General features: G+C 34.6%; 56 protein-coding genes, 2 tRNA genes and 1 pseudogene (1 of these 59 only partly in view). 3 read left to right on the top strand and 56 right to left on the bottom strand.

Going from position 1 to position 50,448, the window contains the following annotated elements:
• Positions 1–83 precede the first annotated feature (83 nt).
• From ACYQ3D_RS05670 to ACYQ3D_RS05555, 24 genes and pseudogenes are all read right to left on the bottom strand, one after another.
• Positions 84–1,388, bottom strand: a complete 1,305-nt coding sequence (locus tag ACYQ3D_RS05670) for a glucose-1-phosphate adenylyltransferase (RefSeq protein WP_459836997.1) — start codon at positions 1,386–1,388, stop codon at positions 84–86.
• Between the two features lie 519 nt (positions 1,389–1,907).
• Positions 1,908–2,018: transfer RNA gene (locus ACYQ3D_RS05665), tRNA-OTHER, on the bottom strand.
• 808 nt (positions 2,019–2,826) lie between these two features.
• A complete protein-coding gene (locus tag ACYQ3D_RS05660; RefSeq protein WP_459836995.1) occupies positions 2,827–2,958 on the bottom strand; it encodes a hypothetical protein in 132 nt (43 codons plus the stop codon).
• A 2-nt stretch (positions 2,959–2,960) separates the two neighbouring features.
• A complete protein-coding gene (locus ACYQ3D_RS05655; RefSeq protein ID WP_459836994.1) occupies positions 2,961–3,170 on the bottom strand; it encodes a hypothetical protein in 210 nt (69 codons plus the stop codon).
• Entirely contained in the window at positions 3,170–3,388 is a 219-nt protein-coding gene (locus tag ACYQ3D_RS05650) for a hypothetical protein (RefSeq protein WP_459836992.1), read from the bottom strand. The genes ACYQ3D_RS05655 and ACYQ3D_RS05650 overlap by 1 nt, the downstream gene beginning before the upstream one ends.
• A 115-nt stretch (positions 3,389–3,503) precedes the next feature.
• Complete coding sequence (locus ACYQ3D_RS05645) at positions 3,504–4,046, bottom strand: DUF3794 domain-containing protein (protein WP_459836991.1); 543 nt, start codon at positions 4,044–4,046, stop codon at positions 3,504–3,506.
• Positions 4,047–4,114: 68 nt separating this feature from the next.
• Complete coding sequence (locus ACYQ3D_RS05640) at positions 4,115–4,612, bottom strand: DUF3794 domain-containing protein (RefSeq protein WP_459836989.1); 498 nt, start codon at positions 4,610–4,612, stop codon at positions 4,115–4,117.
• A gap of 432 nt (positions 4,613–5,044) precedes the next feature.
• On the bottom strand, positions 5,045–5,296 hold the full coding sequence (locus ACYQ3D_RS05635) for a hypothetical protein (protein WP_459836987.1): 252 nt from the start codon (positions 5,294–5,296) through the stop codon (positions 5,045–5,047).
• Between the two features lie 282 nt (positions 5,297–5,578).
• Positions 5,579–5,953 (bottom strand): hypothetical protein, encoded by a 375-nt coding sequence (locus ACYQ3D_RS05630; protein WP_459836986.1) that lies wholly within the window; start codon positions 5,951–5,953, stop codon positions 5,579–5,581.
• An 81-nt stretch (positions 5,954–6,034) separates the two neighbouring features.
• Positions 6,035–6,487 (bottom strand): S8 family serine peptidase, encoded by a 453-nt coding sequence (locus tag ACYQ3D_RS05625; protein WP_459836985.1) that lies wholly within the window; start codon positions 6,485–6,487, stop codon positions 6,035–6,037.
• A gap of 164 nt (positions 6,488–6,651) precedes the next feature.
• Complete coding sequence (locus tag ACYQ3D_RS05620; RefSeq protein WP_459836983.1) at positions 6,652–7,053, bottom strand: DUF5675 family protein; 402 nt, start codon at positions 7,051–7,053, stop codon at positions 6,652–6,654.
• A 16-nt stretch (positions 7,054–7,069) separates the two neighbouring features.
• Positions 7,070–7,249 (bottom strand): annotated as a pseudogene (locus ACYQ3D_RS05615) (phage holin family protein); the annotation flags it as partial.
• Between the two features lie 233 nt (positions 7,250–7,482).
• Positions 7,483–7,559: transfer RNA gene (locus ACYQ3D_RS05610), tRNA-Pro, on the bottom strand.
• A 70-nt stretch (positions 7,560–7,629) separates the two neighbouring features.
• Positions 7,630–8,448, bottom strand: coding sequence for an MBL fold metallo-hydrolase (locus ACYQ3D_RS05605; RefSeq protein WP_459836981.1), 819 nt, complete (start codon positions 8,446–8,448; stop codon positions 7,630–7,632).
• Positions 8,449–8,450: 2 nt separating this feature from the next.
• Complete coding sequence (locus tag ACYQ3D_RS05600) at positions 8,451–8,849, bottom strand: DUF134 domain-containing protein (RefSeq protein WP_459836979.1); 399 nt, start codon at positions 8,847–8,849, stop codon at positions 8,451–8,453.
• 92 nt (positions 8,850–8,941) lie between these two features.
• Positions 8,942–9,436 carry a flavin reductase family protein gene (locus tag ACYQ3D_RS05595; RefSeq protein WP_459836978.1) on the bottom strand — a complete coding sequence of 165 codons (495 nt, stop codon included), beginning with the start codon at positions 9,434–9,436 and terminating at the stop codon, positions 8,942–8,944.
• Between the two features lie 65 nt (positions 9,437–9,501).
• Positions 9,502–9,813 carry a DUF5320 domain-containing protein gene (locus tag ACYQ3D_RS05590; RefSeq protein ID WP_459836976.1) on the bottom strand — a complete coding sequence of 104 codons (312 nt, stop codon included), beginning with the start codon at positions 9,811–9,813 and terminating at the stop codon, positions 9,502–9,504.
• A 58-nt stretch (positions 9,814–9,871) separates the two neighbouring features.
• Complete coding sequence (locus tag ACYQ3D_RS05585; protein WP_459836974.1) at positions 9,872–10,009, bottom strand: DUF5320 domain-containing protein; 138 nt, start codon at positions 10,007–10,009, stop codon at positions 9,872–9,874.
• Positions 10,010–10,138: 129 nt separating this feature from the next.
• Complete coding sequence (locus ACYQ3D_RS05580; RefSeq protein ID WP_459836973.1) at positions 10,139–10,924, bottom strand: Mrp/NBP35 family ATP-binding protein; 786 nt, start codon at positions 10,922–10,924, stop codon at positions 10,139–10,141.
• Between the two features lie 249 nt (positions 10,925–11,173).
• Complete coding sequence (locus tag ACYQ3D_RS05575) at positions 11,174–11,506, bottom strand: NifB/NifX family molybdenum-iron cluster-binding protein (protein ID WP_459836971.1); 333 nt, start codon at positions 11,504–11,506, stop codon at positions 11,174–11,176.
• 86 nt (positions 11,507–11,592) lie between these two features.
• Positions 11,593–12,453 (bottom strand): ATP-binding protein, encoded by an 861-nt coding sequence (locus tag ACYQ3D_RS05570; RefSeq protein ID WP_459836970.1) that lies wholly within the window; start codon positions 12,451–12,453, stop codon positions 11,593–11,595.
• Positions 12,454–12,498: 45 nt separating this feature from the next.
• Positions 12,499–13,335, bottom strand: a complete 837-nt coding sequence (locus tag ACYQ3D_RS05565) for an ATP-binding protein (protein ID WP_459836969.1) — start codon at positions 13,333–13,335, stop codon at positions 12,499–12,501.
• A gap of 9 nt (positions 13,336–13,344) precedes the next feature.
• A complete protein-coding gene (locus ACYQ3D_RS05560; protein WP_459836967.1) occupies positions 13,345–13,713 on the bottom strand; it encodes a NifB/NifX family molybdenum-iron cluster-binding protein in 369 nt (122 codons plus the stop codon).
• Between the two features lie 56 nt (positions 13,714–13,769).
• Positions 13,770–14,210 (bottom strand): Fur family transcriptional regulator, encoded by a 441-nt coding sequence (locus ACYQ3D_RS05555; protein ID WP_459836966.1) that lies wholly within the window; start codon positions 14,208–14,210, stop codon positions 13,770–13,772.
• 239 nt (positions 14,211–14,449) lie between these two features.
• Between ACYQ3D_RS05555 and ACYQ3D_RS05550 the strand changes: the two genes are divergently transcribed.
• From ACYQ3D_RS05550 to ACYQ3D_RS05540, 3 genes are read left to right on the top strand one after another with little or no spacing between them, the layout of a single operon-like run.
• Entirely contained in the window at positions 14,450–15,343 is an 894-nt protein-coding gene (locus ACYQ3D_RS05550; RefSeq protein ID WP_459836965.1) for a radical SAM protein, read from the top strand.
• A gap of 13 nt (positions 15,344–15,356) precedes the next feature.
• Positions 15,357–17,093: an ABC-ATPase domain-containing protein gene (locus tag ACYQ3D_RS05545; protein WP_459836963.1), complete on the top strand. Its 1,737-nt coding sequence runs from the start codon at positions 15,357–15,359 to the stop codon at positions 17,091–17,093.
• Positions 17,094–17,105: 12 nt separating this feature from the next.
• Positions 17,106–17,738: a hypothetical protein gene (locus ACYQ3D_RS05540; protein ID WP_459836962.1), complete on the top strand. Its 633-nt coding sequence runs from the start codon at positions 17,106–17,108 to the stop codon at positions 17,736–17,738.
• 21 nt (positions 17,739–17,759) lie between these two features.
• Here the strand turns inward: ACYQ3D_RS05540 and ACYQ3D_RS05535 are convergent, their stop codons facing one another.
• The 32 genes from ACYQ3D_RS05535 to ACYQ3D_RS05380 form a co-directional block, all read right to left on the bottom strand.
• A complete protein-coding gene (locus ACYQ3D_RS05535; RefSeq protein WP_459836961.1) occupies positions 17,760–18,419 on the bottom strand; it encodes a helix-turn-helix transcriptional regulator in 660 nt (219 codons plus the stop codon).
• 62 nt (positions 18,420–18,481) lie between these two features.
• Complete coding sequence (locus tag ACYQ3D_RS05530; RefSeq protein WP_459836959.1) at positions 18,482–19,075, bottom strand: nucleotidyltransferase family protein; 594 nt, start codon at positions 19,073–19,075, stop codon at positions 18,482–18,484.
• Between the two features lie 31 nt (positions 19,076–19,106).
• Positions 19,107–20,039, bottom strand: a complete 933-nt coding sequence (gene arcC, locus ACYQ3D_RS05525) for a carbamate kinase (protein ID WP_459836958.1) — start codon at positions 20,037–20,039, stop codon at positions 19,107–19,109.
• Positions 20,040–20,134: 95 nt separating this feature from the next.
• Entirely contained in the window at positions 20,135–21,001 is an 867-nt protein-coding gene (locus tag ACYQ3D_RS05520; protein WP_459836956.1) for a winged helix-turn-helix domain-containing protein, read from the bottom strand.
• 25 nt (positions 21,002–21,026) lie between these two features.
• Positions 21,027–22,403, bottom strand: coding sequence for an NADPH-dependent glutamate synthase (gene gltA / locus ACYQ3D_RS05515; protein WP_459836955.1), 1,377 nt, complete (start codon positions 22,401–22,403; stop codon positions 21,027–21,029).
• A complete protein-coding gene (locus ACYQ3D_RS05510; RefSeq protein WP_459836953.1) occupies positions 22,385–23,236 on the bottom strand; it encodes a sulfide/dihydroorotate dehydrogenase-like FAD/NAD-binding protein in 852 nt (283 codons plus the stop codon). Before ACYQ3D_RS05510 ends, gltA begins: the two co-directional genes overlap by 19 nt.
• Positions 23,237–23,255: 19 nt before the next feature.
• A complete protein-coding gene (gene moaA, locus ACYQ3D_RS05505; protein ID WP_459836952.1) occupies positions 23,256–24,242 on the bottom strand; it encodes a GTP 3',8-cyclase MoaA in 987 nt (328 codons plus the stop codon).
• Between the two features lie 111 nt (positions 24,243–24,353).
• On the bottom strand, positions 24,354–25,715 hold the full coding sequence (gene hydA, locus ACYQ3D_RS05500; protein ID WP_459836951.1) for a dihydropyrimidinase: 1,362 nt from the start codon (positions 25,713–25,715) through the stop codon (positions 24,354–24,356).
• 100 nt (positions 25,716–25,815) lie between these two features.
• Positions 25,816–26,841, bottom strand: coding sequence for a molybdopterin-binding protein (locus ACYQ3D_RS05495; RefSeq protein ID WP_459836949.1), 1,026 nt, complete (start codon positions 26,839–26,841; stop codon positions 25,816–25,818).
• A 64-nt stretch (positions 26,842–26,905) separates the two neighbouring features.
• Positions 26,906–27,562: an ABC transporter ATP-binding protein gene (locus ACYQ3D_RS05490; RefSeq protein WP_459836948.1), complete on the bottom strand. Its 657-nt coding sequence runs from the start codon at positions 27,560–27,562 to the stop codon at positions 26,906–26,908.
• Between the two features lie 6 nt (positions 27,563–27,568).
• Complete coding sequence (locus tag ACYQ3D_RS05485; RefSeq protein WP_459836947.1) at positions 27,569–28,363, bottom strand: ABC transporter permease; 795 nt, start codon at positions 28,361–28,363, stop codon at positions 27,569–27,571.
• A gap of 30 nt (positions 28,364–28,393) precedes the next feature.
• On the bottom strand, positions 28,394–29,158 hold the full coding sequence (modA, locus tag ACYQ3D_RS05480) for a molybdate ABC transporter substrate-binding protein (RefSeq protein ID WP_459836945.1): 765 nt from the start codon (positions 29,156–29,158) through the stop codon (positions 28,394–28,396).
• A 293-nt stretch (positions 29,159–29,451) separates the two neighbouring features.
• Positions 29,452–29,775, bottom strand: a complete 324-nt coding sequence (locus ACYQ3D_RS05475) for an XdhC family protein (protein WP_459836944.1) — start codon at positions 29,773–29,775, stop codon at positions 29,452–29,454.
• Positions 29,775–30,545 (bottom strand): XdhC family protein, encoded by a 771-nt coding sequence (locus ACYQ3D_RS05470; protein WP_459836942.1) that lies wholly within the window; start codon positions 30,543–30,545, stop codon positions 29,775–29,777. The genes ACYQ3D_RS05475 and ACYQ3D_RS05470 overlap by 1 nt, the downstream gene beginning before the upstream one ends.
• 7 nt (positions 30,546–30,552) lie before the next feature.
• A complete protein-coding gene (yqeB, locus tag ACYQ3D_RS05465) occupies positions 30,553–31,377 on the bottom strand; it encodes a selenium-dependent molybdenum cofactor biosynthesis protein YqeB (RefSeq protein ID WP_459836940.1) in 825 nt (274 codons plus the stop codon).
• Between the two features lie 2 nt (positions 31,378–31,379).
• A complete protein-coding gene (gene yqeC / locus ACYQ3D_RS05460; RefSeq protein ID WP_459836939.1) occupies positions 31,380–32,156 on the bottom strand; it encodes a selenium cofactor biosynthesis protein YqeC in 777 nt (258 codons plus the stop codon).
• 112 nt (positions 32,157–32,268) lie between these two features.
• A complete protein-coding gene (locus ACYQ3D_RS05455) occupies positions 32,269–32,862 on the bottom strand; it encodes a nucleotidyltransferase family protein (protein ID WP_459836938.1) in 594 nt (197 codons plus the stop codon).
• A gap of 72 nt (positions 32,863–32,934) precedes the next feature.
• Positions 32,935–34,284 carry an NCS2 family permease gene (locus ACYQ3D_RS05450; RefSeq protein WP_459836937.1) on the bottom strand — a complete coding sequence of 450 codons (1,350 nt, stop codon included), beginning with the start codon at positions 34,282–34,284 and terminating at the stop codon, positions 32,935–32,937.
• Between the two features lie 28 nt (positions 34,285–34,312).
• The gene (gene ade, locus ACYQ3D_RS05445; RefSeq protein ID WP_459836935.1) at positions 34,313–36,034 is read right to left on the bottom strand and encodes an adenine deaminase; all 1,722 of its coding nucleotides are present in this window, start codon (positions 36,032–36,034) and stop codon (positions 34,313–34,315) included.
• 46 nt (positions 36,035–36,080) lie between these two features.
• A complete protein-coding gene (locus tag ACYQ3D_RS05440) occupies positions 36,081–37,163 on the bottom strand; it encodes a 4Fe-4S dicluster-binding protein (protein WP_459836933.1) in 1,083 nt (360 codons plus the stop codon).
• Between the two features lie 53 nt (positions 37,164–37,216).
• Positions 37,217–38,206 carry a xanthine dehydrogenase family protein molybdopterin-binding subunit gene (locus tag ACYQ3D_RS05435; RefSeq protein WP_459836932.1) on the bottom strand — a complete coding sequence of 330 codons (990 nt, stop codon included), beginning with the start codon at positions 38,204–38,206 and terminating at the stop codon, positions 37,217–37,219.
• A 3-nt stretch (positions 38,207–38,209) separates the two neighbouring features.
• Complete coding sequence (locus ACYQ3D_RS05430) at positions 38,210–39,517, bottom strand: xanthine dehydrogenase family protein molybdopterin-binding subunit (RefSeq protein ID WP_459836931.1); 1,308 nt, start codon at positions 39,515–39,517, stop codon at positions 38,210–38,212.
• Positions 39,510–39,992 (bottom strand): (2Fe-2S)-binding protein, encoded by a 483-nt coding sequence (locus ACYQ3D_RS05425; protein ID WP_459836930.1) that lies wholly within the window; start codon positions 39,990–39,992, stop codon positions 39,510–39,512. The genes ACYQ3D_RS05430 and ACYQ3D_RS05425 overlap by 8 nt, the downstream gene beginning before the upstream one ends.
• 5 nt (positions 39,993–39,997) lie before the next feature.
• Positions 39,998–40,906, bottom strand: coding sequence for an FAD binding domain-containing protein (locus ACYQ3D_RS05420; protein WP_459836929.1), 909 nt, complete (start codon positions 40,904–40,906; stop codon positions 39,998–40,000).
• Positions 40,845–42,173: a putative aminohydrolase SsnA gene (gene ssnA / locus ACYQ3D_RS05415; RefSeq protein ID WP_459836928.1), complete on the bottom strand. Its 1,329-nt coding sequence runs from the start codon at positions 42,171–42,173 to the stop codon at positions 40,845–40,847. The genes ACYQ3D_RS05420 and ssnA overlap by 62 nt, the downstream gene beginning before the upstream one ends.
• 14 nt (positions 42,174–42,187) lie before the next feature.
• Positions 42,188–43,546 (bottom strand): 8-oxoguanine deaminase, encoded by a 1,359-nt coding sequence (locus ACYQ3D_RS05410; protein ID WP_459836927.1) that lies wholly within the window; start codon positions 43,544–43,546, stop codon positions 42,188–42,190.
• A 43-nt stretch (positions 43,547–43,589) separates the two neighbouring features.
• Entirely contained in the window at positions 43,590–44,057 is a 468-nt protein-coding gene (locus ACYQ3D_RS05405) for a (2Fe-2S)-binding protein (RefSeq protein ID WP_459836925.1), read from the bottom strand.
• Positions 44,050–44,928, bottom strand: a complete 879-nt coding sequence (locus ACYQ3D_RS05400; RefSeq protein WP_459836923.1) for an FAD binding domain-containing protein — start codon at positions 44,926–44,928, stop codon at positions 44,050–44,052. The genes ACYQ3D_RS05405 and ACYQ3D_RS05400 overlap by 8 nt, the downstream gene beginning before the upstream one ends.
• 2 nt (positions 44,929–44,930) lie before the next feature.
• A complete protein-coding gene (locus ACYQ3D_RS05395) occupies positions 44,931–47,222 on the bottom strand; it encodes a xanthine dehydrogenase family protein molybdopterin-binding subunit (protein ID WP_459836921.1) in 2,292 nt (763 codons plus the stop codon).
• A 25-nt stretch (positions 47,223–47,247) separates the two neighbouring features.
• The gene (locus ACYQ3D_RS05390) at positions 47,248–48,582 is read right to left on the bottom strand and encodes a uracil-xanthine permease family protein (protein WP_459836919.1); all 1,335 of its coding nucleotides are present in this window, start codon (positions 48,580–48,582) and stop codon (positions 47,248–47,250) included.
• A 26-nt stretch (positions 48,583–48,608) separates the two neighbouring features.
• Positions 48,609–49,808 carry a YgeY family selenium metabolism-linked hydrolase gene (locus ACYQ3D_RS05385; RefSeq protein ID WP_459836918.1) on the bottom strand — a complete coding sequence of 400 codons (1,200 nt, stop codon included), beginning with the start codon at positions 49,806–49,808 and terminating at the stop codon, positions 48,609–48,611.
• A 75-nt stretch (positions 49,809–49,883) separates the two neighbouring features.
• Positions 49,884–50,448: the 3' portion of an ornithine carbamoyltransferase gene (locus tag ACYQ3D_RS05380; protein WP_459836916.1), read on the bottom strand. It continues 422 nt past the right edge of the window; 565 of the gene's 987 nt are visible here — the last part of the coding sequence; the start codon falls outside the window, past its right edge — the gene reads right to left on this strand; it ends in the stop codon at positions 49,884–49,886.

Raw genomic sequence — 50,448 nt, 5'->3', positions numbered from 1 at the left:
AAATTCTCATCTACTATTTTCATAATTTACAGAGCACACAATAAAAAAGCGTTCTCCTTAAGGAGAACGCTTTTAATTAATTTTTATTCACTTGTAACTGCCACTTCACTATTAGATAGTAGGTCATCAGTAGTATTACTTTCGACTGTACTTCCACTAGTAACTATTTGATCAGCAAAATCTTCCTTATCAGCATAAGAAAAGATCCTACAATTTCGTCCTACTTGAGTATTTGAAGGTATCCGAGATCCTTTAGCTATTACATTTAATCCTGTATGTAATAAATCCGGTTTCTCCTGATTAGGGGTCATATCATTCCCAAAACCTATATGACAATTATTCCTAACTACTACTTTTTTATCAATAATTGACTTACACACAATAGAATCTTCTTTCACTACTGTATTATCAAATATAATAGAATCTCTAACTACTGCTCCTTCTTCAACAAATACTCCGGGAGCAATAACAGAATTTTCTACCTTTCCATTAATAATTGAACCATTAGCAACAATACTACCAATTGCTTTTCCTTTAGCCCCAAATTTAACAGGCGGTTTTTCTTTACTTCTAGTATGTATTTTCCAGTCCTGATCATATAAATTAAGATCAGGGATTAAATTAGTCAATGATAGATTAGTCTCCCAGAAGGATTCTAAGGTTCCTACATCCTTCCAGTACCCATCAAACTCATAAGTATATGCTTGACCTTGCTCAATTAGTGGCGGAATAATATGATGACCAAAATCAGAACTTTCTTGAGTACAATACTCATCTAAAGCTTCTAACAATACTTCAGTCTTAAATACATAAATCCCCATTGAAGCCAAATTACTTGGTGGATCCTCTGGTTTTTCTTTAAAGTCCACTATTTTCATCTCTTCATCAGGTTCTAAAATTCCAAATCTACTTGCTTCTTCATAAGGTACTCGCTGAGTTGCTACAGTCAAACCCGCATCTTTTTGTTCATGAGTAGCTATCATTTCACTATAATCCATTTTGTAGACATGATCACCAGATAAAATAATAACATTCTTTGGATTATGCTGCCTAATAAAGTTCATATTCTGGTACACTGCATGAGCTGTACCCTGATACCAACTGCCCTTTTTACCTTTGCCAGTATAAGGCTGTAATAAAGTCACACCGCCTATTCTTCTATCTAAATCCCAGGGCTTTCCAATACCGATATGTTCATTTAAAGACATAGGTAGGTATTGAGTTAAAACTCCTACATCATAAATCCCTGAGTTAACACAGTTACTTAAAGCAAAATCAATTAATCTAAACTTTCCTCCAAAAGGGACACTAGGTTTAGCCCGATGTCCAGATAAAATATCCAATCTTGTACCTCTACCACCTGCCAAAATCAATGCTAAATCCTTCATAAATCGCCTCCTCAACACTTATATTAGTTTTATTAATTACGCTCATTTTTATTTTAATGGATGTAATTAACTTTTTCAAGAATTTTTTGTATAAAAATGTAAGTTAATTTATAGTCATAAGTGACTAATTAATAATTGACTAAACTCATGTTAAAAGAATTCTTTACTGCTATGAACTGGATAAAAGGAACTAGCTAAATATGATCCAAGAATAGGATTATTAAATTTAAGAACTTTTAAGGAAAAAACAAAGCAGTATTTAACTCAAGGTAAGGACCAGCTGGAAATGAAGTTTTAAGAGAACTAGCAATTATTCTGCAACGGAATTGTAAAAAAGAAGATATTATAGGCGGATACGGAGAGGAGAATCAGAAGCAAGATTGTAGACTACTATTTCGAAGGGCAAGAAACACAACCTAATGAAGATCTAACAGTCTCAGTTTAGTGGGCCAACTTGGCATAAAAAAATGCCGGAGTAATTAAACCTCCGACAATTCCTATAATGTAAACGATTATAAGTGGTCGGGCTGACTGGATTTGAACCAGCGACCCCTACGCCCCCAGTTTTATAACCTGGTTTTATTCTATATTAATAGGCAATCATAACACGGCTTAATTACTAACAAACCGCAAGTTTAAATTCATGAGCTAAAATAAAAATCATAATCATATTTTATCCTGTCGTCAGCAAAAAAAGAAAAAATTACCGATTAAGGTAGCATTACAACCAGAAAATATTTAATATATTCTTAATAAATGACTTGCAAGCCAAATATTTCACCAGCTTAAATGAAGCCGCTATGATTTTGCCTATAAGATTAACAGTACTATAATTTTAATAATAACTCAACCCCCACCCTCTTAAATATTTCCTAACCTCTAAAGAGGTTAATTCTTTATTTTCTGTTCTATCCTTTGAAATATCTATATGCAGCAAAGCAATAGGGGAATTGGCATATAATTTTCTTTTAAATCCAAAGTTTTATTTACAGTTGAGGTTTTAGAAACCAACTGAAGTAAACATAAAAATACAATTACTAAAACTCAAAATTTAACTAATAAATTTAATGTTACTCTTGCTCTAAAATTATCAAATTCAATAAATAATATGGAGTTTACAGTCTTAAATAAAACGCTCAAATGTTTAACACTCCTGAACTTATATTGGCTTAAACCCTGCCATACTGCTTAATAACCCAACCACTAACTAATCCAAATATAATATGAAGGAGAAGTCCTAAAAAATTTGGTAAAGGAGTAGCTAAATTACCACTAGTAAGACTCGTTCGTACCATAATCCCATAAAGAAATATGAAACTAGCTAAACCAATAAGTAATCCTTTATAAATCTCATAATCATTGCCCGTTAATCGAATAATGTATACAAGTAATACTCCTAATAAAGCAGCAACCGTAAAATCAACAGAATAATCCACAATTAAAGATAGGTGTAGTACATCCAGCCAAATTGTTGAAAAGTAAGTGTTAAAATTGATTTAGGAATGTTGCCCGCTATTCCCGCAATTGAACCAAGTAATATCGGATCCGAAAATAATTCGGATTTTTCCATTATCATACCTCCTGATCGATTTTTTCTTTAGCCCAAGCACTTCCAGTAAACCACGTAACATAGATAAAGAATGGAATTATTATCTCACTATAATTCCACCTAAAAATATCAAAGTTAGCTAAAACATTAGAAAACAAAACAGAATAAGCAGCTGCTGATACTATATAAATATATCTTAATATCTTATGATCAGGTATAAAGTAAAAATGCATTATAAACCAAATTGCCCATAATTAATGTAACCTCCCCACCCTAAAAGATGAGTTACAATAAAAATAGCTAAGAAATCCCCAATAGCACCAAAAATAATACCATAAATTATTAGTTCTCTAATCGTTTTTCTGGGAATAAGTGTAACAAGAACTAAAGCTAAAACACCAGTATATATCGCAAAGTTAAAATGAATTGGCATTATATCACCTGTTTTCATTAAAAGTTACTATTATTTTTTTACCCGTGATTTATTCTTATGCGAAAATTAAATATATAAATGTTAATCAAATAAAAAGTAGCCTAGCTTTTACACTAGGCTACTAAACTTTCAATCATGGAGTTAAAGGAGAAGATAATCCTAAATCAGTAAATAAGTCACTATTGGCTTGCAGTAAAATAGTAACATTTTTAAATATTTCTCGAGGAGTAACTTGTTGCACGAATACATCTTCGGTACAAATATTAACATCAATCTGGTCAACATCATTTGGTGTAAGTGCCCCCACAGCATCCACTGGAGCAATAATAAAGGTACTAAATGGAGTACTAAATTCTGCTGAATGAACTGGTTGATCACCTTCTTCGGTTTCAGCTACATATACAATTTTCTGGTTAAGTTGGCCTTCTACAACAACTTTCCAGCCAGTTAAAACTGTTCCGTCTAATGATACACCAATAGGTGTTCTGACTAATCTTAAATTAGTAACTGTTCCTTCAATTATTACTTTCATGATTTGTTCAATGTCTGGTTTTTGTTCTGGAATAGTTAAATTCTCTTCTACAGTTATTTGATTAAATGCACCCAAAGTCAAGTCTGGAAAATCATCCGGCTCGCACAACCCTACAACTTCTACAAAATCCTGTAATTGAGCCAAAATAATACCTCCTTTCAATCTTTTGGTATATAATATTAATCCCACTGGCAAAATGTTACATATAATTTTTAGTATTTATTACACTTAGGAAAAACAACATGTAAAAATAACACTATATCTATAAAAATATCACGGGAGTTGATTGATTTTATAAAAATATCTTCTACATATGAATTGACCTTTAGTTCACAAGTGGGTTTTGTACAAGCCGGAAGTATTATATGAGAAGAAAAAGGAAGATCAAAATGTGCTGAATGTATTGGCTGCTCAGGCTTATCTGCAACATAAAAAACCTTTGTTTTTAATTTTCCTCCTACTATAAGTTTTTTTCCTGTTGATTTTCTACCTGAAAATTTCGACTTTTTACATTTAGGAGTATGTATAATACGATTTGATAAAATCTCCGGAGATACAACTACTTTAGTTATTTGTTCGATATCTGGTTTTGGATTAGGAATATTCAAATTTTTATGTATACTTAATTGATTCCAAGGCTCTTTTTCACTTATCTTTGGAAAACTATCAGCCACCCCTACAAGTTCAATTGAATTATTTAGTTTACTCATAAAAACCTCCTTTGAAAATAAGTTTTGTATATGATATGCTTATTTTTTAATAATCGTGTCCACTATAAAAAATTTAAAAATAAATTATTCCATAAAAATATCAGCGATTAATATGAAAGGAGAAGAAAAAATGGGCCATATTCGCAAACCAGGAAAAACTCATGGCAAATAATAGTTAGCAAAGGTAAGAATCCAGTAACCGGCAAGTATGAACGGATATACGAAACAGTTAATTTGATCCTATCCGCAGCGTGTCGTCAGCAAAAAAAGAAAAAAACTACCGATTAAGGTAGCATTACAACCCGAAAATATTTAATATGTTCTTAATAAATGACTTGCGAGCCAAATGTTTCACCAACTTAAATGGACCCGCTATGATTTTGCCTATAAGATTAACAGTACGAGCTAATTTGTAGAAGAAGCTAGTAATTTTCACTCTTCCACTTCCCTAGCTTCTAACTTTTTAATCATCTCGTTAACTTTATCTTTTATTTCATCCATCTGTTTATTTTCTGCTAACTCATTTATTTCCTCTAATTCATTTAGAAATTCATGTTGTTTGTTAAATTCAAAAATAAATTTATGTAATTCTGAACTAGCATCCGTTCCATTATTTTTACAATTCTTTTTAAATTGATCCCAAGCATCTTGTGGATATCTAAATTGACGTCTTTTTATAATCATCCCCCTAACTTTTCTTGATTAATCTAGAAATCACAGATAAAATAGCATTAAAACCAAATATCCCTGCTCCAATCAAACTATCCTCCATAGCAAAAATAGCAGTTATAAATAAAAACACTAACCAAGTTGGTACTATTGAACCTAATTTCTTGATTTTAACAAATATTGATTTTAACATAATATTGTGGTAGAATGGTATTAAAACTAATCAATAACTCTAAAAAACTTAGAAACTTGATTTTGTATTCAGTATGTTTAGTATGATATAAAGTCCTTTGTTGTTTATGTTGAAATAGTAACTTCTTGGACTTCTGAAGTTACTTCTTGAGTTATTTTTTCTTCTATAGGATTATATAAATCAAGATCTATATCCTCAGTTTTCACAGAAACAATCAAAGAAAAAGATAATTTAGCATTTTTTCTTTTTTCCTTTCTTTCTTTCCACCACCCATTAACCGGATAAACAATTATATGACCACAAGTAGCTAACTCTGAGGCAATGCAATTCCATTTATCTGATTGAACGGTTCCGCGGCTTCTTGCTCTAACCCCCAATTCCCAAGGTATATCATCTGTGTGGCCGCTCTCTCCTTCCTCACGATGCTTATAATTAATCCTTTTGAAAAATTCTCCATCAGTTTCATTTGGGTTCTGCATCCCCCATTTCAATTTTGCCCCTTGATAATTTCTAGCAGTTTGTCGAGGATTAGGTTCTGAAAAGTAAGATAATGTTACTTTTCACTCTACCTCTTTTTCTCCTAATGTCAATAATAAATCTTTCGGCCAAGGGATTTCATAATAATTTAAATATCTTTCTTCAGATTGACCTTCCTCATAATTACAAGTAATTTCATCTTCAGCAATTAATGTCACATGAGAATTAGCACTTTTAATAGCAGATTGAACATCCGGAACACCATATCCACAAGTGCGAAATAAATTATATCTATTCTCAAATTGTTCTTTCATAGCACCTGTCCAATTAGCTGAATGAATTAACAGCCCTCGAATAGTAGCAGCACTATATTCAGGATTTTCTGCCCATATTCTTGATAGCATTTTTGAAGCTTTTGGGGTTGCTGCACTTGTGCCACAGAAATTTATTAATGGTTTATTATGTATATCTTTACTAGTGGCAACTAAACTTAATCCAGGAAATTCAGTAGCACTAATCCCTATCGAATCAACCATTACATTTTAGGAAAGTAATCTTAAAATGAATCTGATTAGCTCATCAGTTGCGATTCCAGCTAGAAAAATAATAATCAATATCTTCATCCAACCTGCTACAAACTCTCCACCTTGCACATTATCACCTCAAAAAAATAATTTAACTGCCATTCCTGGCAGTCTGATTAAACATATTCAATAATCACTTTTACAGGTTTAGTCTTATCAATCTTACTTACAATCTCCTCAAAAGCATCTGCACTATTCCAGACAGCATTTTTGCCCCTTCCTTTTCCAGGCAATATACAACCTTCCGTATCCTCTGGATAATTGCCTATATGAATTTGGATATACTCACGATTATGCACATCAATAAACTGGATAGGGTTATAGTCCCAACGGCTATTACTCTGCTCCTGGTCCCGAAGATAGGCCCAATATTTTCCTGGCGGAATACAACTTTCACCCTGCTTGTTATTCTGCCAAGGTTGCTCTAAAGTATGACCTATCCTTTCTCCATCAACAAATATTTCGCCTAATGTTGCTTCACCAGTTTCTTCCTTGCGCACTACTCTTATAGTACTCAATATATCACCTCCTTTCTTACTGGCTATCATTAAGCTGTTGTAGTGCATCTCTTAATCTAGAAGGTATCGGAACTCCAGCCTGCCCTAAGTTTTCTAATGCACTCATTCCTTCCTTTGAAATATAGAACCATATAGTGATTGTTCTGATCATTCCTCCTGTTTTTAGTGACAAATCTACCATATGAGCTATTGAAACGACTAGGAATAGATCTAATTATCCAAGAAAGATTAAGCCATAATTCAATTAATCAAACCCTTGATACATATTCTCACGTTATCCCTTCCATGCAAAAAGAAGCAGTTCAAAAACTAAAAAATAGTCTTGAAAAATAGATTCTTCATTACTTTGTCGGCAGAGTGTCGTCAAAAAAATAAAAAACGCCAGAGAATGTTAACGTCCACAATCCCCGGCGATTCAACGATTATAAGTGGTCGGGCTGACTGGATTTGAACCAGCGACCCCTACGCCCCCAGCGTAGTGCGCTACCAACCTGCGCTACAGCCCGCTAATAATTAATATCAAATTGCATGTACAATTATAATATAGTTTAATTTTTCTGTCAAGAAAAATTAAACTTAAAACTTGATATGAGATCCTAATTTACCTAACTCTACAGTTGGCCCTAATACTTCAATTAATTGTTCAGTTGCTACAAATCCAGTACAGTGTAGGGGCATAACTAATTCAGGATTTAAATCTTTTAGATACTCAACTGTCTTACTTATTCGATCACCATCAGCATTAATTAAATGCATCCCGCCTATTATAGCTTGAATAGGACTAGAAGTAAGTTCTCTAATATACTCTAAAGTATTAACTACTCCAGCATGACTACAACCTAATAAAACTATTACTCCTTGTTCAGTCTCCATAAATACTGCTTGATCATCTTGAAAATAATCCTGCTGCACTTTATCATCTAATTTAATCTTATATTTCTTAGGAATCTGCTCCCAGTCATTAGTTCTAGGAATTTCTCCAGTCACCCATAAACCAGAAATGACTTCTAAAGGGCTAGTGATAGAAACAAAATTAACATCTTCTTTTGTTATATTAATCCCTCTATCTACTAATTCTTCATCGTGCTTAGAATACTTATTCTTGGAGGCTTGAGGATGAGCATAAACTTTACAATTAAACCCCTTCTTCACTAACTTATTTAATCCTCCACCATGATCATAGTGCCCATGACTTAATATTATCCCTGCTAAATTATTTAAATCAATTCCTAATTCTTCAGCATTGTGTTGTAGAACTAATCCCTGACCTGTATCAAATAGATACTCTTCCTTACCATACTTAATCCAAAAACAAAGTCCATGTTCAGCTAATAAATTTTCTTTAATCACTTTATCATTAGCCAAAATTTTAATCTCTAAATCTTGAGAGTTCAAATTTATTCATCTCCCTTTTTATCACATTTAGGACAAGTTTCTTTTCTATGTCTGTGCCTCTTTTTACCTGGTTGAGGAGTAAAATCTGCTCCACATTTTTCACATCGAGGTTTAAACCTATAATCTCCCCCCTGAAATTTAATAGCCTTACCTTCTATCAATCCTTCAGCAATTTTTTTTCTAGCCTTAGTTAATATTCTCTGAAAAGTAGGTCGAGAAACTTCCATTCTTTCTGCTGCCTCTGCTTGCGTCAATTCTTCATTATCTTTTAATCGAATTGCTTCTATTTCTTCAATAGTTAAAGAAACTTTCTGTAACTTACGTTTTGGAATACCGGCTGGCTTAAAGAATTTAACCTCTGGTATATATTCGACTCTTCGCTCCTTAGTAGGACGTACCATATTATCATCTCCATTTTTGTTCTTAAATTATATCATAAATTACTAGAGAATATCAACCTAATCTTATACTTAAAATATTCATAATTAAATTATTATAACAAATAATTAATTGCAGACAAATTAACTTCTTTATCATCATTAACTAATTCTTGATCTATATGAACTTGTTCTACTTGCCCAATAAACATTTCATGAGAACCAGTTACAATTGAATCAACTACTTGACATTCAATATTAACTGGAAAATCAACTAATATAGGAGCATCAACTTTTATTCCATCCTTAACTTCTAAGTTTAAGTTATTTAATTTATCTTCATCTCGTCCACTATGACTACCTAAATAATAATATTCTTCTTCTAATTCTTCAGGAACCAAATTAACTACAAAAACCCCTGACTCCTTAACCATATCATAAGAATAACGCGACGGAACAATCCCAACCATTACCATCGGAGGATCATAACTACAATTGGAAGCATAAGCTACAGCTAAAGCATTGTCTTCTCCTTTATTATCTCGACATGATACAACAATATTAGGTCTAGGTTGCAAACAATTTTTTAAAGTGTCTAACTCCTTTTTCATTACTTATTCTCCTCTCTGTATGTATAAAGAAAGACTAGCAATTATGCTAGTCTTTCTTAAAATAATTATTCATCTTCATCTTCTAAATCAGACAATCGATTCTCAATAGCATCTAATTCTTCTTTTAACATTTCTTTTTCTTGCTGCATAGACTGAGCAGATGCATTAAACCGAGGTGCATTTCTTCTCCTACCTCGACCTCTAACTCCTCGTCCAAAACCTCTTGCTCTACCTCGATTAGTACTTCTTCTTCCTAATCCCATACGAGGTGCTCTATTATTTGCAAAACCAGGTTGATCAAATCCTGCACAATAACCAGCTGCTCTCCCAGTTTTAGCACCTAATCCTTCTGGACCTGTTCCATCTCCTTTAGGCATATTAATCACTCCTTTTAATTATTTAAGTTTTGAACATATGCTAATAACAACTAAAATTTTATCTTCTTTGTCTACCTCTACCTCGCCCTTTACCTCGGCTCCCATTTTGTGATCTTCTTCCATTGCCACATGGGCCAAGACCTCTTCCAGTTTTAGAACCTAATCCTTCTGGACCTGTTCCATCTCTATTAGGCATTTTAATCACCTCGCTATATTTTTGAACATTTGTTCTTTTCAATTATATTATATACCTTTTATGAACATATGTCAATAACAGTTTTAAAAAAATTCTCTAAAATAGGGCGCAACCTATGCGCCCTTATTTTTAGTTACTAATTTGACTAGCAATCTCACTAAATTCCTTACTAACTTCAGACTCAGGATTTGCTATCATAATAGGAGCACCTTGATCACTACTTTCTCTTACTTCAGGAACCAAAGGTAATTCTCCTAATAATTGTGTCTCTAACTTATCAGCTAGTTTTTGACCTCCACCTTGTCCAAAGATATAGTCCTTATTTCCACAGTCAGGACACTGATAATAAGACATATTTTCTACTACCCCACTAATTTCTACTTCAAGCTCTTGGGCCATCTTACCTACTCGACCTGCTACTTTAGTAGCTGTGACTTGAGGAGTAGTTACTACTACTAAGTTAGCATCTGGAATTTGTTGTAGAATATTTAAAGGCATATCTCCTGTACCAGGAGGTAAATCAAATAATAAATAATCTAATTCTCCCCAATTGACATCTGTCATAAATTGCTTAAGAGTACTACCTAACAAAGGCCCTCTCCAGACAATTGGTTTTTCTTCAGGCATTAAAGTCCCCATAGACATTACTTTTAAATTATGTATCTGGGCAGGAATTAATTTTTCATCTTCAGTTGCTTTAGCTTCTTCTGTTAATCCTAAAATTCTAGGAATACTAAACCCGCGAATATCTGCATCAATAATTCCTACCTTCTTCCCTGATTGAGCTAAACTTACAGCTAGATTAGCTGTAACTGTAGACTTTCCTACTCCACCTTTCCCACTAGCTACTGCAATTAACTTTTCCTTAATATTTCCATATTCAAGTTCAAACTCTCCATCCTTTAAAGTGTACATTTCAAAACCTCCTAATTTGATTTACATATTATTGATATATTGTGTCACCATAGGTGACACAGTCGTATGTCGTGTGCTGTGTGCTATCTGCTAATTCAAAACCTTTAAATTCAAAATCTAACCCTTTAAGATTACTATGTTTTAAGGATTTGAACTGGATCTGTGGTTTTGAATTTGAATTGGCTCACGACACATAGCAGACGACAGATAGCTGATATAATGTGGCACTTTTGTGCCACATTATATCACTTAATGGTCACAAATATTTTCTTCTGTATCTAAATTATTTGCTAAATATGATTTGATTCCTGCTTCAACATTACCACTTACTCCAGTAACTACCTCAATATCGTTTTTAGTAAACAGATCTACTGCTCGTTGACCCATTCCACCAGCTAAAATACAATCTGCTCCTTTATTATTCAAAAATTTAGGTAAAAAACCTGGCTTATGACCTGGATTATCTACTACATTTTCATTAACTATCTCTTCTCCTTCAACCTCTACAATAGTAAATTCAGGACAATGACCAAAGTGTGATGCTACTTGATTTCCATCTGTAGGTACAGCTATTTTTTTCATAGTTATCACTCCTTAATAATTTTAATTTACAGTTTACAATTTACAATGTATAATTAAAATCATAACCCTTTATCGTCCATTACCAATTAAATCTTATCCTGAATCGTCTTCCAAACTCCTGTAATTGCTTGAGCAGAATTACTATTCTCAGCATAATCAATTACAAGCTGACCTTGTTCCATGGCTTTAACAATAGTATCAGCAAATGGAATCTTACCTACTATAGATACATCCTGCTCTTGGCAAAATTCTATAATATCAGCTGTTAATTCTTCATTTAAATCATACTTATTAATTACAACTAAAGCTGGAATAGAAAAATGTTCTATTACCTTAAGTACTCTTTTTAAATCAGCTAAACCTGATTTAGTTGGTTCAGTAACTACTAATGTAGCATCAACTCCATTAAGAGAAGCAATTACTGGACAACCAATTCCTGGTGAACCATCAACTAAAACTAATTCTTTATCCTTTTTCCGGGCCAACTTTTCTGCTTTTTCCTTTACTTGACTAACTAATTTGCCTGAGTTTTCAGCTCCGATCCCTAATTTAGCATGAACCATTGGCCCAGTTTGAGCTCTAGAATAATAAATTTTTCCTGTTTCCTCTGCTACAAGCTCTAAAGCATCCTCAGGACATTTAGCTACACATAACCCACATCCTTCACACTTAATATCATTTATTTGATTGTCAGAAGTTATAGCTCCAAAATTACAAAATTCTCTACATAAACCACAATCAGTACATAAATCTTCATCTTTAACTGCTAAGTTAGCCCCCTGATAAGTCTCTTCTTCTTCAACTTGAGGGGCCATTAATAAATGTAGATTAGGAGCATCAACATCACAATCAGCTAATACTAAATCTTGAGCTAATCCAGCTAAATTAGCAGTAACAGTAGTCTTTCCAGTGCCTCCTTTACCACTAATCACAGTTAACTTCTTCATTCTACCACCCCCTTCTTTTCTAAATTTACAATTAACAATTGATAATTAAATCTCTCTACAATTCCCAATCACCTGTTGAAATTTCTCTTTCCAACCTGATAATTCTTCTACAAAAGGAATCCCTTGAGAATACAATTTAGCAATTTGTCGTTTGAAGGGTATCTTTAATAAAATAGGAATATCATTTTCCGCACAATATTCCTCTATTATTTGATCAGCTTTAGGTTCAGAGCGATTAATGATTACTCCATAAGGCTTACCTAATTCTTCAACTAATTCGGAAGCCATTTTTAAATCATGTAGACCAAAAGGGGTTGGCTCAGTAACTAAAATACAATAATCACTATCAATTGTAGCTTCAATTGTAGGACAGGTAGTTCCCGGAGGAGCATCAATAATTACTGTTTTACTATCAGAAATATTTTCTTTTAGATTTTCAATCACTGGAACTGCTGAAGCTTCACCAATAGTTAATTCCCCTTGGTAAAATTCTAAACCATTGGCATCTTGATCCCAATTAACTTTACCAGCTACTCTTTCTTCTTCTCTAATTGCCCCTGCAGGACAAAGATGCTGACAACCACCACAACTATGACAAACTTCGGGATAAATTAATACCTCATCACCTAGCATAGCCAAAGCATTATACTCACAAAAATCAACACAAGCTCGACAACTAGTACATTTATCCTGATCTATAACTGGAACTTTACGATACACTTTTTGTTCCTTAGCAGCAAAATCAGGGTTGATAAAAATATAAGAATTTGGTTCTTCTACATCAGCATCAAAAAACTGGACATTATCTAAAGATAAAGCTAAATTAGTAGCAACAGTAGTCTTTCCTGTTCCTCCTTTACCACTTAGAACTGTTAGTTTCATTGTATCACCTTAATTCATACCAAAGTGGCCTTGATTAGTTGGCCCATCTATTTTTGTTAAGTTACCATCCTTATAGTCAGCTATAACTTCTTGAAGAGTAGTTCCTGTAGTAGTATAGATCTTAATTCCTACTTTATCTAATCCTCTAAAAGCTTTAGGGCCAACTCTACCTGAAATTAATGTTTCTACCTCTTCATCTGCTACTAATTGAGCTGCCTTCACTCCAGCTCCACTAGCAGAGTTAGCTGCTGTATTAGCAATGAATTCCACTTCTTCAGTAGCAAGATCAATAATAGCAAAATAAGCTGTTCTGCCAAATTTAGAATCAACTTCAGCCTCTAAACCTGTATTATTACTGACAGTTACTGCAATTTTCATATTATCCACTCCTTTATTCTTTAGTTTTAAACATATGTTAATAATTATTAAATTTTTTAATCTTCTTGACAATCTCCACAATAACCTTCTACTTGAACCCAATAATCAACTGGTTTAAAATTATTATCACGTACTATCTGTTCCTTAAAATCATCAACTAATAATCCTGTAGTTTCAATTACCTTACCACATTTTTTACAGACTAGATGATGATGAAGATCAGTATTTCTAAATAATAATTCATACCTAGCAGAACCATCCCCAAAATCTCTTTTAGCAACCACCCCTTTTTCTTCTAATAAATCCAAAGTACGATAAATAGTTGCTAAACCAATTGAGGCCCCTTCCTCTTTAACTAAAGTATAAATCTCATCGACTAATAAATGTTGTTGTTGCTGCTCAATTAATATTTTTAAAATAAGTTTACGCTGCACAGTTAATCTAATATTAAATTGTTCTCCTATCTTATTTATTAGTTCACGAGTTTCATCTAGCATTCTAACTCCTCCGTTACCCAGGATTAAAAACTGCAAACTCTAGTATTAGTATAAATCAATTATGAACATATGTCAATAATAATTTGGAATAATTTATCTCTAGCCCTCTACTATCTTAAACTTCTACATGCTGGCCTAGTTAAAAATCACTTTTAATTAAATTTTAAATTGATCAGATAAACATAGGAAATTATATTTTTTAGTTAACTGGATATTATTAATAATAAAGGAGGAAGCTAATGGAACCTAATTATCTACAACTTTTTGACTCTGGGGAATTAAAGACAAGAGTAAATCGAGCCTACGAACAACTAAAAGATTGTACTCTCTGTCCCCATCACTGTCATGTTGATCGCACTCAAGATGAACTTGGTTACTGTAAGACTGGTAGTCAGATCAAAGTAGCTAGCTTTGGCCCGCATTTCGGAGAAGAAAAACCACTTGTCGGGACTTCAGGTTCGGGAACTATCTTCTTTAGCAACTGTAATCTAAGATGTGTCTACTGCCAAAACTATGATACAAGCCACTTAGGTAGAGGCGAGCAAGTTACAGTCCAAGAATTAGCAGAAATAATGATTGATTTACAAAACCAGGGTTGTCATAATATTAACTTCGTTACTCCTAGTCATATGATCCATGCTTTATTGGCTGCCACCCTAGAAGCTTGTAAGTTAGGATTAGAAATTCCGTTAGTCTATAATTCAGGCGGATATGATGAAGTAAATTCACTAAAACTATTAGATGATGTGATCAGTATCTATATGCCAGATCTAAAGTATGCTGATGAAGAAGTAGCTCTTAAATACTCCCAAATAGAAGACTACTTTTCTATAGTTAAAGCAGCTATTACAGAAATGCACCGCCAGGTAGGAGATTTAGAGATTAAGAACGGAATAGCCCAAACTGGATTGCTTATCCGTCATTTAATCCTGCCCGAAAAACTAGCCGGCACCCAAGAAATAATGGAGTTTATCAGCCAAGAGATCTCTCCAACTACCTATGTTAATATTATGAAACAATATTATCCGGCTTACAAAGCAGAAGAATTTACAAAACTAAGCCGTTCAATTACTGCTCAGGAGTTTAAAGAAGCACTAACAGCAGCTAAAGAAGCAGGATTAGAAAAAATATAAAGGAGCGACTACAATGTTAACTAAACAAGAGTTGGCCCAGACTCTAGAAAAAATTGATAATAAAAGTTATAAAGCATATAAAAAATTACAACATAAGTGGTATGATTTTGGTAACTACCAACTAGGAATTCCTTATGTCCAAGGTGATCCCTATGCTACTCCTTCCCAAGTATTTATTAGGATTGACGCTGCAACTGCCAACTTTCCTGACTGGACTCTACAAAATAATATTCGGCAGATAGCTACAGAAGACTATCTGATTCGTAAACTAGATCAGAGCATCCAACAAGTAGTTAAAGGACATCGTGGTTCAGGCGCTAGCGGTAAAGTTTCTATTGTTAACACTGGTCAAGAAGCTCTAGCCAGAACAGCAATTGACTTTAATCAAGCCAGAATAGAAGTAAGACTACGAGTTGGTTTGCCTGCTAAAGGGCGTACTATTCTCGCCCAGCAAGCTGAAGAAATTTTTTTGACTGAATTACCCCAATTAGTGGCAGACAACCTATTCTACCACAAATTAAATAAGGCTAACTTTAAAGAACACATCCTAACTATAGAAGATCAACAGATCCTCCGCCGGAGATTAAAAGCAAAAAATCTTATCTCCTTTATTGCTAATGATGCTATACTACCTAGAAAGAGTGGCCGAAATGATAAACCACTAACTAATACCCAAGTAGTCCCTTTCCAAAGTTCAGATTCCTTGGAAGTGGAGTTTGATTTACCCTATCACGGCAAGATAACAGGCTTAGGTATTCCAGAAGGTATTACTTTAATTGTAGGTGGTGGCTATCATGGCAAATCAACTTTACTCCAAGCAATTGAACGAGGAATCTATAATCACATTCCTAATGATGGACGAGAATTAGTAGTTACTAGACCAAACGCCCTTAAAATTAGAGCTGAAGATGGCAGACAAATAGAAAGAGTTGACATCAGCCCCTTTATTACTAATCTACCTCAAGAGATTGATACTAGTTTTTTTAGCACACCTGATGCTAGTGGTAGTACTTCCCAAGCAGCTAACATTGTGGAAGGCTTAGAACTAGGCAGTAAAACATTATTGATTGATGAGGATACTTCAGCTACTAACTTCATGATCCGGGATGTTAGAATGCAACAACTAATTGCTAATGAGCAAGAACCTATTACTCCCCTGATTGACCAAGTAAAAGACCTCTATCAAGATCATGATGTGTCTACTGTACTAGTAGTTGGAGGGGCTGGAGATTACTTTGATATAGCAGATCAAGTAATTATGATGCAAAATTATCTCCCCTATGATGTAACTGCTAAAGCAAGAAAAATCGCTCAAGAATATCCTAGCCAACGCTCTCTAGAAAATGATACTAATTTCAACACTGTTGGTAGACGATATCCTAATCCAGCCAGTATTGATCCAGAATATAAAGGGAAAATCAAGGTTAAAGCTCACGATAGAGAAAAGCTAAAGTTTGGTAGAGAGGAGATTAACCTAAGTAGACTAGAACAATTGCTTAGCCGAGAAGAAACGCAGACTATTGGAGATCTAATAGTTTATGCTCTACAAGAGGATATTATCAACCAGGAAACCCCTCTGGCCGATAGTCTAGAAGAATTAGATAATATACTAGACAACAAAGGTTTAGAAGTTATTTCTCCTTTTTCGGCTCCCCAAGATAATTATGTCCGGCCCCGGATGATGGAAGTAGGAGCGACTTTAAATAGATTACGGAGTTTAGAAATAACAAAAATTATAGAAGATATTTAAGGAGTAGTTGTTATGGACTGGATCTTAGACAATGGTAAGTGGTTAATTCAACTATCAGCTGATCTATTGATTACTATTGGGACTTTAACCTTTGCTGTTTTTGCCTATAAACAGACTAGATTACAGTGGAGAAATAATCGACCTCAGATAGATATCCAACTTAAACTTACTGAAGAAGACAAACTAGCACTTAAGATTAAAAATGTAGGAGATTTATCTATAACAGGAAGTATTTATCTACTAGTAGAGCCTAAAATAAGTAATCAGCAATTAGATATTATTCCCAACCAAAACTATCAATCACTACAAAATAAAGAAAAATTTAATCAATATTTCTTTGCTAAGTTAGACTTTAGTTTAGGGGCCAACGAGGCCCCTTGTGTCTATGATTCACTACCTCTAGAAGATTATTTAGTAGAAAAAATGGAAAAGAAAAAGGCTGTTACCTTTATTAGATTAGAGAGTTGTTATCAAAATATTAACTATGGCAATCAAAAGCTTAATTTTACTAAATACTATAAATTAACTCCTGACCAAAAGGGATGGAACCTATCTAGAGTTAATGTAAATACTAAATTTGCTACTAATAGCAATCAAGAAGAACTCCCTACTTATCAGGACTATAAAGAAGATATCATAGATTAATAAAAAATAATTAAATTCTAATTAGTCTTTTTTGTCCGCTCGAACTTCATCAAGATAGTTATATATTGTATAACGAGAAACATTTAACTCATCAGCTAACATATTAATAGCATCTTTAATATTAAAAGCATTATTATCATCAAGATATTTAACAATCTTAAGTTTATCATCTCTAGTTAAGAAAGGAACAGGCTTGCCCACTTCTTCTAAGCTATTTTTTATAATTATTTCTAAAAATTGGTCTACATCTTCTGGAAATTTATCTCTTAATGAATCTTCTTCTTCTATACTAGAAATTTCTCCTAAAAAGTTTTGAGCAACTTTTATATTTGTAAGATCAAGATTAATACAAAAAGCTCCTATAATCTCTCTCTGATTATTACGTATAAAATAAGTGGAAGATTTTAATGGTCGTCCCTCATTAGTTTTCGTTATATAATTTAAAATCATATCTTCATCTTTTTTAATTGAATTTGATATATCTTGTAAAAGTTTTGGGGCCTTATCTCCAACCTTCCGGTTACTAATATGCGAGTTTTCAATAGCTATAATGGAAGCTTCTGATTCTTCTTGGTTAATCTCATATAAAATTAATTCAAAATATTCCCCTAATGTATTAGCTAGAAACCTTACCAGTGGAATAAAGTATTCTAGTTCTTTAGGAACCTTTTTTTGATTCACAAAACCACTCCTTTTTTATAAAAATTAGCCTACAATAATCTATTCTTATTTTCTTTAAGAGTTTAATTTATAATATTTAATAGTTTTAAATAATCTTCTTTAGTATCAATATCAAAAATAACTCCTTGATCCTCTACCTTGATTAACTTACTTTGATCATAATATTTGTCAATTAATCCTCTAGCTCCTTGATCTCCACTAACCTTTATCATTTCTGACTTTAAATCAGCTGAAAAAATTACTGGATTACCTCTATAACCTTTATATTCCGGAGCTACTATTAATCCTTCTCCTTCTTTAAACTCAGTAATTAATTGATTAATCGTCTCTTTTTTTACTAAAGGCTGATCTCCTAATACACAAAGAATTGCCTTACAATTATTAGTGATTGCTGATAACCCTTTCTTCAAGGAAGTGCTTTGACCAAATTTATAATTTTGATTATAACAAATTTTAACTTCTTTATTGACTATTAATTCCTTGATTTGACTTGCTTGATACCCCAGAACTACTACTACTTCATCTATTTTAGTAGCTAATAAATTGTTTACAACTTTTTCTATCATCGTTTTATCACCAATTGAAAGTAATTGCTTAGCTTTACCCTCATCTAATCTAGTTGACATCCCAGCAGCCAAAACTATTGCTGAAACCATTTTTACTCCCCTCTATTAAGCAAAAATTAAGTTAATTATCATATATAATTGTTCCAGTCTGCCCTAATAACCCTTCTTTAGCTTTATCTAAGGAAGTTATCAATGTCTTTCTGTCTTGTTTACTTTCAGCAAATTTGATTGCTGCTTTAACTTTAGGTAACATACTACCAGTAGCAAAATGACCAGCACAACAATACCTTTTTGCAGTCTTAACATCCATTTTAGATAACCACTCTTCATTAGCAGTACCAAAATTAATAGCTACCTTCTCTACAGCAGTTAAAATTACAAATAAATCGGCTTCTAAAATCTCAGCCAATTTTTCACTAGCAAAATCCTTATCAATCACAGCTGAAACCCCTTTTAAAACTCCATCTTCTCTTACTACTGGGACTCCACCTCCACCACAAGCAATTAAAATATGTCCCTCTTCTACTAAAGTTTTAATTGTATTTTTTTCCGCAATATCTTCTGGAGTAGGACTAGGAACAACACGACGATAACCACGACCAGAATCTTCTTTAATATTATAACCTTCCTGTTCTAATCTCTCTGCTTCACTTTTAGAATAAAAACTCCCAATTGGTTTAGTAGGATTTTCAAAAGCAGTATCATTCTTATCAACTATAACTTGACTAATTATAGAAGCAACAGGTTTATCAATCTCCCTAGTATTTAATTCTTCTTTAATAGCATTTTGTAAGTGATATCCTATATAGCCCTGGCTCATTGCTCCACATTCTGGAAAAGGCATCTCAGGAATTTGTTCCTCATATTGAGCTGAAGTTTCAAAAGCAAGATTAATCATTCCTACTTGTGGTCCATTGCCATGAGCTAAAATAATCTCATGCCCCTCTTCTATTAATTCAACAATCTGTTTTGCTGTATGTTGTACTGCTTCTCTCTGCTCTAAAGGAGTCTCTCCTAAAGCATTACCTCCTAACGCCACTACCATTCTAGACATTTTATCCCTCCTTAGATTATAATTAAATTAATATTCTTCCCTAAAGTCACCTTCCTTAATATTCAATTATTAAACTTATTTAGATTAATACTTAGTTATTTTAATTTCGCCCATAAGTTTTGCTTAAAATACTTTTTTTCTAACCTAGTGATTTCCCTCTTTACCTCCTGACGAAAGGAATTAAAGTTATTCATCAATATTCTTCCTTTGCTAGTAAGTTCTGAACCACCCCCAGAAGCACCACCAACTTTCTTTTCAATTAATTTAAATCCTAACTTCTCTTCTAAATCATTTATTAAATTCCAAGCTTGACTATAAGACATATCTATATCCAAAGCAGCCTTACGTAACGAACCATATTCATCTACCAATAATAAAATATCACAGGGTCCATCACCGAAAACTTTATCTCCATCTTCTAACCAAAATTTATAATTTAATCTTCCTAAACTTACTTGACCCAAGAAATTGTATTTTTCATTTATAAAATAGTAACAAATTTTTGGAGCCTGGTTTTTAAAAAATATAGGTAATTCATTAAGACTTTTTAAACCTTCTAGGCTAGCAATAAGGTCCTTATCAATTACTAGGGGATAGCCTTCTTGGTCTTTATATCTAGAAATTAACAACTTAACTTCTTTAGCAATATACTCTTCTATAAGCTGGTTAAATAATTTGTTATTATTCACTACTTGCTCTGTTGATGCCATGATTAAATTTTCATTATTTTCTGATAAATCAACAATTGCTTTTTTAATAGGTTCTAATCTATCTCCAGAATTGATTATTACTTTTAAATTAGAATTATAATCTTGTTCAATTACTGATTTAATCTTTTCTCTCTGCTTCTTTAAAACCACTCTTATTTCACCATCAATATAATCAGAATTTAATATATCAGTTAAGATAACTTCTAATATTTCTTTTTTCTCGCTACCAACAAATAAAATTACTGAAAACATATTTTAATCCTCCAATTATAACTGTTTAACTTATATACTCATCAATAGCTTGAGCAACTTTTTTTCCTGCTCCCATAGCTTCAATTACTGTTGCAGCTCCTGTTACTACATCTCCCCCAGCAAAAACTCCTTCTTTACTAGTAGCACCTGTTTTTTCATCGACTTTAATAGTTCCCCAATCAGTCGTTTCAAGCTGTGGTGTATCATCAATTAAAATTGGATTAGGATTTTGGCCAATAGCCATAATTACTGTATCCACTTCCATTTTAAATTCTGATCCTGCAATAGAAATTGGACGTCGCCGACCTGACTCATCTGGCTTACCTAACTCCATCTCAATACACTCTATTCCGGTTACAAAACCATCATCATCACCTAAAATACAAGTCGGATTATTTAGTAACTTAAATTCTACCCCTTCTTCTTGCGCATGTTCTATTTCTTCTTCTCGGGCCGGCATCTCTTTTCGTCCCCGACGATAAACAATCATTGACTCTTTAGCTCCCAATCTTAAAGCAGTCCGAGCTGCATCCATAGCTACATTTCCCGCTCCTGCAACTGCTACTTTATCTCCTATCTGGACTGGGGTCTTATACTTCGGAAATTTATAGGCTTTCATTAAATTAACTCGTGTTAAAAATTCATTAGCTGAATAAACGCCATTTAAATTTTCTCCTTCTAGACCTAAAAACTTAGGTAAGCCAGCTCCTGTCCCTACAAATACAGCATCATAACCTTCTTCAAATAACTCATCTACTCCTTTGATCTTACCGATTACCTTATTTAATTTGATTTCTACTCCTAATTCTTTGATCTTCTCTACTTCTCGCTGAACTATTTCATTAGGTAATCTAAACTCCGGAATACCATAACTTAAAACTCCACCTGGTTTATGAAAGGCTTCGAAAATGGTAACCTGATAGCCCAACTTAGCTAAATCAGCTGCCGCCGTTAAACCTGCTGGGCCAGCCCCTATTACTGCTACCTGACCTTGATCTTGTTTGACTGGTTCAACCTGTTCTGTATCGCTGATATAATCAGCTACAAATCGTTCTAAACGACCAATAGCTACTGGTTCATCCTTAACCCCTACTATACACTCTGCTTCACATTGTTCTTCTTGGGGACAGACTCGCCCACAAATAGCCGGTAGATTATTCTTTTCTTTAACTTTATAAGCTGCCTGCTCAAACTCACCTGCTACTATTAACGAAATAAATTCAGGAATATCAATTCCGACTGGACAACCTGCTTTACACTTGGGATTAGAACATTGGAGACAACGCTTAGCTTCTTTGATAGCTGTCTCTTCATCATAACCTAAAGCAACTTCACCAAAATTATCAATTCTATCTGTAGGATCCTGTTCTGGCATCTTATGTTTTAGTTCCTCTTGTGACATTGATGCTCACCTCCAGCATGTTGACACTGCTTAGCTTCCTCTTCCTGCTCAGTATAAAATTGTTGTCTTCTCAACTGCTCGTCAAAATCCACTAAGTGACCATCAAAAGCAGGGCCATCTACACAAGCAAACTTAGTTTCATCTCCTACTGTTACTCGACAACCACCACACATTCCTGTACCATCAACCATTAAAGAATTTAAGCTTACTATCGTATCTAAATTATATTCTGCTGTTAAATCAGCCACTGCTTTCATCATAATCATCGGGCCAATAGCAATAGCTAGATCAAAATCATTCGCCTCTTCTAACAGTTCTGCTAAAACTTCTGTAACAAAGCCCTCATGACCATAAGAGCCATCATCAGTAGCTATATATAATCGATCACTTAGTTCCTTAAATTCATCCTCTAAAATTAATTTTTCCTCTGTTTGGGCTCCTAAGATACTGACTACCTCTGTTTCCTGCTGGGCTAAAGACTTAGCCTTAGGGTATAACGGAGCAACTCCTAATCCACCACCAATACAGACTACTTTATCATAACTTTCGGTTTTAATTGGATTACCTAAAGGGCCAACTAAATCCAAAAATCCGTTGCCTACTTCTAAATTACAGATCTGCCCACTACTAAAGCCAACCTCCTGCACAATAATTGTAATCGTTCCCTGTCTGCGGTTATAATCAGCAATAGTTAAGGGAATCCTTTCTGCCTTCTCATCTACTCTTACAATTAAGAAATGTCCCGGTTTAGCTTTAGCAGCTACTTCAGGAGCTTTAACTTGTAACTTAGTTATTGTAGGAGCTAGAATTTCCTTGGCAAATATTCTATACATTAAATCCCTCCTCTTCATTTTAACCACCTAATTGACTCATCTTCCTATCAGAAATACTCTGCGTTATATTATTAAAATTATGATTAGAAGGCTTAAGTCTAACTGCTTTATTAAATTTTAGCTTGATATTATCAGATTTAAACTCCTTATCTTCATGATCATTAAGATCTACTTCTACATTAGCATCTAAACAGGGAATTAACTTTCCATCTGCTGTAAGACGCAATCTATTACAATCTGAGCAGAATTTATGACTGATAGGATTTATAAAACCTAGCGTCCCTTTTCCTTTAGGAATACTAAAATAATTTGCTGGCCCATTCCCTTCTAAGGTAACTGGGGTTAGATCAACTTTACTTCTTATCTTCTCTTTTAAATCCTGTAGTGAAATATATCTAGCTTGATATTGTTCTTTTGAAGCCCCTAAAGGCATAAATTCAATAAATCTAACATGCAGTGGTTGATTATAACTTAAATCAACAAAATCCATTAGTTCATTATCATTAACTCCTTTCATGACTACTGTATTGATTTTGACTGGATCAAATCCTAATTTGAGAACTTCTTTTAATCCTCTAATTACTTTATCAAAATTATCTTTATTAGTAATTTCTCTATATTTTACTCTATCTAATGTATCAAGACTAATATTAACTCTATCTAATCCTGCTTCTTTTAAACTCTTTGCATACTCTGCTAACAAAACACCATTTGTAGTCATGCTAATCTCCTCTAGATCAGAGATTTTACTTAACATCTGAATTAAATTTATTATTTCAGACCTTACCAACGGTTCCCCACCTGTAATTCTTACTTTTCTGATTCCAGTTTCAACACCAGCACTAACTATTTTAACTATTTGTTCATAGTTAAGAAGCCTATCCTTTTTCTTAGCTTCAATTCCTTGCGGAGGCATACAGTATTTACAGCGCAGATTACATCTATCAGTAATTGAAATTCTTAAATAATCTATTTTTCTTCCGCAATCATCTATTAAATTCGACATTTTCATTGTCACCTCTTTACTCCCAGCTATTTTATAATTAGCTCTATAAATATCTTCAATTCCATAAACAATTCTTAAAATAAATTAGAGAGCAAAATGAAAAATAGATTGTTACTCAATTTCAGCCTTAAGAAAAGCACCATAACCTTTATCTCCTGTGAATTCATTATCTGCAACTATAATATCTCCTCTAACCATAGTTAAATCCACTTTTCCTTTAACTGTTAAATCTTGATATGGGGTATAACCAGCTTTAGAATGTAAAACTTCATCCTGCAAAGTCCACTCTACTTCCGGATCATAGACCACTATATCAGCATCTGTACCTTCTTTCAGACTACCTTTTTGCGGATAAAGACCAAAAATTTTAGCTGGTTTAATAGCAAGTAACTCTACTAACTTAACCACTGAAATACGTCTCTGATCTACACCATAGGTATAGATTAACGGTAACATAGTTTCTACTCCAGGTATACCAGGAAGAATATCTAATGAGTCACTACCAAAAGCTTTCTGTTCTTCATCAAAGGCACAATGATCAGTAGCAATAACATCTATCATCTCATCTCTAATTCCTTGCCATAACATTTGGTTATCTTTTTCTTCTCTTAGTGGGGGAGTCATAAAACTCAATCTACCTTCTGGTTTTTCTAGTTCTTTTCTAGTTAAAACCAAATAATGAGGAGCTGTTTCAGCATATAGATTTGGATTTGATCTTCTAGCTTTCTTTACTGCTGTATATCCTTCCTTAGAAGATAAATGGACTATATAAAGTCCTGTTCCCCTTTTTTGACTCAGCTTATTTAATCTTTTGATTGCCTTCTTTTCCACTAGTCCAGGTCTTATATCAGGATGATAGCTAATATCTGTTTTACCTAGCTGCTTATATTTTTCTTCTTGTAACTTAATTATTTCATTGTTTTCCGCATGAACTGTAATTAATAATCCTGCATCTGCAGCAACCTTAAATAAAATATCTAATTTATCTTCATCTAACATATATATATCCTTATAGGTAGTAAATATTTTTAAACTAGAAATTCCTAATTCTTGAAGTTGATATAGTTCCTTTAAGTGTCTCTCAGGATTAAAATCTTTATTAATAATCAGATGAAAGCTATAATCAACTACTGCTTCACCTTTAGCTTCCTTTTTTCTCTCTTGTAGGCCTTCTATAATAGACTCCTGAGTCTGCTCAGCATAATCAATAATAGTAGTAACTCCACCAAAAGCAGCTGCTTTAGTCCCATAATAGAAATCATCAACAGTTACTGTACCTCTAGATTTAAGTAGAAAGTGAGTATGACTATCAATAATTCCAGGCAAAACTAACTTACCAGCTAAATTAATAACTTCTTCCTCTTCCTTTGGTTTTAATTCGTTCTCTATAGCTAGAATCTTACTACCTTTAATCTTTATATCTACCTCTTTTACAGAACTATCAACAACCGCTTTACCATTTTTTAGAATCATATTTATCGCCTTCCCTATCACTAAAAGGATATAATTCAAATATTTCAAGTAAAATTAAAAAATTTTAACTAAAAAGTGGTTTTAATTTATCCCTAACTATTTAAAGTTTACCAAAAGAACACTGCGGAAACTGACATATTTTACAATGATTACAGTAACCACCATAACTTAATTCTATTAAATCATTTCTAGTCAACTTTTCTCCAGTTAATAGTCGAGGATAAATAAGATCAAAAACAGTAACTTCCTCAAAAATAACACAAGCCGGTAAACCTAATACTGGTACACCATCCCAATAAGCCACCAGCAATTTATTACCAGGTAATACTGGTACCCCATACTTAACAACTTCAGCTCCTGTATTTCTTATCCCCTGTGGTGTTAAATCATCAGGATCAACTGACATTCCTCCTCCAGTAATCAATAACTCCGCCCCAGCTTCTTTTAAGTCAAATAGTGCTTCTGTGATCTGGTCAACATCATCTGGAACAATAATTGAATCTAATAATTCTCCTCCCCAACGCTTAATTTTTTGCTGTAAGGTTGGTACAAATTCATCTTCAATTCGCCCCTTATAAATTTCATTTCCAGTAACCACTACTCCTATTTTTTTATTAGCACAAGGTTCAATCTTAAAAATATTGTAGTTACTAATAATACCTTCAACTTGTTGGAGCTTCTCTTCTTTAATTATTAAGGGGTTAATTCTTACTCCAGCTAATGAATCTCCTGACTGTAAGAAGGTATTATTATGGCTAGAAGTAATAAGAATTTCAGGCGTGCTATTAACCTCAAAGAGCAAGTCCTTATCTACTTTGAGAATTCCTTTTTGCTTTGTCGTCAGTGTGATTTTTCCTTCTGTTGCTTCTGATAAAGCTATATGTTTCCCAACTACCTGTTTAGCAATTCGACAAGCTGCCTCATCTTCATGAATCCTACCTTCAGCTAAAGAAAGAACATAGATATGCTCTTTGCCCATATCTTTTAAAATAGATATATCTTCCTGGTCAATTACATCCCCTTTTTCAAATCTAGCCCCCTTAAACTTGCCAGGAATAATTTGAGTCATATCATGAGCTATCTTCTTACCAATTGATTCATCTACTGGTATTTTTTTAATTTCCATCAAGTCTCCTCCTTCTACTCTAATTATTATGTCTTAGTTTAATAAATTATTATAATAACTTATATTATATAACCTTCACTTTCCTTAAGCCACCATGCTTAATCTGTAAAATTCTATCTCCTAAAAATTCAGCTTCATCTCGATTATGAGTAACATAAATAAAAGGAATTTGCCACTTTTGATGTAAAGTTTTAATTTCACGTTGTAGATGTTTTCTTAATTCACTATCTAAAGCTGACAATGGTTCATCTAATAACAATAAAGATGGTTCGCTCATTAAAGCTCGGGCCAAAGCTACCCGTTGTTTTTCTCCCCCAGACAATTGAGAAGGCAATCGCTTTTGTAGATGAGTAATCCGACACATCTCTAAAACCTCTTTTACACTAAATCTATATCCTTTACCACTTTTACATCCATTTAAACTATAACTTACATTCTCTTTGACACTTAGATGGGGAAACAGAGCATACTCTTGAAAAATATATCCTATCTCTCTTTTAAATGGAGGGAGATTAATTTTCCTTTCAGTTGAAAATAAGTAATCTTCATTTAGTTTAATAACCCCTTGGTCTGGATCCTGTAAACCAGCAATACAATCTAAAATAGTAGTTTTTCCTGCTCCTGAAGGGCCAAATAAAATTAAAATTTCATTATTTACAGTAAACTCTTGAGAAATATTAAAATCTTCTATCTCTTTTTCTAAAGTCACGTCTAAAACCATAATTCTTCACCTCCTAGACTCATAAACTCCTCTAGCAAAAACTTTTAAGACTGCTAAAACAATTATAGAAAAAATAATCATAATTAAAGAAATAGAAATAGCTATATCCATATCACCAGTTGAAATATTTAAAAAAATAGCAATAGGCAACGTTTCAGTCTTTAATCGAGTCGCTCCAGCTAACATTACCGTAGCTCCAAACTCCCCCATTGCTCTAGCCCAAGCTAAACTAATCCCTGATACAATACCATTTCTAGCTAAGGGAAGAGTAATTCTTCTAAATACTTGAAAATAAGAATCACCTAAAGTCATTGCTGCCTTTTCTAAGTTAAGATCAATCTCAATAAAAGCTGTCTTAAAACTTCGAATAGTAAAAGGCGTAGCCACCATAAACTGGGCCATTACTACTCCTACAGGTGTAAAAACAAATCTGATCCCTAATTTAGCTAACTGATCTCCTAATATTGGCCCTAACAAAATTAATAAACTCAATCCCATCACTAAAGGGGGTAGAATAATTGGTAAATCTAGTAAAATATCAAATATTTTTTTACCTCTAAAATCATATCTAGCTAATACATAACCAACAGGTAAAGAAATTATAGTAGCTAACAAAATAGAAATTAATGATGTAAGCAAGCTTAAAGATAAAGCATAATAAACTTCTTGATTATTAACTAAAACTGATAATAATGTTGTTCCCTCAATATAGATCAAAGGAGTCACTAATACAGTAGTTAAAAAAACAATAAAAACTATAAACACAGCAAACATTATTATTTTAAAATAATTAAATTTCATCTGGCTTCCCTCACTAATTTATAGTTTGATTTAATTTTCAGTCGTTTTATACCCATATTTACTAAGAATTTTCTGTCCCTTTTTGGAAGAAACAAAATTCATAAACTTAACTGCTTTTTGCTTATGATCTGAAAATTTAAGTACTGCTATAGCCAAATCTTTAACAATATTAACTTCTTGCGGGATTTTAATTACTTGTAATTGCTCCTTGAATTCTTTATAATTAGCTCTCCAAACTACTCCTACATCACCTTGGCCCATAGCAATAGCCATAGCTACTTGATTAACTGTCCCCATTTTAGCAATTGGATTTAAAGTAAAATCAGCTTTAGCCAAAATTTTATCTGTAACTCGACCAATAGCTGCACTTTTACTTCCTAACACTGCTTTATTCTGTGCTTTATTCAAATCACTAAATTCTCTAATTTCATCTGCATTGCTATTAGAGGTTATAACTACTGGTGTATGATAACCCACTGGCGCTTGAGTATAGATATAATTATTTGTCTCTCCTACTTCACTTGTTATATTTTTTAACTTCTCAATATACCTAATATCCCCAGGTATATATAAGTCTCCATTTTTAACTGTTTTAATCTGATTAAGTAAGGTTCCTGAACCATTGAATTGATAATTGACTTGTACGCCATACTTTTTCTCAAACAGCTTTCCTATTTCTTGCATAGGTTTTTTAAAACCTGCACCACAATACACAAATAAAGACTCCTGAGCTTGAACAGTAACAGATAGTAACAAAATCAAAACTAAAACTAATCCCCAACTGCTTTTTTTCATTTTACCCCCCCTTTATATATAACTTAATTGATATAAAGTGGCACTTTCGTGCCACAGCTATCAGCTGTCTGTCGTGAGCAGTGAGCTAATTCAAATTCTTCAATTCAAAATTATAAACCTAATTCAACCTCTGAAAACACAGTAATCTTAAGGGGTTAGATTTTGAATTTAAAGGTTTTGAATTGGCTGATAGCACACAGCACACGACACACGACTGTGTCACCTCTGGTGACGCAATATATCAATATTATTTCACTTTACCATTAAATAACTAACCAGATTAACAAGTCTCCTTAATCATTTATCTTTATAGTTTCAATAAAAATTGCAACTTGACCACCACAGACCCCACCAGCCTTAGCTACTTCCTGATTACTCATATCAAAAAAACATTTCTTATCCTCTCCTATCTGGATTAAATCTTGTGCAGTTTCAATAGTTTCTGCTTCAGATGCTCCTCCCCCAACTGTCCCTTTAATAGTACCATCAGGATAAACTAACATTTGTGCTCCAATATCTCTAGGTGAAGAACCTGTAGCGAAAATAACAGTAGCAAGAGCTATATAATCACCTGGCCCCTCATAATCTATAATCTTATTCACTATCTCTCTATCCATTACTTACCCCTCCTTATAGAAATTATTTCTGCAATAATAGATATTGCTATTTCTGCTGGAGTTTCACTACCAATATCTACACCAATTGGAGCATGAACCTTATCTATTAATTCTTGGCTAAACCCTTCTTCAGCTCGAAACTGATTAAATAATATCTTTACTTTACGACTACTACCAATCATTCCTATATACTTTGCTTTACTTGTAATAACCTCTCGTAAAACATCATAGTCATGTTGATGACCTCTTGTCACAATAACTAAATAATCATTTTCTTTTATCTTTAAATCTTGTAAATAGTTATCGAAATCAGCACAGACTAATTTATCAGCCTTAGGATAACGTTCCCTAGTCACCATATCTTGTCTATCATCCATTACAGTAACCTTAAAATCTGTCATTTTACCTACCTGAGCTAAAGATTGAGCAACATGTCCTGCTCCAAAAATCACTAATCGCGGTTCTTCTATCACTGGCTCAAAATAAACCTCAACTTCAGTTTTCTGATCAACTTGTACCTTATTTAATACTGGCTGTTGCAAATCTATTAGTGAATTAAAACTACCAATATTATCCATGATAACTTGCCACAATTCCATCCTATTAGCTGGATAAACTATTCTATCTGACTGATTCACAAGCAGTTTACTACCTACAGGGTTAGATTCAAAATCACTAGTACTCTCCACAGCTGTAATTGTACCTATTACAGATTTTTCTTTTTGCTTATAAGCAGTTGCTATTTTTCTATAAAATTCAATTTGTTTCACTTTTAACTCATCCTTTCTCTGGTTTTTTATTGGCCAGATGTAAAATGGCTTCTAACACCCCACCACCAACCGCAAGAGCCTTATCAGAAATCTTATTATAGTAACCTCGTTGATTCCTAGGATCTATATCACCTATTTTAAACCCCTCTTCAACATAAATCCCAGAATGAATCTGACCTCTAATCACACCACTTAGCTCTGCCTTTACTGGCCTATCATTTACCCTACCAAACAGTTCGCCTGCCTCAATTTCGGAACCTAACTTCTTGTCACTTTCAAATACACCATCACAAGGAGCACGTAAAACCCTTTTGTGAGTATATCCCATGATTTCACCTGGCTGACCTGTGTTAGGAAGAGTAGTTCCTTGATAAATCGCTCTACCTAAATAATGCCCTCGGCAACTTTCAATAACTGCATCTACATCTTCTCCTGCCTTAAAACCAGGGCCAACTCCAATAACTAGAGGAGCTTCATTTAAATTAGTAGCTTGGTTTCGCTTTAACATCCGCCCATCTATTACTACCTGGGGAGCAAACTTTTCTTTGAAATATGATAAATTATCCTGAGTAAATACAGGTATCCCTCCTTTATTTATGATCTCCTTAAATGAGTTCCAATCGGTAACAAATTGAGCTGTTACTCCTTCTACTTCATACTTTCCTCTATATACAGACTCAGCAAAAGAAACAGTTCTTCTCACCATCAGCGGTTCCCTAATCTCACTAATTGCTACCTTAAAACCACTTTGGTATAATCTATAGGCAATTCCTGAGGCTAAATCTCCTCCACCTTTAAGTAACACATTTGTTATAGGTACATTCCTCCACATAATTATCCCCCTCTTCTCACTACTTGTAGTACTGGGTCAAAATTTCGAGTATTAGCAAGAATTACTTTTTTTATCCCTTTTTCTACTAACTCAAAAGCAATCTTTCTTATTTTAGCTAAATTGTTTTCTTCCACTTGATTTAAAATAGGTATGTAATTTCTAACCTTATTCTGATAATATCCATAGGAATTAACTGAAGTTAGTATCTTAACTATTAATTCTTTATCTATTACATTTTTATCGGTTAATCTTGTCAGTTGTTTTAAACGATGACAATACTGATCATTAATTTCTTTTCCTAAACCACTCATTCCTAAAACGGGAATTAATATATCAGTTTCATTAGGGACTACTGGCTCATAAGAGGCTGGAGCCTTAATAGGTTTACCAGCAGAACCATCTCCTTCAACTAATATATTAAGATCAGAAAAGACTAACTTAAGCTTATCTATCTCCGTTGGTAATATCCCCTTAATTTTATAACTAACTCCTGTTGCCTGATAATTAATTAGTTTCCTTCCTACAACTACCTTCTGTTGAGCTTCCTTTTGCCAGATATCAGTTAGTTTATTTATTATCTGGATAGTATCTTCCCCCATGATTTCTAGATTGGAAAACTGATCAAATTCAGTAAAATGAGTAGTTGTTGTAACTAATAATCGTTGTTTAATTGGTTCTTGTACCAAAGCAATGATCGTTGCTGTCTTCCCCCCTGCTCCTACTACTGTAACTAGATCTCCTTGTTTAATACCTAATGATTTTTGTAATTGTTGTTCCATCTTATTCACTCCTTAATTCAATCAATTGGCGTTATACTTAACCTCATATAACGCTGATAAACTTATATAACCACTATACTAATTAATGTTTATGTTATAAATTATATACATATTACCGTTTATACTTTGTGTACTCAGTATAATAATCAAGATCAATAATAATACTTTCATCATTAATAGGAAAATGATATATCTTATCTGGATATTTGCATAATAGATTACGCAAACCACCTTCTTTTTCAAGATCATAAATTTCAGAAATTAAATCTGTATTTATCAGCAAAGGATGACCTCTGCTTCCATTAACTACTGGCACCATTATCTCTGGTTGCTTACTTAAACATTCTTTTAAAACTAGATTAAAAACATCAGTACTAATTAAAGGTTGATCTCCTAACGCTAACATAATATACTCTGTAGAATTAGGAAGATTAGTTATCCCTTGCCATACACTAGTCAACATCCCTTCTTTATAATTGTTATTTTTAAACACTTTCAATCTAGTTTCACTCCAATTTTCTAAAACAGCTTCAACTCTACCAGCTTGGGCTCCCAAAACAACTCTAATTTCATCATCAATAAATCTAGAGTCAGCAATATTTTTAATTACTGTCTCCAGAATTGTACTATCTTTCCAAGGTAGTAATTGTTTTAGAGTTCCCATTCTACTTCCTTCACCTGCTGCTAATATAATTGCTGTAATCATTGATCTAAACACATCCTTATCATTTGATTTGCAAGGAGAGAAATTAATTTCTCTCCTTGCTGTTTATTACCTCTACATCCAGAGAAAATAACCTACAAAAACTATCCCTAATAAATAAACTAACCTATTAACTTGCTCTCTTTGCCCAGTAAATAACTTCATTAAGGGATACATAATAAATCCAAGTGCTATCCCATGAGAAATAGAATAAGTTAAAGGCATGGCAATCATAGCAACAAAAGCTGGGAATATCTCAGTAAAATCATCCCAATTAAGATCAATAATATTTGACATCATCATTGTTCCTATACATAATAAAGCTGGTGAAGTAGCAGTTGCTGGCACAACAGAGATTAAAGGCTTAAAAAATAAAGCAAGAAAAAATAACCCAGCAGTTACCACTCCAGTTAAACCAGTTCGACCACCCTCAGCTACCCCGGAGGATGACTCTACAAAAGTAGTAACTGTTGTAGTCCCAAATAAAGCACCACAAGTAGTTCCAATAGCATCAGCTAATAAAGCCCGATTAGCTTTTGGTAAATTACCATCTTCATCAATATATCCCGCCTGCTTACTTACGCCTACTAAAGTTCCTGCTGTATCAAAAAGATCAACGAAAAGAAAAGATAATAGCACACTAACAATCCCTACATCAAAAGCAGCCTTAATATCCAGCTCAAATAACACAGCAGACCATTCTCCAAATTTAGGCATAGCAATTATTCCTTCTAAAGGGGGCGTTACTCCATTAAACCAGCCAACAATTGTAGAAGCAATTATTCCTAATAAAAGAGCTCCTTTAATCTGACGAGCATATAATACACCTGTTACTATCATTCCTATAATAGCAACAAGAGATGGACCTGATAAAGGATCTGCTCCCATCTTTACCAAGGTAGATTGACTAGAAACAACTAATCCAGCATTCTGCAAACCAATAAAAGCTATAAACAGCCCTATACCAGAAGAAATCCCGGCTTTTAAAGACATTGGGATACAGTTAACTATCTTTTTTCTAACTGGTGTTACACTCAGTAGAATAAAGATTATCCCCTCTAAAAATATTACCCCTAATGCAGCCTGCCAGGGGACCCCCATATTAGCAACTACAGTATAAGCAAAAAAAGCATTCAATCCCATACCAGATGCTAAAGCAAAAGGATAGTTAGCCAACAAAGCCATGCTTAATGTTCCTACTATTGCTCCAGCAATAGTGGCTATAAATACTCCCCCAAAGGGCATACCTGCATCACTTAAAATAGAAGGATTAACAAAAATAATATACGCCATTGTTAAAAAAGTAGTAGCTCCAGCCAAAATTTCTGTTTTAATATTTGTATTATTCTCACTTAAATGAAATATTCTTTCTAAAATACCATTCTCATTAACAGTCTCACCAGTGTCAGGATTAGGAGTACCCATATTTTCTCGCCTCCTTGATTTTAATTGCCTACCCTACAACTAAAGGAACAAATTGAAAATCTACCACAGAAAATAATCCCTTATCAGTTATCTTTAACTCAGGAATAACTGGTAGAGACATAAAAGATAAAGTCATAAATGGTTCTTCCTTAGTAACTCCTAAGGAGAAGGCAGTAGCTTGCAAACTATCCAATTTTTCTGCAATTTTTACTAGAGGTTTATCTGACATTAAACCAGCAATAGGCAAAGGTAATTTGTCAACTATCTGACCTTTATTAGTTATCACAATACCTCCTTGTAACTTTTCTATTTCTTGCACAGCTAATATCATATCTTCAGCCTCTACTCCTGCTACAATAATATTATGAGTATCATGAGCAATAGAAGTTGCAATTGCTCCTGTTTGTAATCCTAAACCTTTTAGTAACCCTAAACCAATATTTCCTGTTTTCTGATGTCTTTCTACTACTGCTAACTTAACTAAATTCTGCTTAGCCAACTCACTAGAGGTTAGCTGTTGAGAACTTAAATTGACAGTAGATTCCCTAGTTATTATCTGCTCTTCCATTAACTCCAGCACCCGATACTTATTACCTTCTGGTAACATAAAGTCAGTTTTTTCTATCTTCCCTATATTGACTGAATTATATATATCACTATTCTGACTTGCGGAATCTTGTACTTCGTCTGCAGAATCCAGAATAAATTTACCATTCTGAGCTACTAGTCTACCATCTTTAAAAACTTTATTAATGTTTATTTTTTCTAAATCATCAATCACAACTAAATCAGCTTTATAGCCAGGAGCTATAGCTCCAATATTATCTAACCCTAAAGCATTAGCAGAATTTATAGTTGCCAATTTAATTGCTTGTAAAGGCTCCATCCCATGCTTAATTGCTTTTTTTATTAGAAAATTAATATGTCCTTCTCCAACTAAATCTCTTGGATGACGATCATCAGTAGCAAATAAGAATCGATTACTATTTTTTTCATTAACTGCTGGTAATAATCTAGCAAGATCTTTAGTCGCAGATCCTTCTCTGATCATGATGTACATTCCTTTACCAATCTTCTCAAGAGCTTCTTGGCAAGTTGTACATTCATGATCAGCTTTAATGCCTCCTAGAAGATAAGTATTTAAATCTTTAACATTCAATCCTGGAGCATGCCCATCTATAAACCGATCACTAAATAAAGATAATTTTTCCCAAATACTCTGTTCCCCATTAATTACACCAGTAAAATCCATGACTTCACCAAGGCCAAGAATTCCTTCAGCCGTAATTAACTCCTCTAAGTCTTCAGCTTTCAAAATAGCACCTGAAGTATCAAATTTAGTTGCTGGCACACAGGAGGGTAACATTAAATTAAAGTTCCAAGGTAGAGACAAGCCTACATCTAACAAATATTTAATCCCTTCTATCCCCATAACATTAGCTATCTCATGTGGATCAGCTACAACTGTAGTAGTTCCTAAAGAAATTACTTCCTGGGCAAATTCTTTTACTTTGGCCATAGCACTCTCAAGGTGTAGATGACCATCAATAAAAGCAGGAGCAAGTACTTGGCCCTGCAAATCTATTTCTTTGTGTCCCTTATAAGATCCCGTCCCAATAATTACACCATCTGCTATAGCTACATCTAACTCCTTTATTTCTTCATTAAAAACATCAACCACTTGACCATTCTTTAATACTAAATCAGCCTTTATTTCTCCTTGAGCTTTTTTTAATAATTTAGAATTCAAATTTACCCCTCCTTGCTTAAAAACAACTCAAACTAATAAGTTATTATTAAATACTAAGAGCTCCAAAATTACATCGAGTTACACAAAGACCACAGCCAGCACATTGATCCTGATCAACTACTGCTATATTATTATCATTTAGCTCAATAGCTTGATAAACACAACTCTCAACACACATACTGCAGCCAGTACAAGCTTCTTGATCAACAGTCGGAGGTATAGTTGTAAAATTGGCATCTTCTGATCGATTTTCCTGGGCCAACCCTCTAACTTGATCTAGACTACTATATCCCAACTCAGACATTAACTCCTTCATCTCACTGACAATCTGACCATACATTTCAGGACCATTAACAATAGCTGCAGTACAAATCTGTATTGCTTGGGCCCCAGCCATAATCATCTTTAGTGCATCTGCCCCAGTTGAAATTCCTCCTACTCCAATAACTGGAATATCAACAGCCTGCACAGCCTCAAAAACACATCTTAATGCTAAAGGGAAGATAGCATTTCCTGATAACCAACCATAACCATTATCGCTCCCCATCAGTGGTTGACTTGTCTCCAAATCAATATCTAAAGTAGGTCCCATAGAATTAATCAACACTATTCCATCTGCTCCTGCTTCCTCAGCAGCTTCAGCAAATGTAGGTACATCTACTTGCGGACTTAATTTAACCATAACTGGAATATCAGTCACTTCTTTAGCTGCTTTAATACTATTTACTACTGGAGAAGGATCATTACCAAGATAATGAGTTGATAATTCCAAAGCAGCAGCATACGGTTCTACTTGTTGTGCTAATTCTTTTATTTCTTCTGCTGAATAACCTAACCCTACAATCACTGGTAATCCAGTTTCTTGTGTCTTAGGATATTCTTCTTCTAACCATTGTTCTGGGGGTAATTCAGACCATAATTCAGCATTCATAAACCCACTCTTAACCTGTGCCATATTTGGTCTTGGTACCTGAGCTGCTTTAACAGATATAGTCTTGGTTACAATTGCCCCAGCCCCTCCCTCTTTAGCTTTATGAGCCATATCACCATCTTTAACAGTTGGCCCTGCTGCAGGCATAATTGGATTTTTAAAATCAATTCCAAAAAGATTCAAACTTAAATCTATCATATTAATCTCCTCCTTTAATATTGTTATTAAAACAATCCTTTAATTACCCATCATTAGGATTTTTCTGCTAAACCTTTCTTTATTTTGTCAGGAGTAATAGGTAATTCCTTAAATCTAACTCCTATAGCATCATAGACAGCATTGGCAATTGCTGGTGCTGCTCCAATAGTACATGGTTCTCCAACACCTTTAGCCCCAAAAGGACCATCAGAATCTTGATCTTCAACCAAGCGGGAATTAAAGTTAGGACTATCTAGAGCAGTAGGTATTATATAGCCACTCAAATCAGGATTTAAAGTTATTCCTTCTTCTATTACTTGCTCTTCCATAAGAGCCATTCCCACTCCCTGAACAGTTCCACCTTCTATCTGCCCTTCAACTCCTTGCGGATTAATGGCTTTACCTAAATCAAGAGCTGTATTTACATTTAAAACCTTAACTTCTCCTGTATCAGTATCTACTTCTACTTCAATTTCTTGCGTCATAAAGGTATATGCTACATATACTTTTTCAGATTGACCAGTAACTGTATCTGGTTCATAAGTTTTAGGAAAATAGGAACCCTCTGCTTTAAGTTCTTGCCCTCTATCTTGCACCTTGGTAGCCAACTCCCAGTAACTAAGTTTATTACTAGAATCATCATGTCTAAAAATATACCCCTCTTCTACTCCCATTTCCGGATAATTACACCTAAATTCTAAACTAGCATAATGATATATTTTACTTAGCAATTCTTCAGCTGCTTCCTTAACAGCATTACCGGTAAAAAATGTCTGACGAGTAGCAGAAGTAGAACCTGCATTTTTAGTTAAATGAGTATCTCCCTGACTAACTCTGATTAAATCAGGATTGATCTTTAAAACCTCAGCTGTAATCTGAGTAACTACTGTTAAACCCCCTTGCCCAACATCAGCCGCTGCTGTTCTAATAAGAATAGTTCCTTCCTCTTCTATTTCAACTGAAGCAATAGAGTGATCAGGAAACCCTTCTCCATAACCAAAACCAAACATTATAGTTGATATTCCTTGACCATATTTTTTCATTGGTCATTCCCCCTTTGTTGACATATCCATTATTTCTTGAATAGTTTTTTTAACATTAACACTTTTAGTTAAAACCTGACCATTAGGGGTAGTTGACCCTATTTCATAAGCATTTTGGAGACGTAATTTAGTTCGATCCATTCCTAACCTTTGAGCTATAATATCCATCTGGGAATCATAAGCAAATGCCATTTGAGTAGCCCCAAAGCCTCTCATTGCCCCTGTATAAGTATTATTTGTATAAACAGCATAAGAAGCTCCTTTAACATTTTCTACATTATATGGTCCAGTACAGTGATATAACCCTTTATGTACCACTGCTGGACTACTCGAAGCATAAGCACCTACATCACCTATTAATTCTGTCTGCCAAGCTGTCAGATAACCTTCATTAGTTACTCCAGTTTTATGTCTAATAATCATTGGGTGACGTTTAGACTGAGAAATCATTGATTCTTCTCTAGTATAACTAAACTTAACTGGTCTTTTTACCTCCCTAGCTGCCAATGCAAGATGTATATGAACAGAAATATCCTCTTTCTTCCCAAAGGCTCCACCTATAGTAGGTTGTATAATCCTTATCTTTTCTTTAGGCACACCTAAAGATTGAGCAATATCTACCTGTGTATCATGCAACCACTGTGTAGCTGCCCAAATCTTAGTCACTCCCGTCTCTTCTTCATATAAACCTACTCCAGCTTCTACTTGTAATGGAACCTGATCTAGATGCTGTGTTTTATATTCCTTTTCTACTATTAAATCAGCCTCCGAAAATCCTTGTTCTACATCTCCTTTTTTTAGATAGTGATCACATAATATATTATTAGAGTATATAGTATCGTCTAAATGTTCAGAAATTAATTCACTTTCAGCTTCATGAATTACTGGCGCATTTTCTTCCATGGCTTCTAAGGGATTAGTCAGAATTTCCAGTTCTTCCACCTCAACTTCTATTAACTCAAGGGCCTTAACAGCAATTTCTTCTGTTTCAGCAATAACTATAGCTAAAGCATCGCCCATAAATCGCATCTTCTCCCCACTACCAACTAATACAGGCTGATCTTTGATAATTAATCCAAAGTTATTTAAATCAGGATAATCTTCAGCAGTAATTATCTTAACTACTCCAGGTAATTTTTCTGCCTGGCTAATATCAAGCTTACGCAAATAGGCATGAGGATGGGTTGCCCGCTTAACTTTCAGATATAACATATCATCAAATTGTATATCTCGCGTATACGTAGCCTGACCAGTTACTTTCTCTGTGGCATCTACTTTTTTTATATTCTCCCCAACTATTTTTTCACTCATTATCCCTCCCCCTTTCCCTAAGTTTGTATCCTGCTAATTTAACTGCATCTACTATTTTCTGATAACCTGTACAACGACATAAGTTACCTGACAAACCCCTTCTGATTTCTTGTTCATCAGGCTGAGAGATATCATCTAATAATTTTTTGCTAGCTAAAATCATTCCTGGCATACAAAAACCACACTGCACAGCACCAGCTTCAACATAAGATTCCTGGATTGGATGTAACTTCTCCTCACTATTTAGTCCTTCTATAGTTAAGATATTTGCCCCATCTGCTTGAGGAGCCAGCACAAGACATGAATTAACCAATTCCCCATTCATTATTACAGAGCAGGCACCACATTCGCCTTTTCCACACCCTTCTTTAGCACCAGTTAGATTTAAATCTTCTCGCAATAAATCAAGCAAACGAGTAGTAGGCGTAGTTTCTATATCTCTTCTTTCCCCATTAACTGTTATTGTGATTTCCAATTCATTCACCCCCATTTTAATTCCTTTAGGGCACTTATCATAATATCTCTCCCAACCTCTCTGCGATAATCTTCAGTTCCTCTGATATCATCTATCGGGGACATATTATCTGCTACTAGTTGGCCCAGTTCTTCATAAGCTAGTTGGTCTATCCTTTTACCAATCACTTGCTTCTTAACTGCCTTAATTTCTAGTGGAGTAGGAGCTACTGCCCCCATACAGGCTCTAACATCACTAATTACTTGATTCTGATTAAATTCAACAACTAAAGCTAGAGATAAGCTGGAGATAGCTAAAGCCTTTCTATTACCAACTTTCTTCCAGACTCCAGCTGTATTTAGTTTAGGCTTAGGAATTATAACTTTGGTTAATAGTTGTTCTGGATTAATTACTGCTTTTTTAGGACCTGTAAAAAAGTCTTCAGCTAATACTATGTCTTCTTCCTTAGCAGAAGACAATTTAAACTTTGCCTGATAGGCTAAAAGTGGTGGTAAAAGATCACCAGCTGGAGAAGCAGTAACAATATTTCCCCCAAGCGTGCCCCGATTTCTTATTTGAAGAGCTCCTATATCTGCTGCAGCCTGACTCAACACAGGAAAATAATTATTTAAATTTTCTGAATTCTCAATTTCTGTATGAGTCACTAGCGGCCCAATTTCAATCCAATCCTCTTTAACATTTATCTCTTTTAGCTTCTGAATATTCTTCAAATCTAAGATGTTATCTAAGTCATATAATTTATCATAATATTCCACTAATAAATCAGTTCCGCCTGCCAATACAGTTACTTTTCTTCCGTACTCTTGTAGTATATTAACTGCTTCTTCTATGGTTTCAGGAGCAAAATATCTCTTAAAATCTTTTCCAAAACTGTCTGGCTTGTTCTTGACATTCCGAGCATATTTTTTCTTCATCTAGAACCTGCACCTCCCGATTTTCCATTAAAATTTTACCCCCAACAACTGTAGTATCAACTAAACTACCATTCATTCCTAATAAAATATGTCCCAGAAGATTATCACTTTGCATGGGAGTTGGCGATTGATACTCTACTACAATTAAATCCGCGGCCGCACCTGGTTTTAACATCCCTAATTGCGGGCCAAAGTAATTTTGAGCAATTTGTTGGTTATTAGCAATAGCCATCTGATATGCTTCTTCTCCCCCAACTGAAGGGTGAGCTTGATCATGAGATTGTAGTAAACTAGCTACATTAATACTTTCAAACATATCAGTTGTATAACCATCAGTCCCTAGACCAACAGTTAAATCTTCTTCCAAGGCCTCTTTAACTGGAGCAACTCCTACAGCATTCCCCATATTTGATTCAGGATTATGAATCAAATTAACCTGATTTCTCTTCAAAATATCGAGTTCACCCTCCTGAAGGTGGACTCCATGGATGGCCAAAGAATCTTCCTGCCAGATGTTATACTTATCTAGTCTATCAACTACTCCAACAAATCCCTTTTTTTGGCTATCAGCTACATCAGCCCAGCCTTCTGCAGTATGAATATGTACCGGTGCCTGTAGCTCTTGACTCAAAGCCGCTACTTGTTCTAGAGTCTCATCTTCTAAAGTAAAAGAGGCATGAAGACCGATTGTCCCGCCTAGATAAGGATCCTCTTCTTCTAGTTTTTTAATAAACCTTTCATTTTCACGTAGTGCTTTCTGAGCTTTTTCTGAACCATGACGATCTGATATTTCATAAGAAAGATTGGCCCGAATACCAGTTTCTTTGACTGCATCAGCAATGATATCTAAACTACCATCAATCTGCCCATAACTAGCATGATGATCAAAAACAGTAGTTGTTCCCTGTTTAATTCCCTCTAGCAGAGCAAAAATAGCACTGTAATAGATATCTTTAGCGTTCATAGTTTGATCAAGTCGCCACCATAGTTTCTGTAGGATATCAACAAAATCTTGAGGGGGACGATCAGCTTTTAGATCCATACCCCGAGCAAAAGTACTATACATATGCATATGGGAATTAATCATCCCAGGCATAATTAGCTTACCTTCTACATCTTTAAATTTAGCCTGGGGATATTTTTCTTTTAGTTCTACTGTCTTACCAAGTTCAACAATTTCCTCCCCTTCAATCACAACGCCCCCATCTTTTATGACAGTGGACTTTTGATCAAAAGTCAAAACTGTCCCATTACCGAAAATTAGCATCCTAACATCCCCTTCTAACTATTTATCATTTCCTGGGCAATACGATTAGCCTGGCTAATAACTTCATTTTCCTCAATCGTGGCTAGTTCTCCATCTTGAACAACTATTTCTCCATTAACAATCGTGATATCCACAATCTGGGTGTCACCAGTATTAATCAGAGCTGAAACTGGATCTGATAAACCTCCAGCAAAGCCAAACCGCTGACTATCAACTAGGAACATATCTGCTGCTTTACCTTCTTCCAAACTCCCAATTTGTGGTTGATTGAGCAAATCACGTCCTCCATTAGTAGCTAAAGCCAACACATCTTCGGCAGTTATACTACTGATACCAGAATTTAATCTGTGCATTAAAAAAGCCGCCTTCATCTCCAAAATCATATTAGAAGAATCATTACTGGCACTACCATCAACAGCTAAACCTACTGGCACATCATTTTCTAGCATATAGGGAACTTTAGCCACTCCAGAAGCTAACTTTTGGTTGGAAACAGGACAGTGAGCAACTCCAGTTCCAGTTTCAGCCATCCGATCTAGTTCTGCCTCAGTTAAATGAATACCATGAGCATACCAGACATCTTCTCCTACCCAACCTACTTGCTCCATATACTCCAGAGGACGCATACCAAAGGTCTCTTGACAGAATTTTTCTTCATCCTTAGTTTCTGCCACATGCGTATGACTCTGCACCCCATAACTGCGGGCTAATTTAACCGACTCTTTCATTAAATCTTTTGTAACCGAAAAAGGAGAACAAGGAGCAAGTATCACTCGCTGCATAGAAAATGGATCATTATCGTGAAACTTTTCAATCACTCGTTGGGAATCCTGTAAGATTTCTGTTTCTGTCTGGACAACTTTATCTGAGGGGAGTCCACCATCCTTTTCACTTAAAGACATACTCCCGCGGGAACCATGGAATCTAATCCCTATTTCTTGGGTAGCTCTAAACTGTTGATCAATAATATTAGCTGGCTGACTATCTGGAAAGACATAAAACTGATCAACAGCCGTCGTACAACCAGTCTTTAATAATTCTCCACAAGCAACTAAAGTACTATAATAGATTGCTTCAGGAGTTAAGTTGGCCCAGATAGGATACAGATACTGTAACCAATCAAATAGTTCTAAATTTTGCGCCTGACCTAGATTCCTAGTTAAAGTTTGATAAAAGTGATGATGCGTATTAACCAAACCTGGGAACAGAAAGTAGTCTGAACCGTCAATGATTTGCTCAGCCTCTTGTTCTATATCTTTAGCTATCTTGCTAATCCTATTGTCTTCAATTAAGATATCAGAATCCTGCAATCTATTACGTTCTTGATCCATAGTTATAATTTCTTTAACATCTTTAATCAAAATAGAAGACATCTCTTCTCCTCCTTATAAAAGATAATCAAACTATCAAGTAAATCTAACTCTCATCAGTTACACTTTCAATAGCTTCAATTATCTGTTCATAACCTGTACAGCGACAGAGATTTCCTTCAATTGCTGTTTTAATCTCTTCTCTATTAGGCTTAGGATTCTTATTTAACAAGGCTTTAGCAGACATTAACATTCCTGGAGTACAAAAACCACACTGTACTGCTTGATGATCAATAAAAGCTTGCTGTAAAGGATCAAGTTGCCCATCAACTTCTAATCCTTCAACTGTCAATATCTCACTACCATCTACCTGAGCTGTCAGAATCATACATGAATGAACTGCTTCTCCATCAAGAATTACTGTACAGGCACCACATTCACCAATATCACATCCCTCTTTAACCCCTATTAGATTCAATCGCTCTCTCAAGGTATCCAATAGGCGCTCTTCAGGTTCTATCAGTAAAGTTGATTTCTGTCCGTTTACTGTAAGAGTTACTTCAATGTTAGCCATTATTACTTACCTCCTTAATTATCTCCTGTAGGGCCCTTTGTGCTAAAGTAGAAATAGCTGGTTTTTTATAAGGAGTAGACCACCTTTTACCTGTAATTGCAACCATTTTTTGCTGGGTTAACTTACCTATTTCTTCTACATCAATTTCACTAATCTGCTTACCATCAATAGCCTCTTCTACTTTTGTAAACGACTGAGGATAAGGTGTAGCTGCCCCCGGAACTAGCTTAGTATCTACAAAAGCTTGGTTATTATCAATTTTAGTTACTAGAGCCAAATTCAACCTAGCAATAGCTACAGCTTTTCTTCTTCCTATCTTTTGAAAATTACCATATATTTTCTCATCAGCTACAGGAATTCTAATTTCAGTTAGTATCTCATCTGCCTGAATACTAGTTCTATAAGGACCAGTTACAAAGTCACTTAAAGGTATAACTCTTTTTTCTTCTGTAGATCGTAAAACCACCTCAGACTGTAAAGCTATTAAAGGAGGTAATAAATCAGCTGCTGGAGAAGCATTAACAATATTCCCCCCCACAGTAGCCCGATTTCTAATCTGAGTAGAACCTATAGTACTAGCTGCTGTTGCTAATAGAGGATAATTCTTCTGAATAATTGGACTCTCAACTAGATCAGAATGAGTAATCAAAGATCCAAGTGTAATATAGTCTTCGGCTTTCGTTATCTTTTCTAATCCTTCAACATTGGAAATATCCAATACATAATCTAACTTTGCATTATCAAAATCTTGCTGGTGCATATTAACCAAAACATCTGTACCACCAGCAATTATCTCTACCTTTTTATATTCCTCTAAATAACTTAAGACCTCTGTTAATTTGTTTGTAGTCAAGAAATCATAATCTAGCATTATTAACTCCCCCCCTTACTCAAAGAACGACCAATCAATACCCGTTCTAGATTGAGTGGTAAGTCTCTGATCCGCTCACCTGTCGCCTGAGCAACAGCATTAGTAATTGCAGCACTACCTAATTCAAGAGTTGGTTCTCCAATAGATTTTGCTCCATAGGGGCCATTAGGATCGGGATTTTCTACGATAATAGGCGTAATATCTGGCATATCTTTAGCAGTTGGAATTAAATAATCATCAAAATTAGTGGTTTTAATATAACCATTCTCAGTTTCTAAATCTTCCATAATACAATGCCCCATAGCCATTACAACACCACCATAAATTTGGCCCTTTACATTAGCTGGATTAATCGCCTTACCTACATCATGAGCAGCTGCCATATTCAGGACATCAACTTGACCCGTTCCAGTATCAACCTCTACTTCTGCTATCTGACAACCATACACATAAGTGAAGTAGGGTTTACCTTGGCCCGTCTCTTCATCCCAGCTAATATCTGGACTTTGGTACCAACCATAAGCTGATAAAAAGACCCCTTGACTATAGGCTTGATTAACAATTTCTTTAAAAGAAACTATCTGTTCACCAGTAGTAGTAAATAGATGATTATCCTGTAGAACGATTTCTTCTTGCTCAAGGTCATATTCTTTAGCTGCAAACTCTTTAATTATCTTCTTTAGCTTTCCTGCAGCATCCTTAACTGCATTACCACCAACTAACGTACTACGAGAGGCAACTGTAGAACCACTTTCAGGGGCTATAGAAGTATCAACTTCCATATAATTAATATTTTCCAGATTAATTCCTAACTCTTCAGCTGCTATCTGAGAAAAGACTGTCTTTAAACCTTGACCATTTTCCGCTAATCCTCCATGAATAATCAGACTCCCATCTTTTTGGATAGATACTATTGCACCAGCAGCATCAACCCCCTCAGCTCCTAGACTAACACCTCGAAAACTGATTGACATACCAATACCTCGCTGTTTATCACCAGGTTGATCTTGGCTATATTTATCATATTTTTCTTGATAATTAATAGCATCCATAGCTTCAGACATTACTTGATTTAAACTTACCTCATGATCATCTAGCTTTTGACTACTGGCAGTCACTGAACCATTTTGATACATATTCTTTTTCCGTAATTCCTCAGAAGTCATCTCTAATTCGTGGGCCAACTCATCCATCAGTGATTCTTGGGCAAAAATAGTTGGTGGGGAACCATATCCACGCATAGCTCCTGTATAAACATTATTAGTATAAAAACCATAGGTATCTGTTTTCACATTGGGAATCTCATAAGGACCTGTGGCTTGCACTACTGACCTCCAAGTAACAAAAGGAGTCTGGCAGGCATAAGCTCCACTATCAGCTACTACTTCAATCTCCATAGCTAATAACTCACCATCTTCACTAGCTCCTACTTTATATTGCAAATAATAAGGATGCCGTTTATAACTTTCCAAGATAGATTTTTCTCGACTATTAACCATTTTTACTGGTCGATCAGTTGCTAAAGCTAAAACTGCAGCTCTAGCTGCCATAGAGGACATATTTTCATCTTTTCCTCCAAAAGCTCCTCCCATATTATTCTGAGTTACTCGCACATTATTTAAATCAGTCTCTAATACTGAAGCAACAGCATCACGAGTAGCGTAAGGATTTTGGATAGAACCATAAATACTTACTAGACAATTTTTATCCTTAGGTACTACAGCTATAGATTCAGGTTCAATATAACTATGCTCGATAAACTGAGTAGTATATTCCCGTTCTAAGACTACATCTGCCTGAGCAAACCCCTCTTCTACATCTCCTTTACGTAAGGGATGATGGACCACTTGATTATTATCTAGTTGGGCATGAATTGACTTAGCATCTGCTTTTCTCGCTTCTAATGGATTATAGACTCCTTCTAATTCTTTATATTCTACTTCAATCAACTCAATAGCCTTTTCAGCAATCTGCTTAGTTTCAGCAGCAACAAGAGCAATTCCATCACCAATATACATAGTCTTTTCCTTGGCTAGAACCTGTTGATTTTGAATAATAACACCAAATTCATTATTGGGGATATCATCTGCTGTCAATACTACTTCAACACCAGACAACTCTCTAGCTGGTTCTATATTAATACTTAAAATCTCTGCATGAGGATAATCAGATCTAAGCACTTTAGCATATAACATATTATGAAACTTATAATCAGCCCCAAATTTAGCCTTACCTGTTACCTTCTCATAGGCATCTACTCTCTTAGCAGATTTATTAACTTGCTTATTTCCCATTCTTGCACCTCCATAATTTAGTCTGTTATTGAGTAGTATTATTCTTAGGTAGAATCAAATTAAGCCCAAAAGCAAATATTGCTCCAACTGCTACTCCAGATGATACTAAAGTAGATAACCAATTAGGAAGCTGTTCTACAACTTCAGGCTTCATTGTAACTCCTAATCCAAAACTTAAAGCAATAGCTAGAATAAATAACTTTCGATCTGTTAAACCATTTTTAACAGCTATTTTAATCCCTGAGGTAGCAACCATCCCAAATAAAGCAACTGTGGCTCCTCCTAATACAGGGGCAGGCATAACAGAAATAATAGCTCCAAACTTAGGCAATAAACCAAGTAAAATAAGAAATCCCGATACTACAACTCCTACTACTCTACTACCTACCTTAGTAAATTGAATCACACCGGTATTTTGACTAAAAGTACTATTGGGCAATGAATTAAAAATAGCCGCCAAAGCACTGCCACAAGCATCAGCCAATAGTCCTCCACTTAAACGCTTAGCATGAAGTTCACCTTCAATAGGTTCATCAGAAATACTAGCAATAGCAGTTAAATCACCTACTGTCTCAATACTAGTAACTAAATAAGCAAGAACAAAAGGCAATAGATGACCCCAATCAAAAGCTATTCCATATTTCAAAGGAACAGGAATAGTAAACCAACCCGCTTCCATTACCGGACCAAAATCAATCAACCCTAGAAAAATAGATACTATATAACCAGCAATCATCCCAATAGCAATCGCCCCGGCTTTAATCAATCCTCCCCCAAACCGATTACAAATAATAACGATACTCAGCACAAAAAAGCCTAACATTAAATTCTGGGGACTGCCAAAATTTTCAGCTCCCTGGCCACCAGCAAAATCAGTAATTCCTACTTCTACAAGGCTAAGACCAATCATCATCACTACTGTCCCAGAAACTACAGGTGTAAAATATTTTTTTACTTGTTTAATAAACCTGCTTACAATTATCTCTGATACAGATGCAACTAAGGACATACCTAAAATCAAAGGTAAACCACCTGCATTACCAGCAGCAATAGCCATAGGTACAAAGGTGAAACTGGTTCCTTGGACTCCTAACAGTCCAGAACCAATTGGCCCTAACTTGGTACATTGCACATAAGTAGTAATCCCTGATACTATCAATGTCATATTCACAATAAAACTAGTTTCGATGGCATTAAAACCCACTACTCCACAAATGATTAATGGAGGAGTGATAATTCCTACAAACATAGCCAACATATGCTGAAACCCAAGTAACAATCTCTCTCCTAAAGGTGGCTTATCCTCCAATTTATAAATCGGATCTGAATTAACAGTCTGATCCTCTAAGTTAGGTTCCATAATTTCTAACACCACCTATCTCTATTTTAAATAAAATCTGGATACAGAGCATAAAATTCAGCTGCTTTAAGTAAATGATCTACTGGGACTTGATCATTTACTGTATGAGCATATATCTCATTAGCAGGACCAAAACCAATACAAGGAATACCACACCGACCCATAATAGAAACTCCATTAGTACTAAAAGTCCATTTATCAACAGTTGGCTCTTCTTGAAATAAATCTTTATAGGCACCCACAGCTCCTTGAATATACTCATGATCTTCTTCTAATACCCAAGTAGGATAGTACTTTTCGGTTTCATATACTAACCCAGTATAACTTGGCGTATTATAATTTAAAATCTCCACCTTAGCATCTACTCCTACTTCTTCGATTACTTCTTCTACCTGGCTTACTGCTAATTCTTTATCCTCACCAGCAGTCAACCGCCGATCAAGATGGATAGTAGATTTATCAGGTACAGCGCATAAACTAGGAGTATTATTATAAATATGAGTTACAGTTATAGTACCTTTCCCTAGAAATTCATCCTCTTTTAATCTTTCATTCAGTCTTTCAATCCCTGATATAATTGGAGCAATATTATAAAGTGAATTTTCCCCTCGATGCGGAGCACTACCATGGCAAGATACTCCTTCAGTTGTTACTTCCATCTCCATTCTACCTCTATGACCTCGATAAATATTTAAATTAGTTGGTTCAGTTACAACAACCATTTCGGGGTTTAGATTATCTTCATTAATAATATACTGCCAACAAAGCCCATCACAATCTTCCTCTTGAATACTACCTACAAAATATAAACTAAATTCTTGATGCAGATTCAGATCCTTTATCACTTTACCAGCATAAACCATACTAACCATAGCAGCCTCTTGGTCAGTAGCTCCTCGACCATAAATTATGCCCTCTTCCAATTTACCTGCAAAAGGATCCCACTCCCATTCCTCAGGATCTCCAACACCTACAGTATCAATATGAGCATCATAAGCAATTACTCTATCACCATTACCTATCCTCCCAAGAATATTGCCCATAGGATCAATGGTGATCTCATCAAAACCTACTTTCTCCATCTCTTCTTTAACTCGTTGAACAACCTTTTCTTCCTGGCAACTTTCACTAGGAATTTTAATTATATCCTGCATAAACTCCACCATCTCAGTCCGATACTTACCTATTTCGTTCTTAATCTCTTTAACCACTTTAGATCTTTCCACTAGCTATTACCTCCTTTTAATTTATAAATTAATCTAAAATTATTAAATTAGCTTATCTAAACTAACCTAATCATTTTAACCTTTTCCGCCCATAGTTACAGCCATCACTGATTTAGCAGTATGCAATCTATTTTCTGCTTCATCATAGACAATAGAATGAGAACCATCTATTACAGAATCTACTACCTCATTTCCTCTATCAGCAGGCAAAGCATGCATATAACTTACATCATCTTTGGCTAGTTCCATCATTTCTTCTGTGCATTTCCAATCTTTATTAGCTTCTAATAAATTTCCTCCACCATCTGGATGATTAACCCAGCTACCCCAATTTTTAGGGATCACAACATCAGCATTCTGGTAAGCTTCTTCCATATTATTAGTAACTTCAAACGAACCACCATGCTGCTTAGCATTTTTTTCAGCCTGCTCAAGTACCCAATCAGGTAACTCAAATCCTTCTGGATGAGCCACAGTTACATTCATAGCATAACGAGGGAATAATAAAGCTTGGGTAACTGGTACAGAAATAGGCTTCTTATGACTAGTAGCATAAGCCCAAATAATAGAGACATTAAGTTCTTCAGTAATATTTTTCTTCTCTTGAATAGTCATCAAATCAGCTAATCCCTGCATAGGA

The organism is Halanaerobaculum tunisiense (assembly GCF_054657635.1).
This window is presented reverse-complemented; position numbering and strand designations above follow the sequence as displayed.

Excerpts from the sequence above, each read along its gene's own strand:
- ACYQ3D_RS05495 (WP_459836949.1), bottom strand. The coding sequence starts at position 26,841 with ATGGAAATTAAAAAAATACCAGTAGATGAATCAATTGGTAAGAAGATA.
- moaA (WP_459836952.1), bottom strand. The coding sequence starts at position 24,242 with ATGTCGAATTTAATAGATGATTGCGGAAGAAAAATAGATTATTTAAGA.
- ssnA (WP_459836928.1), bottom strand. The coding sequence starts at position 42,173 with ATGCTAATTTTCGGTAATGGGACAGTTTTGACTTTTGATCAAAAGTCC.
- ACYQ3D_RS05435 (WP_459836932.1), bottom strand. The coding sequence starts at position 38,206 with ATGAAAAAATATGGTCAAGGAATATCAACTATAATGTTTGGTTTTGGT.
- ACYQ3D_RS05520 (WP_459836956.1), bottom strand. The coding sequence starts at position 21,001 with ATGTTTTCAGTAATTTTATTTGTTGGTAGCGAGAAAAAAGAAATATTA.
- ACYQ3D_RS05565 (WP_459836969.1), bottom strand. The coding sequence starts at position 13,335 with ATGAAACTAACAGTTCTAAGTGGTAAAGGAGGAACAGGAAAGACTACT.
- ACYQ3D_RS05635 (WP_459836987.1), bottom strand. The coding sequence starts at position 5,296 with ATGATTATAAAAAGACGTCAATTTAGATATCCACAAGATGCTTGGGAT.
- ACYQ3D_RS05670 (WP_459836997.1), bottom strand. The coding sequence starts at position 1,388 with ATGAAGGATTTAGCATTGATTTTGGCAGGTGGTAGAGGTACAAGATTG.
- ACYQ3D_RS05410 (WP_459836927.1), bottom strand. The coding sequence starts at position 43,546 with ATGTCTTCTATTTTGATTAAAGATGTTAAAGAAATTATAACTATGGAT.
- ACYQ3D_RS05395 (WP_459836921.1), bottom strand. The coding sequence starts at position 47,222 with ATGGGAAATAAGCAAGTTAATAAATCTGCTAAGAGAGTAGATGCCTAT.
- ACYQ3D_RS05545 (WP_459836963.1), top strand. The coding sequence starts at position 15,357 with ATGTTAACTAAACAAGAGTTGGCCCAGACTCTAGAAAAAATTGATAAT.
- ACYQ3D_RS05595 (WP_459836978.1), bottom strand. The coding sequence starts at position 9,436 with ATGAAAAAGGAGTTAGACACTTTAAAAAATTGTTTGCAACCTAGACCT.
- ACYQ3D_RS05560 (WP_459836967.1), bottom strand. The coding sequence starts at position 13,713 with ATGAAAATTGCAGTAACTGTCAGTAATAATACAGGTTTAGAGGCTGAA.
- ACYQ3D_RS05420 (WP_459836929.1), bottom strand. The coding sequence starts at position 40,906 with ATGAAGAAAAAATATGCTCGGAATGTCAAGAACAAGCCAGACAGTTTT.
- yqeB (WP_459836940.1), bottom strand. The coding sequence starts at position 31,377 with ATGTGGAGGAATGTACCTATAACAAATGTGTTACTTAAAGGTGGAGGA.
- ACYQ3D_RS05540 (WP_459836962.1), top strand. The coding sequence starts at position 17,106 with ATGGACTGGATCTTAGACAATGGTAAGTGGTTAATTCAACTATCAGCT.
- ACYQ3D_RS05570 (WP_459836970.1), bottom strand. The coding sequence starts at position 12,453 with ATGAAGAAGTTAACTGTGATTAGTGGTAAAGGAGGCACTGGAAAGACT.
- yqeC (WP_459836939.1), bottom strand. The coding sequence starts at position 32,156 with ATGGAACAACAATTACAAAAATCATTAGGTATTAAACAAGGAGATCTA.
- ACYQ3D_RS05555 (WP_459836966.1), bottom strand. The coding sequence starts at position 14,210 with ATGCTAGATGAAACTCGTGAACTAATAAATAAGATAGGAGAACAATTT.
- ACYQ3D_RS05430 (WP_459836931.1), bottom strand. The coding sequence starts at position 39,517 with ATGAGTGAAAAAATAGTTGGGGAGAATATAAAAAAAGTAGATGCCACA.
- ACYQ3D_RS05575 (WP_459836971.1), bottom strand. The coding sequence starts at position 11,506 with ATGAAAAAAATAGCTGTACCTACAGATGGAAATCAAGTAGCATCACAC.
- ACYQ3D_RS05530 (WP_459836959.1), bottom strand. The coding sequence starts at position 19,075 with ATGGTTTCAGCAATAGTTTTGGCTGCTGGGATGTCAACTAGATTAGAT.
- ACYQ3D_RS05440 (WP_459836933.1), bottom strand. The coding sequence starts at position 37,163 with ATGATAGATTTAAGTTTGAATCTTTTTGGAATTGATTTTAAAAATCCA.
- ACYQ3D_RS05400 (WP_459836923.1), bottom strand. The coding sequence starts at position 44,928 with ATGCTAGATTATGATTTCTTGACTACAAACAAATTAACAGAGGTCTTA.
- ACYQ3D_RS05660 (WP_459836995.1), bottom strand. The coding sequence starts at position 2,958 with ATGGAAAAATCCGAATTATTTTCGGATCCGATATTACTTGGTTCAATT.
- ACYQ3D_RS05655 (WP_459836994.1), bottom strand. The coding sequence starts at position 3,170 with ATGCATTTTTACTTTATACCTGATCATAAGATATTAAGATATATTTAT.
- ACYQ3D_RS05510 (WP_459836953.1), bottom strand. The coding sequence starts at position 23,236 with ATGTATAGAATATTTGCCAAGGAAATTCTAGCTCCTACAATAACTAAG.
- ACYQ3D_RS05405 (WP_459836925.1), bottom strand. The coding sequence starts at position 44,057 with ATGGCTAACATTGAAGTAACTCTTACAGTAAACGGACAGAAATCAACT.
- ACYQ3D_RS05475 (WP_459836944.1), bottom strand. The coding sequence starts at position 29,775 with ATGGATAGAGAGATAGTGAATAAGATTATAGATTATGAGGGGCCAGGT.
- ACYQ3D_RS05390 (WP_459836919.1), bottom strand. The coding sequence starts at position 48,582 with ATGGAACCTAACTTAGAGGATCAGACTGTTAATTCAGATCCGATTTAT.
- gltA (WP_459836955.1), bottom strand. The coding sequence starts at position 22,403 with ATGTCACAAGAGGAACTAAAACATAAGATGCCAGAACAGGATCCTACA.
- ACYQ3D_RS05600 (WP_459836979.1), bottom strand. The coding sequence starts at position 8,849 with ATGGTACGTCCTACTAAGGAGCGAAGAGTCGAATATATACCAGAGGTT.
- ACYQ3D_RS05590 (WP_459836976.1), bottom strand. The coding sequence starts at position 9,813 with ATGCCTAAAGGAGATGGAACAGGTCCAGAAGGATTAGGTGCTAAAACT.
- ACYQ3D_RS05450 (WP_459836937.1), bottom strand. The coding sequence starts at position 34,284 with ATGGGTACTCCTAATCCTGACACTGGTGAGACTGTTAATGAGAATGGT.
- ACYQ3D_RS05485 (WP_459836947.1), bottom strand. The coding sequence starts at position 28,363 with ATGAAATTTAATTATTTTAAAATAATAATGTTTGCTGTGTTTATAGTT.
- ACYQ3D_RS05490 (WP_459836948.1), bottom strand. The coding sequence starts at position 27,562 with ATGGTTTTAGACGTGACTTTAGAAAAAGAGATAGAAGATTTTAATATT.
- ACYQ3D_RS05630 (WP_459836986.1), bottom strand. The coding sequence starts at position 5,953 with ATGCAGAACCCAAATGAAACTGATGGAGAATTTTTCAAAAGGATTAAT.
- arcC (WP_459836958.1), bottom strand. The coding sequence starts at position 20,039 with ATGTCTAGAATGGTAGTGGCGTTAGGAGGTAATGCTTTAGGAGAGACT.
- ACYQ3D_RS05580 (WP_459836973.1), bottom strand. The coding sequence starts at position 10,924 with ATGTACACTTTAAAGGATGGAGAGTTTGAACTTGAATATGGAAATATT.
- ACYQ3D_RS05625 (WP_459836985.1), bottom strand. The coding sequence starts at position 6,487 with ATGGTTGATTCGATAGGGATTAGTGCTACTGAATTTCCTGGATTAAGT.
- ACYQ3D_RS05640 (WP_459836989.1), bottom strand. The coding sequence starts at position 4,612 with ATGAGTAAACTAAATAATTCAATTGAACTTGTAGGGGTGGCTGATAGT.
- ACYQ3D_RS05455 (WP_459836938.1), bottom strand. The coding sequence starts at position 32,862 with ATGATTACAGCAATTATATTAGCAGCAGGTGAAGGAAGTAGAATGGGA.
- ACYQ3D_RS05650 (WP_459836992.1), bottom strand. The coding sequence starts at position 3,388 with ATGAAAACAGGTGATATAATGCCAATTCATTTTAACTTTGCGATATAT.
- ACYQ3D_RS05550 (WP_459836965.1), top strand. The coding sequence starts at position 14,450 with ATGGAACCTAATTATCTACAACTTTTTGACTCTGGGGAATTAAAGACA.
- modA (WP_459836945.1), bottom strand. The coding sequence starts at position 29,158 with ATGAAAAAAAGCAGTTGGGGATTAGTTTTAGTTTTGATTTTGTTACTA.
- ACYQ3D_RS05585 (WP_459836974.1), bottom strand. The coding sequence starts at position 10,009 with ATGCCTAATAGAGATGGAACAGGTCCAGAAGGATTAGGTTCTAAAACT.
- hydA (WP_459836951.1), bottom strand. The coding sequence starts at position 25,715 with ATGATTCTAAAAAATGGTAAAGCGGTTGTTGATAGTTCTGTAAAAGAG.